The organism is Thermoanaerobacter uzonensis DSM 18761 (genome assembly GCF_900129115.1).
Lineage (GTDB): Bacteria > Bacillota > Thermoanaerobacteria > Thermoanaerobacterales > Thermoanaerobacteraceae > Thermoanaerobacter > Thermoanaerobacter uzonensis.
The window spans coordinates 42,724-97,268 of the sequence record NZ_FQUR01000012.1 but is presented as its reverse complement, the minus strand read 5'-3'; the positions used below and the strand labels follow the sequence as shown (position 1 = coordinate 97,268).

Here is a 54,545-nt window from a genome sequence, read left to right as displayed (position 1 = left end):
AGCTATAAATCACTTCTTTCAAAAATAAAAACACTAGCAAAAAGAGAAGGGATAGAAGTAATAGAAGTCAATCCTTATTACACCTCAATAATAGGGATGTTAAAATATGCACCGCAGTATATGATAACGAAAGATATAGCAGCGGCCTATGTAATAGCAAGAAGAGGGTTGGGACTGCAAGAAAAGATACCAGATAATTATATAAAGTTTCTCAATACATTGACTGTAGATGAATTAGAAGAATTAAAAGAGCATGTAAAGAAAACAGTCAGAAACATATATTTAAAGGAAAAACATTTAAGAGAGATAAAGAAAGCAATAGAATTTTTACAAAGCCTTGAGAGTGAGCCAGGAAGGGTGCTAGGACCTCTGGATGGAACAAGTTTTAGTGCCTATAATTTCTGGCGAGTTCTCAAGGTAGCGGTGGTAACTCCACTCTCCCCTGAGAAGGTAAAAAGAGACTTCTCTGCCCTGAGGGAATTATTAATTCAGGGTAAGTGGGGAGGCCCTTAAGGGCGCAAGTTCCTGCTTCTTGGGGCAGGGGCTATGACTTTCCCAAATACCGCCTGCTGGGGCTGGGAAAGTCTGAAGGGCGGACTACAAGTACCCCAGCTATCTGAACTGTACAGTTTTGTACAGTTTAGGTAACCAGGCGAAAATTTATGATGAAAGTCACAGTTTTAGGATATCATGGACCTTTTCCTGGACCTTATGGGGCTACTTCCGGATATTTAGTAGAAGAGGAAAATACTCATATTTTACTTGATTGTGGCAGTGGAGTAATAAGCAGATACCAAAGGTATTACGACTTGAATAAATTAAAATACATAGTTTTGTCTCATTTGCACTCTGACCATGTGGCAGATATGATGGTTTTAAGATATGCTCTTGATATTATGAAGTCAAGAGGCATGATAACTGAACCTGTAAAGGTATATTGTCCACAAACACCAGAAAATGTTTTTGAAGATTTTAAGTTTAAAGATGTTTTTAATTTACACATTGTAAATGAAGAAACTATATTAAATTTAGAAGGTATAGATATTTCTTTTAAAAAGATGACGCATCCTGTAGAGACTTATGCTGTGAAGATGAAAAAGGGTGAGAAAACCTTTGTATATAGTGGTGATACCACTTATAATGAGGATTTAATATCTTTTGCAAATAAAGCTGATTTATTCCTATGTGATGGAAATTTCTTGACAGGAATGCAAGGACCTCATTTGACTGCTACACAAGCGGCTGAAATTGCTAAGAAAGCTGAGTGTCAAAGATTAGTTTTAACCCATTTGTCACCGCTTATTTCTATCAAGGATTATTACGATGAAGCAATTAAGGTCTTTGAGAATACAGAAATTGCAAAAGATTTTGAAGTTTATGTGATATAAAATGGAATTTCCATTTTTATATCTTACTGTAGCTCTTTCGTTAGGAATAATAATTGGAAGATATGTTTTTCATTCTTTTGCTTTTTTGATTTTATTAGCAATTTCAGTAGCTATTTCCTTGTGGTGGTATTTGAAAAATAAAAATGTCAGTTTACTTCTCTTAATTTTTTTTATTTTTGTAGGTGCAATTTTAAGTGGTAATGTTCTTAATTCTCCCAATCCTTATCTAAAGTTTGAAGATAAATTTATAACTATAAATGGCAAGGTGTATGAGATAAAAGAATATGAGGGATATGCTAAATACATAGTTAAACCGACTAATTTGCCTAAAGTATTGGTTACTCAATATAGTGGTAAATATCCTTCTGAAGGAGATATTGTAAGTATAAGAGGGATAATTTCAATTCCCCAAAAAGCTACAAATCCAGGAGGTTTTGACTACAAGCTCTTTTTAAAGAAAAAAGGAATTTATGCAGTCATGAGAGTAGAGGGGTATGCCGTTGATATTATAGGCAAAGGTAATTTAAATTTTATTGAAAGGGTTGTATATGCTGCAAAGCAAAAAATAGAAGTTAATTATATAAATTCAATGCCAGAAAAAGATGCTAAGTTTGTTATATCGATTTTTTTAGGAGATAATTTTCTTGACGATGAGACTTTGAAACAATTTAGGTCAACCGGAATTTCACATATTATTTCCGTATCAGGATTACATGTGGCAATTATTACGGGTTTTATACTTTATTTGTTAAGTATCCTTAACATTAGAAGATACAAAATCCCTATTCTTCTAACTGCATTGACCTCTTACGCAATTTTAACAGGAGCAAATCCGCCAGTTATAAGGGCAGCTCTTATGGCTTCTATCGCTGTAATTGGTACTAATTATGGCAAAAAACATAATTCTATAAATTCTCTGTCTTTTGCTGCTTTTATGATATTAATATTTAATCCTTTAATGTTGTGGGATGTAGGTTTTCAACTTTCATTTGTTGCTACTTTAGCCATTTTGTATTTTTATAGGCCGATACGAGAAAAATTATCAACTCTAACCCCCAAAATACGAGATTTGGTCGCATTAACTCTTTCTGCTCAAATTGGAACAATACCCTTTACTATGTATTATTTTCATTATATATCCATAATTTCGCTTTTGTCCAATATTGTAATAGTGCCATTAGCAGATGTAGCAGTTGTGTTGGGATTTTTATCGGCGATGATAGGACTGATTTTACCCCCATTGTCCTATTTTATAAATTATATAAACATACCTGTTGTAGAAACTATTTTGTACATAACGAAATTATTTGACAGTTTGCCTTATGCCAGTATAAATACTATTGTTCCGCCTTTGTATGTGATTGTTTTGTATTATGGAATTTTAACAGTCCTACTTAGCAGTTTTGATAAAAAAATTAAAAAGGTTTCTATTGCAATTGCCTTGACTTTTATTATAGCTCTCTTCTCTTATAATTATTTATTGCCTAGAGATTTAGAAGTGACTTTCCTGGATGTAGGACAAGGGGATGGTACTTTTGTGAAAACACCCCACGGCAAAACTTTTTTAATAGATGGGGGAGGCAGACCCTTATTTGCGACTTCTTCTTTTGATGTTGGAGAAGATCTAGTACTTCCATTTTTGTATTACAAAGGGGTTATGAAGCTTGATGGAGTATTTATATCTCATACTGATATCGACCATGTAGGCGGGATACTTAGTATTTTGCAGCAAATGACAGTTGACAAAATCTTTATAGGGATGCAAAAAGTTACTGATGGTAATTTCAAAGGATTGATGGAAATTGCAAAATCAAAAAACATTCCTATTGTGTTTTTAAAAAAGGGTGATAAAGTCAAAGTAGATGGTGTTGAAATATATGTTTTGCACCCTGACCCTCAAAATTTAATAGAAGAAAATCCCATAAATAACAATGGCCTTGTTTTTAAAATGAAGTATAAAGATATGGAATTTTTATTTACAGGTGATATAGAAAAGCCGGCGGAAGAGATTTTAAAAAATTTAGACATAAAGACTGATATTTTAAAGGTGGCTCACCACGGGTCAAATACTTCTTCTACACAAGAATTCATTAAGAAAGCCAATCCGAAAGTATGTATTGTCCAAGTAGGTAAAAACAGTTATGGACTACCTGATGAGAGAGTGCTAAAATATCTTCAAGAGAAGACGAAGGTATATAGGACGGATAAAAATGGAGCAATTATCGTAAAAACAAATGGAGAAAGGGCTTATATAACTACTTTTCTCAAGGAGTGAAATAATGAATTATAAAGAGTTAGTGGAGAGTTTAAAAAAAGATAAGATTGACAATGTATATCTTTTTTATGGAGAAGAGAGGTTTTTATTGTTAGATGCTTTAAAAAGGATAAAAGCAAAAATATTAATGCCTGAGACTATGGATATGAACTATGTGGTTATTGAAAAAGATAGTCCAGAAGAATGTATGGAAGCTATTATCGAAAATTGTGAGACATTACCTTTATTTTGTGATTACAAATTAGTAGTAGTAAAAAATGAAGAGGAACAGCTTTCTAAGCTAGGGGATAAAGAGTTAAAAAGACTTACGAACTATCTAGAAGAAAAAGTTACTTCTCCTCAAAGCAGCATTGTACTAGTAATTATAGGAGGAGAAAAAATAGATTTAAGGAAAAAGCTTTATAAGTTTATAGAAAAAATAGGTAAAATAGTTTATTTTCAAAGACTTTCTTTTGAAGAGGCAGTAAATTACGCCGGCTATTTTTTAAAAAAGAGTGGCAAAAAAGTAAAAAAATCTGATGTGGAATATATTGTGAAGAGCGTTGGAACGGATTTATACGCAATTGTAAATGAAATACATAAATTAGTTTCCTATTCTGACAGTGAAGAAATAGAAATGGAAAAAATAAGAGAAGTCCTTACTATAAACCTGCAACAAAACATTTTTAATCTTGTCAGTGCTATAGGAAGAAAAAGAGAAAAAGAGGCTTATAAAGTTTTATACGCCCTTTTAGAAAAAGGAGAAGTACCTCTTATTATATTGTCAATGATTATAAGACAAATGAGGTTAATAGCTAAGATAAAAAGCTTTGAAGGTAAATTTGTTGATAAAAAGACTATTGCATCTTCTTTAGGAGTACCATATTTTGTAGTAGAAGAACTAACAAGACAGAGTAAACTTTTTAAAAAAGAGGATTTAGAAAAGGCATATAAAGAGTGTTTAAAGTGTGATATTGCCTTGAAATCAGGGGCGGATAGCAGTTTGGCATTGGAGGACCTTGTAAAAAAATTGTGCAAACGATAAAAAGCGTACTTTTAAGGTACGCTTTATTCATTACTTGCTGCTGATTTTAAAAGCGCGTTAAATTTTGCGTAAAGTCTGGATTTTTTTCTTGCCACTGTGTTTTTGTGAAGAACTCCTTTTGTAGCAGCTTTGTCCAATTCTTTGACGGCAAGTCTTAATTTTTCTTTTATTGCTTCTATATCTCCTGTTGCTAAACTTTTATTAAAGTTAGAAATAAATGTTTTGACTCTTGATTTTATCATTTTATTACGCAAAGTTCTTTTTGCGATAACAGATATTCTCTTTTTTGCAGATTTTGTGTTTGCCAAAAGCTTCACCTCCTCAATCGAATTTAATTTTACCACGAAAGAAATAGTTTTTCAAGGATTAATACATTTCTACTTTATCACAGAGGTATAAAATTTGTCAATTTGTTTATCATAATTAGAGGAGGTGATTTGATGCTACAAACCATTATACGTTTTATTGTATCAGCTATTGTGCTATTGGTGGTGGGATATCTTGTACCTGGCTTTAGCGTTGCAGGTTTTTGGGGAGCTCTTATTTCGGCGGTGGTAATAGCTTTGTTAGGTTATATTGTAGAATTAATATTGGGAAAAGATATTTCACCAAGAAGCCGTGGTTTTGTAGGATTTATTGTTGCGGCGATAGTCATATACGTTTCTCAGTTTATTGTTCCTACCATTCATGCAACAATAGTTGGTTCATTAATTGCAGCTTTTGTGATAGGACTGGTTGATGCTTTTGTACCGACAGAGTTGAGGTGATGTAAATGTACAGTATAAGGACAGACCTGGCAGTAGAAGCGAGAGAATTATACAAAGGGAGAGAGATTCCAGGAGTAAGGGTGGATGAGAAACACTTAGAGGGTATAAAGGTGACAAAGGTCAAAATTTTAAATGAAGAAGGAGAAAAAGCAATGGGGAAGCCAGTGGGGGACTATATAACTATTGAAGCCCCCGGCCTCATTGAAAGGGATTTAGATTTAGAAGAAGAAGTTGCGAAAGTTTTAGCAGATATAATTAAAGAAATAGCTAATTTGACGGAAAATACACAAGTTTTAGTAGTAGGGTTGGGCAATTGGAATGTAACTCCTGATGCGCTGGGACCTCGCGTAGTTTCAAATATTGTAGTGACAAGGCATTTAAAGGAATACGCACCTCAACAATTTGGTGATGAAATTCGGTCTGTCAGCGCAATTTCTCCCGGAGTTTTAGGGATTACCGGAATAGAAACGGCTGAAATTTTAAAAGGTGTAGTTGACAGAATAAAACCTGACTTAATAATTACAATTGACGCTTTGGCTTCGAGAAGATTAGAGAGATTATCTACTACTATTCAAATTTCAAATACAGGTATAAGCCCAGGGTCTGGAATAGGTAATAGAAGGCTTTCCATTACTGAGCAAAGCCTAGGAATACCTGTAATAGCCATAGGAGTTCCTACAGTAGTAGATGCGGTCACAATTGCTAACGACACCATTGAATATTTAACAGAAGAGTTACTAAAACAGACCAAAGAAGAAAGCCCTTTTTATGAAGTACTTAAGAATATGAGTCAACAAGAGAAATATAGTCTCATTCAAGAAGTTTTAACACCTTATGTACATAATCTTGTAGTCACTCCTAAAGAAATAGATTTATTGGTAAAAAATATAGCTTCAATTATTTCCAGAGGGATAAATCTTGCACTGCAACCTGGGCTTACAGAAAGGGAAATGAATCAATTGCTTCATTAAACATAAAGTAATAAAGCACCTCTTGATGGAATATTTATAAAATATAAAAACTAAAGAGAGGTGCTTCTTTTGTATAGATATTATAGCTTTTCAAAGATACGAAGAATAATGTTTCTGATTTTGTTATTGATAAACGTCTTTCTTTATAATTGGATGACCCAACCTTATAAGGGTGAATATAAACAGGTAATTGGTGATTCTTTTTCAGAGGAGTATGATAAATTAGAGAGTTTATTTGTAACTTCAATAAATTATAGCCTGCCGATAATAGAAGTAGCTTTTTCTTCTCAAGGGTATATAGGAAAAGATTTAACCTTTTCTTCTTTGCTAAATGCTAAAATTAAGGACCCCATTAATATATTGAAATTTCAGCTTCCAATTTTAGCACAGGTAGATTTAAAAAAAGTAAGTGCCAGTGATATACATAACAATGTCCAAACAAATCCCTCTTCTAATGACAATGGGAATTCACTTGATACTAATGCACGAAGTGACAAAAACACGTCTCAGACACAAGGAGAAGAAGAAAAACCAGCTTTAAAAAATATAGATAATAATAAACCCTATCTTTTGATATATCATACTCATACTATGGAAGCTTATGCTGCTACAGAGAAAAACAAATACATAGCAACGTATGGCTATGATAGGACAGATGATTTAAATTATACTGTCGCAAAAGTAGGGGATTATCTTGCGGAATATTTTAAAAAAGAAGGAATTTCTGTATTGCACGATAAAACTATCCATGATTACAACTATGACAAATCCTATGTAAACTCTTTTGCAACGGTCAGTAAAATTTTAAAAGAGTATCCTTCTATTAAAGCAGCGATTGACTTGCATAGAGATGGCTATGGTGCTGTTATGAAACCAGGGGTAGAAACTATTCCTGTTTTGAGCAATTTGCCAAACCAAGATTTTAGAAAAAGATATGTGATGGATATAAATGGAGAAAAAGTAGCAAAAGTTTCTTTCATAATAGGCTCTAGAAGGACACCAGAAATGAAAGAAGATTGGAGAAAAAATTACGAATTTGCTAAGAAAATAAGTGATAAATTAAATGAGCTATATCCTGGCTTATCTTTAGGAGTACAGGTAAAGCCCTACAGTGAATATAATCAGCATCTTCTTGAAAAATCGATACTGATAGAATTAGGAAGTAACTATAATACTTTAGAGGAGGCGATTGCAACTACAAAATATCTAGCTAAAGCCATTAGTGAAGTAATAAAGCAATATCAAGATTTTGGGCAGTGAAAACTGCTTTTTATTTTATAGCGATAGATGTTGATATTAATTTAAAAAAGGGTTAAAATAAATTACTGTAATTATCCAAAGATTTAGGAGGCTTTTTATGAAATTTACAGCAAGAATAATGGGATTGGTTTTAGCTTTTTTAATCCTCTTTAGCACTGTTTCTTACGGACAAGTAAATAGTATAAAAGATAGAAAAATAGTTATATTTATTGTAGATAGAGTTAATTTGAATGACTATGTTGCAAATGACCTTCCTAATATAAAATACCTCATGGAAAATGGTACATATGGACTGATGACGGTAAATTCTGATGGAAGCAGGACCCCTGAAAATGTGTATATGACAATTGGTTGTGGAACAAGAGCTGTAGGTTCTGAAAAAGCTTCCCTTAATTTTAACGCTTCTGAAATAGTAAATGGAGAACAAGCTTCTATAATTTTTAAGAGAAATACAGGTATTAAGCCACAAGTATTTAATATAGTAAATTTAGATTTTGCGCAAATAGAGAGAAATAACCTGACTCGAAATCACATTGTAGTACCTGGCTTATTAGGTACTCTTTTAAAACAAAATGGAAAAACTGTTGCTGTGTTTGGCAATGAAGATACTGATGTAGAACAAAGAAGATATGCGCCTCTTATAGTAATGGATGAAAAAGGAATTGTAGATTTTGGTGATGTGAGTGATAATATTTTAAAAAGAGACCCTTTAAGCCCTTTTGGCATTATGACAGATTATGATTTGCTTTATCAAAAGTATACACAGATGAAAGGAAAACCTGACTTAACGATTTTTCAGTTAGGAGATACGATAAGAGCGAATGATTACCATAATTATGCGATGGATAAAATTAATGAGAGAAACAAAAAAAGGGCTTTATACGAAGCAGATGAATTTATTGGTAAAATCATAAAAGAAGGTGGTACAAACACCTTATATATTGTCTTAACTCCACTTCCTCCATCTAAAGATATGGGGGAAAAAAGTTACTTAACTCCCATAATACTTTTTGGCCCAGGTTTTACTAAAGGCTATGTTACTTCAGAGACAACAAAAAGAGAGGGGATTGTCACAAATACAGATTTAATGCCAACAATTTTACAGTATTTTGACATTCCTATACCAACTTTTTTGACGGGACATCCTCTTTATAATTCTGGTTATAAAGGAAATGTAGACAAATTATTAGCCGAAAGTCATAAACTAGTTTTTAATTACACTTATAGGCCTATTTTTTTAAAGACTTATGTGGTTTTAGAGATAATAATTTTAATTTTTACTTTATTAGTTTTGCTGGTTTTGAAAAAGTATGCGGTCTATTTAAAACCATTATTGTTTTTCGTTTCTACTATTCCTTTGACTTTTTTGCTATTGCCTTTGTTTAATTATACCAGTCTATCAAATAGCATTGTGGGAATATTATTTTTGACGGCAGTGGCGATTATAGCGATTCATGAAATTAACCCTTATGGTTATTATTTCTATGCTATAATAGGTTTAATTACTTCCCTTGTTTTGCTAATTGACCTTGTGACAGGGCAATATTTGCTAAAAAATTCTTTTTTAAGCTATGACATCATCGGAGGTGCCCGTTTTTATGGCATAGGAAACGAGTATATGGGGGTATTGATTGGAGCCGTCTTATGTTTTACTACATTGGCTTTTGAGTTTTTTTCAAATAAAAAGCTGCTTTTAGCTATAACTACAATAATATATGCACTGGTATTCTACTTTATTGCAGCTCCAGGTATAGGTACAAATGTTGGAGGATCGATAACAGCCTTTGGAGCTTTTGCTGTGGCATTGTTACTTTTATCTGATAAAAAAATTAGCATAAGAAATCTATTGTATATTGGGATAGGGATAGTTTTAATGCTTTTGGGCTTGTTTTACTTGGATTCTTTAAGGCCAGTTTCACAACAAACTCACATAGGACAAACTTTTGCTTTAGTAAAAAGTCACGGTATAAAATCTTTATTACAAATTTTTGAAAGAAAGCTTTTAATGAATTATAAGCTCATAAAATATTCTATATGGTCGAGAGTATTGTTGACACTTATAGTTGTTTTGCTAATTCTTTTCTTCAAGCCTGTTGGAGTGTTGAGGGAAATTTTCAAAAAACATACCTACATTCGAATATGTTTTGTTGCGACAATTATAGGAAGTGTTCTTGCTCTAATTTTTAATGATTCAGGAATTGTATCGGCAGCAACAATGATGGTGTTTGTAGGACCTATGTTAATACATTTTGTTATTGATGAAATGTCTTAAAAAGGTGGTTTTATGATGAAAATGAAAGTATTGCAAATTGTTAGGAAATCAGAAGGAGGAATGAAAAGACATTTATTGTCTCTGGCTAGATTGTTAGACAAAGACAAATATGAAATTGCTATTTTATGCTCTTTTGACGAAAAAACTCAAGAATATCTTAAAAAATTAGGGATTAAAGTATATAACATTGATATTGGGGACGGAATTAGTTTGAAAAAAGATTACAGTGCAATTAGGTATATACAAAAGTTAGTAAATGAGTTTAAGCCAGATATTGTTCACATGCATGGGGCAAAAGCTTCATTGGTAGGAAGAATCGCATGTTTTGCTAAGCCTGTAAAAACAGTAGTGACAATCCACAACTTTGCAAATTACAATAATATGAGTTTTTACAAAAAGAAACTTCTGTTAAGTTTTACAAAAGTTTTGGATGAAAAAACTCATCAGTTTATTGCCGTCTCACAAGCGTTAAAAGATGATTTGGTTTTAAATCAAAAAGTAAAAGAGAATAAAATAAAAGTGGTGTACAATTGTATTGATACCTCTTTCTACGAGGAAACAACTCTTAATTTAAAAGAAGAATTCAATTTGTCAGAAGATTCCTTTATTGTAGGAAGTGTAGCAAGGCTTATACCTGCTAAAGGTGTCCAAGATTTAATAAAAGCAGCTTCAATTTTAAAAAATGTAAATGCCTATTTTTTTGTAGCAGGAGATGGTCCTTTTAGAGAAGAATTACAAAAAATGATTGATAGTTTAAATTTAAAGGGCAGATTCTTTTTACTGGGGTATAGAAATGACATTCCTTCTTTCTTGAGAAATCTTGATGTATTTGTGCTTCCCTCACATGAAGAAGGATTTGGAATTTCTGTAATTGAAGCTTTAAGTGAAGGAGTTCCTGTCATAGCTACAAAGGTGGGGGGTATTCCAGAAATTCTAAAAGATGGGATTGAAGGAATTTTAGTAGAAAAAGAAAGTCCTGAAGGGTTGGCAAAAGCTATAGAAAAACTTTTGAAAGATGAAAAATTGAGAAAAAATATAAGCTTAAAAGGAAAAGAAAATGCAAAAAAATATAGCTGCAATAAAATGATTGAAGAAATACAACAGATTTACGATACCTTGAAAGGAAGATAAAAGATGAGGCTTACAAGGACAAAAGAGAGAAAAAAACAAATTCGAAGAAAGAGACTTGTAATCTTTGCTCTTTTATTGTACATTGTTATTATGGTAGTAGGGCTTGTAATAGCTGATTCTTCCTTTAATGAAATTACTACAGGGGTGAGGAAAGTAAATATATTTGGTGTATATTCAAATAGCGAAAAGGTGATCGTTAAAATTTTTGGTAAAGAGTCAGTTATTGACATAGGAGGATTGGGCCGAAAATTTTGGAAATAAGGGTTAAGTCTTTAATTTTTGAGGAGGTACACAATGTCAGAAAGGATGCAGTATATTAGAAATTTTTGCATTATTGCTCATATAGACCATGGCAAATCTACTCTTGCAGATAGACTTATTGAGAAAACAGGTTTTCTTTCTGAAAGGGAAACAGATAAGCAAATTTTGGATAATTTAGAATTGGAAAGGGAAAGAGGAATTACTATAAAGTTAAAGCCTGTAAGAATGATTTATAAAGCTAAAAATGGAAATGAATATGAGCTTAATCTTATCGATACCCCTGGACATGTGGATTTTACTTACGAGGTATCCCGAAGTATTGCAGCTTGTGAAGGGGCCCTCCTTGTAGTAGACGCTACACAAGGGATTGAGGCACAAACCCTTGCTAATGTGTATATGGCTTTAGAACATGATTTAGAGATAGTGCCTGTAATAAATAAGATAGACCTTCCTTCAGCACATCCTGAGCTTGTAAAAAAAGAAATTGAAGATGTGATTGGGATTGATGCAGAAGATGCGTTACTTACATCTGCTAAAGAAGGTATAGGAATAGAAGAAGTTTTAGAAGCCATTGTGAGTAGAATTCCGCCTCCAAAAGGAGATGAAAACAAGCCTTTAAAAGCGCTGATTTTTGACTCTTTTTATGATAATTACAAGGGAGCTATAAGTTTTGTAAGGGTAGTAGATGGAATTGTTAAACCAGGAATGAGAATAAAAATGTTTTCTACTGGCAAAGTTTTTGAAGTTACAGAAGTGGGAATGTTTAGACCTAATCTTTATCCAGTAGAAGAGCTTAAAGCAGGTGAAGTTGGCTACATAGCTGCCAGCATAAAAAATGTAAAAGATACTCGTGTAGGAGATACAATAACAGATGCAGATAATCCAGCCGATTCTCCACTTCCTGGTTATAAAGAAGTAGTGCCAATGGTCTTTTGTGGCATTTATCCTGCAGATGGACAAGATTATGAAAATTTAAAAGAGGCTTTAGAAAAACTTCAGTTGAATGACGCTTCTTTAGTTTTTGAACCGGATACTTCTGCCGCCCTGGGTTTTGGGTTCAGATGTGGATTTTTAGGGCTTTTACACATGGAAATAGTTCAAGAAAGGTTGGAAAGAGAGTACAACTTAAATCTTGTCACTACTGCACCAAGTGTAATTTACAAAGTTTACAAAACTAATGGAGAAGTATTGGATTTGGACAATCCTACGAAAATGCCGCCTCTTACGCAAATAGATCATATTGAAGAGCCAATTGTGGAAGCTACTATTATGGTGCCTACTGAATATGTAGGGGCAGTTATGGAGCTTTGCCAGGATAGACGGGGAACATATTTAGGAATGGAATATTTAGAACAAACTCGCGTACTTTTAAAATATGAAATGCCTTTAAATGAGATAATATACGACTTTTTTGATGCTTTAAAATCGCGAACAAGGGGTTATGCCTCTTTCGACTATGAGCTTAAAGGGTATAAAGAATCTAATTTGGTAAAGCTTGATATTTTAATAAATGGCGAATTGGTAGATGCTTTATCCATGATAGTTCATAAAGATAAAGCCTATGAAAAAGCGAGAAAAATTGTAGAAAAGTTAAAAGAAAATATTCCAAGGCATCTTTTTGAGATTCCAATCCAGGCTGCAATAGGCTCTAAGATTATTGCAAGAGAGACTGTAAAAGCATTGAGAAAAAACGTTCTTGCCAAGTGTTATGGAGGAGACGTAACTCGTAAGAAAAAACTTTTGGAGAAGCAAAAAGAAGGTAAAAAGCGCATGCGACAGGTGGGAAGTGTTGAAATACCTCAAGAGGCTTTTATGTCAATATTGAAGTTAGATGATGAAAAATGAGGGAGATAGGTATATACATTCATATTCCTTTTTGTAAAAGAAAATGCTATTATTGTGATTTTAATTCTTATGCAGGCTATGATTATCTTTTTGAGGACTATATTCGGGCACTACTTATGGAAATAGAATCAAATTCTACAAAAAATTATAATGTAGTTTCAGTTTATATAGGAGGAGGTACCCCTAACATTTTGCCTCCTTCTTATATAGATGAAATATTGAAGTCTGTATTTAAAAATTATAAAATACTTGATGGTTGTGAAATTACTATTGAAATGAATCCTGGCCTTATAACTGAAGAAAAATTAAAAATTTATAAAGGGAGCGGGATAAACCGGGTAAGCGTTGGACTTCAAGCTTTTCAAAATAGACTATTAAAATATATAGGTAGAATTCATACAATAGAAGAATTTTTTAGAAATTATGAGTTAGTGAAAAAGTTCTTTGACAATATAAATATTGACCTGATGTACGCTCTTCCTACTCAAACATTTAAAGAGTGGCAAGAAACTCTAAAAGAAGTAGTAAAATTACAGCCGACTCATATTTCTACGTATAGTTTAATTTTAGAACCTAATACTTTCTTTTACAAACTTTATGAAAAGGGTAGGTTGTCTATAGTTGATGAGGAAGAAGAGCTTAAAATGTATCATTGGGGTATAGAGTTTTTAAAAGAAAAAGGTTATCACCATTACGAAATATCTAATTTTGCATTGCCCACATTTGAATGTCGCCACAATATTTTATACTGGCAATGCAAAAATTACTTAGGTTTTGGAGCAGGAGCCCATTCTTATATAAAGGATGTAAGATATAGTAATATTGAAAATATAAAAGACTATATTACGGGCATTTTAGAAAGAAAAATTGCAGTTAAAGAAAAAATAAAGTTGACAAAAGAAGATAGAATGGCTGAGTTTATGTTTTTGGGAATGAGAATGACAAAAGGAGTGTGTGATGAGGATTTTAAGAAAAGATTCGGTGTTAGTTTGTTTGAAATTTACAAAAAAATAATACAAAAATACTTAAATGAAGGTCTAATTGAGGTTGATAATGAGTGTGTAAAACTTACTGAGAGGGGAATTGATGTCTCTAACGTCATTTTTGAAGAATTTCTGCCCTAAATAAGTATTGACAAAAAATTATAAGAGTGGTATTTTAGAAACGTGAATTAGCACTCAATCAAGTTGAGTGCTAATAATACATGGGGTGGTGAAAATGCCGTTAGATGATAGGAAGAAAAAAATACTATATGCTGTTATTACTGATTATATTATGACGGCAGAGCCAATAGGGTCGAGAACAATAGCTAAGAAGTACAATATAGGACTAAGTTCTGCTACTATAAGAAATGAAATGGCAGATTTAGAAGAAATGGGATATCTCGAGCAACCTCATACTTCTGCAGGAAGGATACCTTCAGATAAGGGATATAGATTTTATGTAGACAGCATTCTTCGAAGTTATATAAACAATGACTCGCCAATTAGCTATAATACTCGCGAGGAGATAATAGCGGAATTTGATGAGATTGTAAAAAAATACGCAAAAATTTTGGCTAATATCACTCACCACACTACAGTTGCTAAAATGCCAAGGTTGAACCCTGATAGAATAAAGAGAATTCAACTTATACCTGTGGCTTCTAATAAAATAATCTTTTTAGTAGTGACGGATACAGGAATTGTAAAAAATCACCTCCTAAATTTGTGTCAAAATGTAGATAGAAATGTCTTTGAATTTTTAAATAATTTGTTAAATGATAAAATTTCCGGAAAAAGCGAAAAAGATATTTTTGAGTTTTTAGAACAGGATTTAAGGCAGATGCTGGGGGAGATGGCTTTTATAGCCGACGAATTGATAAACACTATACTTATGAGCTTGAAACAGTTACAGGAAACAGATATTTATGCGGATGGGACTTCCCACATTTTAGATTTTCCTGAATACAAGGATTTAAGCAAAGCAAAAAATTTTTTCAATCTTTTGGAAAACAAGTTGTTATTGAACGAAGTTTTAGAGCCTGAAGTAGATTTTATAGATGTGAGAATAGGAAGCGAAAACAAGTTTGAGGAAATGAAGGATTTAAGTGTAATAAAAACCACTTATAAGATTAACGGTCGTGTGGTGGGTACAATAGGAATTATAGGACCTACAAGAATGGATTATAAGAAGTTGATTAGTGAAATCAATGTGATGACAAAAGAGCTTTCAAATCTTTTGTCGAGTATATACAATGATGAAATATAATGAGGTGATATAAGTGGAAGAGATGGAAAAAGAAATTAACAAAGAGGAGGAAAATCGCGTAAATAGTTTAGAAGCAAATGAACAAATGGAAGGGCCTCCTGAAGATGAACAAGTACAGCAAGAGCCTCAGCAACAAACGGTTGATGAAATAGAAGAATTAAAGCAAAAACTTCAGCAAAAAGAAGTTGAAGCTCAAGAATATTTAGATATTGCACAAAGATTGAAAGCAGAATTTGAAAATTACAGAAAGAGAACAGAAAAAGAAAAATCAGAAATGGTAGAATACGGGAAAGAAACAGTAATTTTAGAACTTTTGCCTATTATAGATAATTTTGAAAGGGCTTTGGCAAGCAGTGGAGATTATAATTCTCTAAAAGAAGGGATAGAATTAATTTACAGGCAGTTTAAAAAGATATTGGATAAATTTGGTGTGAAAGAAATTGAAGCAGAGGGACAGATTTTTGACCCCTATAAGCACCATGCTGTAATGCAGGAAGAGGTAGAAGGAAAGCAACCAAATGAAATTATTGAAGTTTTCCAAAAAGGGTATTATCTAAAAGATAAAGTAATAAGACCAAGTTTGGTTAAAGTAGCAAAATAAAAAGGAGGTTGAAAAATATGGGAAAAGTTATAGGAATTGACTTAGGAACTACATTTTCTTGTGTTGCTGTTATGGAAGGAGGCCAACCTGTAGTAATACCTAACGCAGAAGGAGCTCGTACTACGCCTTCAGTCGTCGCTTTTACTAAAGAAGGAGAAAGGTTAGTAGGGCAAGTTGCAAAAAGGCAGGCAATTGTAAATCCTGACAGGACTATAATGTCTATAAAAAGACACATGGGAACTGATTACAAAGTAAAAATTGACGATAAAGAATATACACCTCAAGAGATTTCTGCAATGATTTTGCAAAAGCTCAAGGCTGATGCAGAAGCATACCTTGGTGAAAAAGTTACACAGGCGGTAATTACCGTTCCTGCTTATTTCAATGACAGCCAAAGACAGGCTACAAAAGACGCAGGTAGGATTGCAGGTCTTGAGGTTTTGAGAATAATAAATGAGCCGACAGCTGCTGCTTTGGCATATGGACTTGACAAAGAAGGAAATCAAAAGATAATGGTTTATGACTTAGGTGGTGGAACCTTTGATGTCTCGATTTTGGAAATAGGAGATGGAGTATTTGAAGTTTTGGCTACAAGTGGTAACAACCACTTAGGCGGAGATGACTTTGACCAAAGGATAATAGACTGGCTTGCTGACAATTTCAAAAAAGAATATGGAATTGACCTAAGAAATGACAGGATGGCATTGCAGAGATTAAAAGACGCTGCAGAAAAGGCAAAGATAGAGCTTTCTTCTGCAACGGTTACTAATATAAATTTGCCATTTATTACTGCTGATGCTACAGGTCCAAAACATATAGATGTAAATCTTACAAGAGCAAAATTTGAAGAGCTAATCTCAGACCTTGTAGAATCAACTGTGGGTCCTGTTAACCAAGCATTAAGCGACGCAGGTTTAAAACCTTCTGATATTGATAAAGTTATTCTCATTGGTGGTTCTACCAGAGTGCCTTTAGTGCAGGAGACAGTAAAGAGAATAATGGGTAAAGAACCTCACAAGGGAATTAACCCAGATGAGGCAGTGGCTATAGGTGCAGCTATACAAGCGGCAGTATTGGCCGGAGAAGTGAAAGATATTCTCTTACTGGACGTAACACCTTTGTCCTTGGGTATAGAGACATTAGGTGGAGTATTTACTAAGATTATAGAGAGAAATACTACAATACCTACAAAAAAGAGCCAGATATTTACTACTGCGGCGGATAATCAGACTTCTGTTGAAATACACGTGTTACAAGGCGAAAGGCCTATGGCAAAAGACAACAAAACTCTTGGAAGGTTTATTTTGTCAGGGATTCCACCAGCTCCAAGAGGAGTACCTCAAATTGAAGTTACTTTTGACATAGATGCCAATGGAATTGTACATGTTTCTGCAAAAGACTTAGGTACTGGCAAATCTCAGGATATAACTATTACTTCTACAACTAATTTGTCAGAAGAAGAGATACAGAGGATGATTAATGAGGCTAAGCAGTATGAAGAACAAGATAGGAAGAAGAAAGAAGAAATCGAAATAAGGAATAAAGCAGATTCTCTCATTTATCAAGCTGAAAAAACAATGAAAGACCTTGGGGATAAGGTAACGCAAGCTGAAAAAGACGAAATAAATAGAGAAATAGAAAATGTGAGAAAAGCTCTTGAAGGAAGCGATATAGAAGCGATTAAAAATGCTTCTGAGAAACTTTCCCAAGCTTTCTACAAAGTTTCTACAAGAATATACCAACAAGCAGGAGGACAAGCGGGAGGAGCTACAAATACAGGTAGTGCTGGACAAGGTACAACACAGGATAATGTCTATGAAGCCAACTATAAAGTGGAGGATGATGATAATAAATAATATAGAACCAGGTTTTACCTGGTTCTAATTTGCGTAATGAAAGGCAGGTGAGAAAGTGGCTAAAAAAGATTTATATGAAATATTAGGAGTAGATAGAAATGCCACAGAAGAAGAAATAAAAAAGGCTTATAGGCGGCTTGCTAAGAAATATCATCCTGACTTGAACCCAGGAGATAAAGAAGCAGAGCAAAAATTTAAAGAAATAAACGAAGCTTACGAAATTCTCTCCAACCCTCAAAAAAGAGCCCAATATGACCAATTTGGAGACGCAGCCTTTGAACAAGGCGGTTTTGGCCAAGGTGGGTTTGGTCAAGGAGGTTTTGGAGAGGGCGGTTTTGATTTTGGAGGCTTTGGAGGGTTTGGCGATATATTTGGCGATATTTTTAATGATTTCTTTGGTACTGGCAGGAGAAGAGCAGAAACAGGCCCTCAAAAGGGTAATGACATAAGATATGACCTTACTTTAACTTTTGAAGAAGCTGCTTTTGGGGCAGAAAAAGAAATAGAGGTTGAACGATTTGAAGAGTGTGATACGTGTAAGGGAACAGGGGCTAAGCCGGGTAGTAAACCCGAGACTTGTCCTGTATGTCATGGAACTGGTGAAGTGAGGACTGCACAGAATACTCCTTTTGGAAGAATTGTAAATATAAGAACTTGTCCTAAGTGCCATGGTGAAGGGAAAATTATTACTAATCCTTGTAACAAATGCGGTGGCACAGGTAGAATTAGAAAGAGGAGAAAAATTAAAGTTACTATACCAGCAGGGATAGACGAAGGACAAATGCTTACCTTAAGGGGGGAAGGAGAGCCAGGCTTAAGAGGAGGTCCAAGGGGCGACCTTTATATTGTAATTCACGTAAAACCCCACGAGTTATTCACAAGAGAAGGATACAATGTACATTTGAAAATGCCGATAAGTTTTGCTGATGCAGCTTTAGGTGGAGAAATAAAAATTCCTACGCTGGATGGAACAGTTAGCTTTACAATACCAGAAGGAACTCAAACAGGGACTAAGTTTAAGTTAAGAGGAAAAGGGATTCCTCACATAAATGGAAGAGGACGCGGAGACCAAATTGTAGAAGTTTATATTGATGTGCCTAAAAAATTGACAGAAAAGCAAAAAGAATTGCTAAGAGAATTAAAGAAATTAGAGGGAGAGACTACAACAGAATCAAAATCCTTTTTTCAAAGAATGAAAGATGCTTTTGGCGGATAATAAATTTGAGTAAAGGTGTGGAAAAGAATGAAATGGATTGAGGTACAAGTGACAACTTCACAAGAGGCAGAAGAGGCTGTGTCAAATATCATGCACGAATTAGGGGCTGGCGGCGTAGTTATAAAAAACCCTAATGATGTAAAACTGTTAGTGCAAAGTGATAATTGGGATTATTTTGACCCTTCTCTTTTTGAAGAAGAGGGAAATATTAAGGTTTTTGCCTATTTTCCTATTGCTTCAGATACTATAGATAGAATAAATATTTTAAAAGATAGAATTGCAGAACTTAAGTCTTTTGGAATTGATATAGGCAATTTTGACGTAAAAGTCTCAGAAGTGGACGAAGCGGACTGGGCAAACAATTGGAAACAGTATTATAAGCCTCTAAAAATAGGGAAGAAAATAGTGATTAAGCCTTCTTGGGAAGAATATGTATCTCAAGGAGAAGAGATAATTATCGAATTAGACCCTGGAATGGCTTTTGGCACAGGTACTCATGAGACTACAAAGATGTGTTTGGAACTTTTAGAGGAAATTATGATGCTAGAAAGTACAGTTTTTGATATAGGTTGTGGTTCAGGTATACTTAGTGTTGCCAGTAGCAAGTTAGGAGCAAAGGAAGTTTATGCGGCAGATATAGACGAAGTTTCTGTGGAAGTAGCAAGGCAGAATGTGAAGCTTAATAATTTACACAACGTAAAAGTTTTTAAAAGTGATTTATTAGAAAGATTTGAGGGAAAAGCTGATATTATAGTAGCTAATATTATTGCAGATGCTATAATTAAATTATCTTCTAAAGTACCAGACTACTTAAAAGAAAAAGGCTTATTTTTAGTAAGTGGAATAATTAAAGATAGATGTGAAGAAGTTTTGCAAAAAGTTGAAAAATTTTTTGAAATATTGCAAATTAGAGAAGAAGGAGAATGGTGTGCAATATTATCAAGGAAAAAGTGAGAGCTTATGAGAAAAATTTTTATTGATCGGCAAAATATTAAAGGAGAATTTGTCTATATAGAAGGAGAAGATTTTCATCATCTGGTAAATGTCTTAAGGCTTAAAAGAGGTAATGAAATTGTTGCATCGGATGGCTTAAAAGAATATGCTGCTCGCATTGAGGAGATAAAAAAAGACAAGCTTATTTTATTTTTAGAAAAAGAATTAGAATCGAATACAGAAAGTCCTTTAGAAATTGCTTTGTTCCAAGGTTTGCCTAAATCAGATAAAATGGAATTGATTATCCAAAAGTGTGCAGAAATTGGAGTTAAAAAATTTATCCCAGTTGTGACTCGTTATACGGTTGTAGACATAACTAAAAGCAATATAAATAAAAAAATTGCTAGGTGGAGAAAAATTAGCGAAGAAGCTTGTAAACAATCGGGCAGAACTGGGGTGCCCGAAATTTGTATGCCTATTTCCTTTGAAGAGGCCATAAATCAGGTTGATAAGTTTGATCTATGCATAATTCCATATGAAAAGGAACAAACTTCAAAATTAAAAAAGGTGCTTAAAAAGGCAAAAGGCATAAAAAAAATTGGAATTTTTATAGGCCCTGAAGGAGGTTTTTCTCAAGAGGAAATTGAATTAGCCTTAAACAAAAGTATTAAGCCTGTAAGCTTAGGCCCCAGGATTTTGCGAACTGAGACAGCAGCCATCGCAGTTTGTTCAATAGTAATGTATGAATTAGGAGATATGGGTTAAATTATTAATAAACAAAGAACAAAAAGATATTTTTAGTGCCCTTCGGGGCCTGTTTTTTTTGGTGTACAATAGCATGTTATAATATGTGATATAATATGAAAAAGAGATTTAATAGGAGGAGCATTTTTAAAGTGGCAAAAGTAGATTTAACTCTTAGTAATGAGGAATTTTATGAAAGATATGGTCATAAAAAAACTGCTGCTTTTTATACTTTGGGGTGTAAGGTAAATCAATATGAGGCAGAAGTCATGGCTGAGCTTTTTAAAAAAGCTGGTTATGAAGTAGTTGATTTTAATGAAAAAGCGGATGTTTACGTAATAAATACCTGTACTGTAACAAATAGAAGTGATATGAAGTCAAGGCAGGAAATACGCAAAGCTAAGAAAGAAAATCCTGATGCGGTGGTAGTAGCTGCTGGTTGCTATGTGCAAGTAAGTACAGAGGAAGCTTTTTCTCTTCCGGAAGTGGACATAGCGATTGGTACGAAAAATAAAGACAAAATAGTGGAATTAGTAGAGGAATTTACGCGAAAAAATGAAAAGTTAAGTGTGGTAAATAATATAATGACTCAAAAAAAATATGAGGAATTTGGAGTAACAGCTTATACAGAAAGGACAAGGGCATATATAAAGATTCAAGACGGCTGCAATCAATACTGTACTTACTGCATAATCCCTTACGCCCGTGGACCGGTGAGAAGTAGAGACCCCAAAAAAGTAATAGATGAAGTAAAAAGGTTTGCTGATTCAGGGTATAAAGAAATTGTCCTCACAGGTATACACATAGCTTCCTATGGCAAAGATTTAAAAAATATTGGGCTTTTGGACATTATAAAGATGATTCATGAAATAGATGGCATAAAAAGGATAAGACTTAGTTCTATTGAGCCTACTTTTTTAACTGAAGAGTTTGTGAAGGAAATAGCTAACTTGCCTAAGATGTGCAGGCATTATCATGTATCCCTTCAAAGTGGATGTGATGAAACCTTAAAAAGAATGGGAAGAAGATATACTACAAAGGAGTACAAAAGTGTAATTGATAGGTTAAGAGAATACATCAATGATGTGGCGATAACTACAGATGTTATGGTGGGATTTCCTGGTGAAACGGAAGAGGAGTTTCTCAAGACTTACAAATTTGTGGAAGAGATTTGTTTTAGCAAAATGCATGTTTTTAAATATTCAAGGAGAAAAGGTACAAGAGCCTACAACTTTCCAAATCAAGTTGCAAATCATGTAAAAGAATATAGGAGTAAAAAACTCATAGAATTGTCTAATAGGTGTGAACGCAAATTCATGGAGAGTTTTATAGGAAAGACTTTGGAAGTCCTCTTTGAACAACCGGTAAAGAATATGGAGGGTTATGTGGAAGGCTTGACTGATAATTATTTAAGTGTAGCTGTTAAAGGAGATAGAAAGTTACTTAGAAATGAGATTTTCCCAGTGAAAATAAAAGAAATAAAAGATAATTTCTTAATTGGAGAAATTGAAGGAATTTAACCAGATGTGTAGAATATAAAAAGAGGAGGTGAAAGGATGTCAGATTGCATTTTTTGTAAAATTATAAATAAAGAGATACCTTCCAATATAGTATATGAAGATGATTTAGTCGTAGCATTTCGGGATATTAACCCACAAGCACCTGTACATATCCTCATTGTGCCAAAAGAACATATACCGACATTGTTAGATTTAAATGAGGATAACAAACATTTAATATCTCATGCTTATATGGTGGCAAAAGAATTAGCAAAAAAAGAGGGAATTGACGAAAAAGGTTATAGAATTGTATCAAACTGTGGAAATGACGGGGGACAAACGGTATATCACATACATTTTCATCTTTTAGGCGGTAGATTTATGACTTGGCCACCAGGTTAATCATTGACACATTATGGCTTTAGGAGTATAATAAAATGAGAATTTTCAGCAAGACATCACAGCAGAATACGCAGCTTAGCTTGAGCAGTTTATCTGGAGGGAGGGAGAGTAGTGGCTGAAGTAAGAGTCGGCGAAAATGAATCATTGGACAATGCTCTGAGAAGGTTTAGGCGCCAATGTTCTAAAGCAGGCGTTTTATCAGAGGTTCGCAAAAGAGAGCATTATGAAAGTCCCAGTGTAAAACGTAAGAAAAAATCCGAAGCAGCAAGAAAAAGAAAATATAAATATAATAAATAAAGGAAGTGCTTGCCATGACCCTAAAAGAGCGAATATACAAAGATATGGTAGAAGCCATGAAAAACAAAGATAATTTTAAAAAGAATATTTTAAGTATGGTAAGAGCAGCTATTCTCCAAGTTGAAAAAGATACTCAAAAAGAATTAGACGATGAAGGGGTCATTAATGTAATTTCTAAAGAAATAAAGCAAAGAAAAGAAGTGTTGCCGGATTACGAAAAAAGTGGAAGGCAAGACTTAGTGGATAAAGCTAGAAAAGAAATTGAGATTATGCTTTCTTATTTACCGAAGCAGCTATCCGAAGAGGAAATAGAGGAAATAGTAAAAAAAGCTATCGAAGAAACTGGTGCTAAAACTAAAAGCGATATAGGAAAAGTAATGGGAAAGGTAATGCCAATAGTAAAAGGGAGAGCAGATGGGAACCTTGTTAAAGACATAGTAAATAAGTATTTACAGTAAACAAAGGACTTGATGCCGTTAGGTATCAAGTCCTCAGACTGTAGACAAACTTTCGTAAAGGAGATATTTTGCATAAGAAGCGACTTGTGACAAAGCGGCAACAAAACTTAGCAAGACCGAGGGTGGAGGCAGGGCCGAAGCCATGGATGGCGAAGGCGGGCACCTTAAGGCAAGGAGGCCGATTGTGCCCGGTACCCTGCCGGAGCGCGAAGGTCGAGCTTTAGTTTTGTCGCTTTGGAACATCGGAGCGACGATGCAAAATATCTCCTTTGAATATTTTTTTAACTTTGTCAACAAACTGAGGACTTGATGCCATTAGGTATCAAGTCCTTTCTTCTTCAAACATTTTTTTGATTTCATTGTAATTATTAGAATAAGCAAGAGCTGCCATGAGCTTTATACGAGCTTTTTGTCCTGAGAGATTGTCTCCAAAGATTACCCCTAAGGATTTAAGATGTTTTCCGCCACCTTTATAACCGTAAGAGGCATCAACTCTTCCCATAGGACATCTTGAAACTAACACTACAATTACCCCCTTTGATATAGCATATTCTATACCCTCAGCCAATTTTGGAGGTACATTTCCTCTTCCTGTTCCTTCTATTATTATTCCTTTTTCTCCGCTGTTAACAAGGAATCTGATAATTTTATCATCCATACCAAAGGCGACTTTTAATAGACTTACTCTTGGCTCTAAATGGTCTACTGGTATATAATCTCTTGTTTCAATGTTCCTATAAAAATATGCTCTGTTATTATCTACAACACCTATTGGACCTGTTTCAAGGCTTTTAAAGGTGTCAATACTTGAAGTATGAGTTTTTGTGACATCTCGTGCAGCATGTATTTCGTTATTGAAAACTACTAATACTCCTTTGTTTTTGGCTTTTTCTGAGGAAGCAGTAATTACAGAAGCAATTAAGTTGCTGGGACCGTCGTATCCAATTTCAGAAGAATTTTTCATGGTTCCAGTCAAGACTATTGGCTTTTCGGAATTTATAGTTAAGTCTAAAAAATATGCTGTTTCTTCTATGGTGTCTGTACCGTGAGTAATGACGACTCCTTTTACTTGTTGTTTTTTGATTACGTTTTCTACTTCTAGTTTCAAATTTACTAATAGCTCGGGAGTTAAGTGAGGACTTGGAAAATTCCCAAATTGAATTATTTCAATTTGGGAATTTTCTTTTATGTTGGGAACCATTTTTAGTATCTCATTTCCTGATAAAGAGGGTATAGCAGCATTTAAATTCGGGTCATTTTTCATGGATATAGTTCCACCAGTAAAAATTATTACTATTTTCTCCAAGGCAAATCCCCCCAAAAAATAATTTACAGTAATAGAAATATTCAATTCTGTTACTTTCATTATAATACATATTTTCTAATTACTCAAAAGGTCTATTGCCTATAAAAAAGCAAGAGAATTTTTTTAATTTTTTCCTCATAAAATTTTAAGAGAAGGGAGGTTACAGTATGAAAGATGAGATAAAAAACGAACTTGTAAATGCAATAGATTTTCCAAAAGAGGTATTGCTTAATCTCCCTAAAATAACTTTGATAGGGAAAACCCATGTTACTATTGAAAACCACAAGGGAATTATTGAGTATATTCCTGAAAGGATTAGGATAAATACAACAATAGGTGTTGTTAGAATATTAGGTAAAAATATGATTGTGAATTCTATAATGACAGAGATTATAACGATTAGCGGTGAAATAATGAATATAGAAATGATGGTATAGGAGGAATGTTTTTGGTTGCAATAAAATTATGGAATTTTTTAAAAGGATATGTTATTATTAAGATTGAAGGTTTGTCAATTGAAAAATTTTTAAATCTTATTATGGTAAATAATGTCTATATTTGGGATATTGAGCGTAGGAATTATACTACTATAGTCGCAAAAGTAAGTATAAAGGGTTTCAAAGAAATAGTATTTTTGGCAAAAAGAACTAATTGTCGTGTTTCAGTGATTTCTAAAAGAGGATTGCCTTTTGTAATTTCTCGGTTAAAAAGAAGAAAAGCATTGGTTTTAGGGGCAGCAATTTCTCTTATATTGATTTATGCATTTTCTACTTTTATATGGGAAATTAATGTAGAAACCGTCAACAATGTAAATGAAAAAGTAGTTTTAGAAAAGCTTTCACACTTAGGATTAAAGCCAGGAGTTTCTAAGTTTACTATAGATGTTAATAAAATAGAGACAGAATTTTTATTACACAATAATGAAATATCATGGATAGGAATAAACATAAAAGGGACTAATGCTTTTGTAAAAGTTGTAGGTAAAACAAAACCTCAAGAGGTATTGTCAAAAGATGAACCATGCAATATAATAGCTAAAAAAGACGGAATAATTTATAAGATGACGGTTTTAGAAGGGGAAGCCGTAAAAAAAGTTGGAGATACAGTAAAAGCGGGAGATATAATTGTTACAGGGATAATTGAAAAGCCAGGACTAGAGACAAGATTTGTACATGCTGATGGTCAAATTATTGCTAGGACATGGTATGAAGTTTATGCTGATGCAGAGCTAAAAAAAGAAGTCTTTGAAAGGACAAACAACAAAATAACCGTTACAAAAATAATATTTGGCAATAATACTATAACTATATCCCCTAAAAAAGTAGACTTTAAGAATTTTGAAAAAGAAGAAAAAGAGATAATATCAAAGGATTTTCCAGTTAAAATAATAAAAGAAGTATATTACGAAACCAAACCTAAAACTATTGTTTTATCTAAAGAGGAAGCAAAAAATATTGCTTTTGAAAAAGCACTAAAGGAGTTGGAGAAGGTTTTAGGCTCTCAAAGTAAGATAGTAAATAAAAAAGAAAGTTATGTGATTATACAAGATAAAATATTAAGAGCCAATATTACTGCAGAGGTTTTAGAGGAAATAGGAATGAAAGAAAAAATTTCTTATACAGGAGGGGAACATTGATTAAGGAGTTAGCTATTAATATTGAGGATATGGAGCAAGCTGCCAATTTGTTTGGCAACTTTGATGAAAATATTAAGCTAATAGAAGAAGGATTAGATGTCAAGATAGTGTTAAGAGGAGGAATTATTAAAATAACGGGGGAAGAAAAAAACGTGGAGTCTGCTAATAAACTTTTTAACAAGTTGATGGGAATGATTGAAAAGGGAGATGTAATTACTACTCAAAATGTTTTGTATACTATGAATATGATTGAGGCAGGAGAAGAAGAAAAACTAAAGACTTTAATGTCTGATATTATTTGTATAACAGCAAGAGGCAAACAGATAAGGTGTAAAACTTATGGACAGATGCGATATGTAGAAGCTATAAGGAAAAATCAGATTGTATTTGGAATAGGACCAGCCGGTACGGGCAAGACCTATTTGGCTATGGCAATGGCTATTACTGCGATGAAAAATAGAGAAGTAGGTCGTATAATTTTAACAAGGCCGGCTGTTGAAGCAGGAGAAAAGTTAGGTTTTCTGCCAGGAGATTTGCAAGAAAAAGTTGATCCTTATTTAAGACCTTTATACGATGCACTTTACGACATTTTAGGAGCAGAAGTTTTCCAAAAATACATGGAGAAAGGCTTAATTGAGGTAGCACCACTAGCTTATATGAGAGGTAGAACTTTAGACGATTCTTTTATAATACTGGATGAAGCTCAAAACACCACTCCTGAGCAGATGAAAATGTTTTTAACCCGTATAGGTTTTGGTTCTAAAGCAGTTATAACTGGTGACGTTACTCAAATAGATTTGCCAAGAGGTAAAAAATCCGGGCTAAAAGAGGTTATGGAGATATTAAAGGGAATAGAAGGTATAGAGTTTGTAATGCTTTCTGAAGAAGATGTGATAAGGCATCCTCTTGTAGCTAAAATTGTAAAAGCTTATGAAATTTATGAGAAAAACATGGAGGAAAATAAATCAGAAATCCCAGAGCGAGGGGAATAATCCATGAAAAAACTGGACAAACATATAAAAAATATAATTAAAAATGAGCAATTGATAATCATTTTTTTTGTTGTTTTTTATTTTATTTCTTCCTATGCCTTAGTTTATACTAGTGTAACGCCTCCCAAATTTGACCTTAAGGTAGGGGATGTAGCTACGCAAGATATAAAGGCACCTAAAGACGTAGTGGACACAATAGCTACTCAAAAGAAGATACAAGAAGCAGTAAATGCGGTTAATCCTAAATATGATTATAATGAAAATATTGCAAAAGAATCTTATCTTAAGCTAGTTGATTTTTTTAATAAATTAAGAGAGGTACGCAAATCCTCAGAAGCAGAAGAAAAGAAATTGCAAGACTTTAAAGCTGTAAGTCCCATAGGTTTAGGAGATAATGAAGTAGCTTTGCTTTTAAAAATAGATGATAATACCCTTATAAACATGGAATCGGTGGTATTATCAACAGAAAAAGCAATTATGGCAAGGCAGATTACGGAAGATGCTTTGCCCACGGTTTTAAATGATGCTAAGAGTCTTGTAGAAAGTTCGGATATTTCTGCAGAAGTAAAACCAGTAGCTGTTAAGATTTTATCTTCTGTCGTTGTTCCTAATATGATATATAATGCCTATGAGACAAACCTTGCAAAAAAAGAAGCAGAGGAAAAAGTACAGCCGGTTATGTATAAAAAAGGACAAAATATTGTAGTCAGTGGAGAAGTGGTGACACAACAACAAATCGAAGTTTTGAAGTCTTTGGGCCTCTTAAAAAACAGCAGTAAGATTGATTATGGAATGATAATAGGCTTATTTTTGATTTTAGGCTTGTCACTCTTTTTATCAGTGTATTATATTATAAAATTGGACAAAAAGATTACTACCAAAAAAATCTACATTGAATTGTTGTGTTTAACAGGTATTTTTTATCTTTTATTGGCTGTTGCCTTTAAAGGGATTGAGCCTCTTTTAATTCCTTCTGCTACTTTGCCTATGCTAATTTCTGTTTTAATAGATCCTTATATTGCTATTATGATTGACATAATTTATTCTCTTTTAGTAGGTTTAATGGTGAGTTTTAACCAAGAATTTATTTTTATGTCATTGCTGGGAGGATTGATTGGTGCAGTAAAACTTTCTCATTCTAAGCAACGTTTAGATTTTGTAAAAGCGGGTCTTTACGTCAGTGGGGTAAATCTTGTAAGTATTGTAGGAATAGGGCTTTTAAATAGCAATGATATAATTTCTGTATTAAAAAGCAGTTTATGGGGAATTATCAGTGGAACTTTTAGTATAATTTTGCTTATTGGTACTTTGCCTTTTTGGGAAACAGCTTTTGATATCTTAACTCCTTTAAAACTTTTAGAGCTGTCAAATCCAAATAATCCGCTTCTTAAAAAACTTATAATGGATGCTCCTGGGACTTATCACCACAGCATGGTAGTAGCAAATCTCGCAGAAGCTGCTTCTGATGCTATTGGAGCGAACAGTTTGTTAGTTAGAGTAGGGGCTTATTACCATGATATAGGTAAAATTAAAAGACCTTATTTTTTCAAAGAGAACCAGCTTTCAGGAGAAAATTTGCATGACAAAATTTCTCCTGATTTAAGTACATTAGTAATAATTTCCCATGTAAAAGATGGGGTGGAATTAGCTAAAAAGTATAAACTTCCTCAACAAGTCATTGATTTGATAAAAGAACACCATGGTACTTCCTTAGTGAAATACTTTTATACTAAGGCTTTACAAAATGAAGAGGAATCTTGCGAAGAAGAATCTTTTAGATATCCAGGTCCAAAACCTTCTACCAAAGAGTCTGCCATTTTGATGTTGGCAGATTCTGTAGAAGCAGCTGTGAGGTCTATTCCTGAACCTACTGAGGAAAATATAAAGAATATGATTGAAAAAATCATGGCAGATAGATTAAATGATGGTCAGTTGGAAGATAGCGATTTAACTTTAAAAGATATTAAAACTATAAAAAATTCTTTTTTGACTGCTTTAACTGGTATGTTTCATAAAAGAATTGAGTATCCTGATATTGAACCAAATCAAAATAAAGAGGTGTTAGAATGAACATTTTGATAGACGACAGACAAAATAAAGTTGATGCAGCAAATTTGGAAGAATTAGTTGAAAAAGTCATAAAAACAGTATTAGAAGTAGAAGAGGTTATTGATAATGTTGAAGTAAGTGTGTCCTTTGTGGATAATGAGGAAATTAGAAAATTAAATAAATATTATAGGGGTATAGATAAGCCGACAGATGTTTTGTCATTTCCCTTAGCAGAGTTTGAAGAGACTTATGGGGAAGTTGAGAAAATAGAGGAAGATTCAGAAGAGGTACAGCCAATAGGAGATATAGTTATTTCTTTAGAAAAAGCATTAGAGCAGTCAATAGAATATGGACATTCCTTTGAAAGAGAAGTAGCTTATTTAACAGCTCACAGCATGTTGCATCTTTTGGGTTATGACCATGAAACTGAAGAAGAAAGAAAAATTATGAGGGAAAAAGAAGAGGAAGTTATGGCGAGGCTTAATATTGGGCGGTGATTTTGTGAAATCGAGAAATTTAATTGACAGTTTTAATTATGCGATAGAGGGTATTTTACATGCTTTTAAGACCCAAAGAAACATGAAGGTTCACTTTGCCATAGCGATATTGGTATTATTCTTTTGCCTTTTTTTTGACCTTTCAAGAGTAGAATTTGTGGTAATTTTATTTACAATTTCTTTAGTTTTAATTTCTGAAATGATAAATACGGCTATTGAAACCACAATTGACATGATGGTTAAAAATTATAATCCTTTGGCTAAGGTTGCGAAAAATGTAGCTGCAGGAGCAGTCCTTATATCTGCGATAAATGCCGTTCTTGTAGCTTATTTAATATTTTTTGATAGAGTAAATCCTTGGACAAAAATAATTTTATTAAAGCTTAGAGAGTCACCTATTCATATCACAGTTATAAGTCTTTTAGTTGTAGTGTTTTTGACTGTAATTTTAAAGGTGCATTTTAAAGAAGGAACTCCTATGAGGGGAGGAATGCCCAGCGCTCATAGTGCTATTGCTTTTGCTACTGCGACAGCTATAACTTTTATCACAGCAAATGCTTTTATTGCCACTTTAGGCTTTTTACTTGCTCTTATGGTGGCTGAAAGCAGAGTAGAAGGTAAAATCCACTCTTTTTCTCAGGTATTTTTTGGAGGTTTATTTGGAATATTGATTACAGTATTGATTTTTCAAATAATCAAATAAGGAGTGATGATATGGGCTATAAAGCTGGTTTTGTAGCATTAGTTGGTAGAACTAATGTAGGAAAATCTACTCTTTTAAATGCAATTTTACAAGAAAAGATTGCTATTACTTCTCCCAAACCCCAAACTACTCGAAATACCATTCGTGGGATTTTGACAACAGATGAATACCAGGTTATTTTTGTTGACACTCCTGGCATTCATAAACCTAAATCTAAATTAAGCGAATTTATGATTGAGGTAGCTAAAAGAACATTGAAGGAAGTTGACCTTATTTTGTATATGATAGAACCAGATACTGAAGTAGGACCTGGAGATAGATACATAATTGAGTATTTAAAAGAAGTAGATACACCTGTCATACTTGTAGTCAATAAAATAGATTTGGTGCCTGAGGAAAGAGTAGAAGAAACTATAAAAATTTTTAAAGAGCAATATGAGTTTAAAGATGTAGTAGCTATTTCTGCTATTGAAAACAAAAATATAGACTTGTTAAAAGAAAAAATTGTATCATTTTTGCCAGAAGGTCCTAAATATTATTTGGATGATTATATAACAGATCAGCCCGAAAAATTAATAGTGGCAGAAATAATTCGAGAGAAGATGTTACACTTTTTAGAGGAAGAAGTGCCTCACGGTGTTTATGTGGAAGTAGAATCTATTAAAGAGAGGGAAGATAAAGATATAATAGACATTGAAGCATATATTTATTGCGAGAAAGAGTCTCACAAAGGAATTATTATAGGTAAAAATGGGCAAATGCTAAAAAAGATAGGTCAAAGTGCGCGACTGGATTTAGAAGAATTTTATGGAAAACAGGTTTTTCTTGACCTATGGGTAAAAACGAGGAAGGGGTGGAGAGACAATACAACGTTACTTAAAAAATTAGGATATGCCATTGACAAGAAAACTTACGAATAGTAAAGTATTTAGTGAAAACAAAAGGAGGTTATATTATGAACATAGCAAAAATGATTGACCACACTTTATTAAAACCAAATGCGACAAAAAGCGAGATAGAAAAGCTTTGTAATGAGGCAAAAGAATATGGATTTGCTTCTGTCTGCATAAACCCCTGCTTTGTAGACCTTGCCTATAGTATGTTAAAAGATACAGATGTTAAAGTTTGCACAGTAATAGGTTTTCCATTAGGTGCAAATACTATCGAAACCAAAGTATTTGAAGCAGTTGAAGCGGTTAAAAAAGGTGCGACAGAAGTTGACATGGTATTAAATATAAGCATGTTGAAGAGTGGAGATTATGACTATGTGAAAAAAGAAATTGAAGAAGTTGTGAAAGCGGTAAAATCCTATGGAGATATAGTTGTAAAAGTAATTTTAGAAACCTGCTATCTCGCTGATGAAGAAAAGGTAAAAGCATGTCAGCTTACAAAAGAAGCAGGTGCTGATTTTGTTAAGACTTCTACTGGTTTTGGACCAGGTGGAGCTACTGTAGAGGATGTAAAATTAATGAGACAGACAGTTGGTGAAAACTTTGGTGTTAAAGCCTCTGGCGGTGTAAGAACTGCTGAAGATGCTAAGGCGATGATTGAAGCAGGAGCTAATCGTATTGGGGCAAGTGCAGGCGTTAAGATTGTGGAGGAATGGAATAAACTAAAAATGAGTTGATAAAAAATGCGCTTGTTAAAAACAGAAGCAATAGTATTAAAAAACAATTTAATAGGTGAAACAGACAAAATTGCCACTCTTTTTACTAAAAGCTATGGCAAACTCCAGGCAGTGGCAAAAGGGGCAAGGCGCTCAAAGAGCCGCTTTGTGAATGCAATAAGGCCTTTTATTGTTGCCAATTATGTTATTTTTGAGGGGCAAAATTATTACTATATTGACCAATGGGAGTTAATCGAAGCTCATAAAAATATAGAAAAAGACTTAGTTAAATTTTCTGTAGCTTCGTATATTGCCGAAACTATAAACAAAATTTTAGAGGAAAATCAAAAAAGCGAGAGGCTGTATCTGTTTTTAAAACATTCTTTAAAAGCAGTTGACGAACTACAAATAGACCCTTTAATTTTTATTTCTTCTTATAACTTAAAATTAGTTTCTTTATTGGGATATATGCCTCAACTTGATAATTGTGTTGTGTGTGGAAAAAAAGGAAATTTAGAATATTTTTCTAATTCTTGCGGGGGTGCAGTGTGTATAAACTGCAAAAATAAATGTTTTGACGCCAAGCCATTACATGGAGTAACATTAAAAGCTATAAAGTATTTTCTTAAAGGAGATTATGACAAGCTTCAAAATATTAAAGTTTCAGGAGTTATAAAAGAAGAAGTGGATAAAATAATAACAGCCTATATGAAAGAACATCTTGAAATAGAGTTTAAATCAAAAGATTTTATTGACAAGTTACAAAATATGTGAAAGGAGGGTTTAACGTGTTAGATGAAGAATTAGAAAAAATAGATATGATAGTAGAAAGAACGGGAGTAAGTTATAAAGAAGCAAAAGAAGCATTAGAAAAGTCAGATGGAAGTGTTGTAGATGCATTGATATATATAGAAGAGAATAGAAAAAGCTGGACTGAGACTTTTACAGTTGCAGGTTCAGAAGTTATGGACAAAATAAAAGAATTAATTAAAAAAGGTAATGTAACAAAAATAAGAATAAAAAAAGACGATAAAGTTCTCTTGGAGATTCCTGTAACTGCAGGTGCTATTTCTGCTGTTATCATTCCTCAGTTGACGTTAGTGGGAGCGGCAGTAGCGCTTTTAGCCAATTGCACAATTGAAGTTGAAAAACATGATAAAAGCGTAACCGTATTAAAAGAAGAAAAGAAAAAAGATTGACAGAAGCTTGTCTCTTTGGTATTCTTAAATAAGTAACGTCAAAAACCTTTCTTCCCAAAAGGGATGAAGGGTTTTTGTATAATTGCGAGAGAAAAAGGAGTGTTATTAAATGTCACAAGCAGTCACAATGGATAAAATAGTTGCCCTTGCAAAAAACAGAGGATTTGTTTTTCCGGGGTCTGAAATATATGGAGGACTTGCTAATACTTGGGATTATGGACCTCTGGGAGTAGAACTTAAAAACAATATTAAGAGGATGTGGTGGAAAAAATTTATTCAACAAAGTCCCTATAACGTAGGGATTGATACTGCAATTTTGATGAATCGAGAAGTATGGGTTGCATCAGGTCATGTTAGCAGTTTTAGCGATCCTTTAATGGACTGTAAAGAGTGCAAATCAAGATTTAGAGCTGACCAATTGATTGAAGATTACATTAAAGAAAAGGAATTAAATATTTCTATTGAAGGTTGGACAAATGAACAAATGATGGAATTTATAAAAGAATATAAAGTGCCCTGTCCAAAATGTGGTGCCCATAATTTTACTGATATTAGGAAGTTTAATCTCATGTTTAAAACCTATCAAGGTGTTACAGAAGATTCTAAATCAGAGGTGTATTTGCGGCCTGAAACCGCACAAGGAATTTTTGTGAACTTTAAAAATGTTCAAAGGACAACTCGTAAGAAAATGCCTTTTGGAATAGGACAAATTGGTAAATCTTTTAGAAATGAAATTACTCCTGGTAATTTCATATTCAGAACAAGAGAATTTGAGCAAATGGAATTGGAATTTTTCTGTAAACCGGGAGAGGACATGGAATGGTTTAGTTACTGGAGAAAATATTGCATGGATTGGCTTTTAGAATTCGGCTTAAAAGAAGAAAATTTAAGATTTAGAGACCATAAAAAAGAAGAATTATCTCACTATAGTACTGCCACCACAGACATAGAATATAATTTTCCCTTTGGATGGGGAGAGTTGTGGGGAATAGCTAATAGAACAGATTTTGATTTAAGGCAACACATGGAACATTCGGGAGTTGACCTGTCTTATATGGACCCTGTAACAGGAGAAAAGTACATACCATATTGCATTGAGCCTTCTGTTGGGGTAGATAGGTTAATGTTGGCGTTTTTAATAGATGCCTATGAAGAAGAAGAGTTAGAAGATGGAGAAACTAGAGTAGTTTTAAGGTTTCATCCTGCTCTTGCTCCCATTAAGGCAGCAGTGCTTCCATTATCTAAGAAATTATCAGAAAATGCCTATAAGCTTTATGACCAGTTGAGAAATAAGTTCGTAGTAGATTACGATGAGACAGGAAGCATAGGTAAAAGGTATAGAAGACAGGATGAGATAGGCACGCCTTTCTGTATTACTTATGACTTTGATTCGGAAAATGACCATTGTGTAACCATAAGAGATAGAGATACTATGCAACAAGTGAGAATAAAAATTGAAGAAGTAGAGAAATATCTTGAAGAAAGGTTAAATTTTTAAGGGAATCAGGCTTTTTAACTGATTTCCTTGATTTTTTATGTTGCAATAATTTGTGATATAATAGGAAGGAAACGAAAAAGAAAGTTGGTTATCTTATAAACTTGTGATATAATTATACTAAAGTGATAAACCGATAGAAAACGTTTATGAAACGACAGAGGAAAGTATAAATTGTCAAAAACTTTAAAGGGGTGATAAAGATTCAACTGACAAACCGTCAGCATATAATTATTGACATTGTAAAAAAGTATCAACCCATTACAGGAGAACAAATAGCTGAGAAATTAAATGTCACAAGAGCGACTTTAAGACCGGATTTGGCAATTCTAACTATGTCCGGGATCTTAGAGGCGAGACCAAAAGTGGGATATTTTTATACAGGAAAATCACCCCTCAGTTTAGTAGAAGATTATATAAAAAGCATAAAAGTAAAAGATATCAAGTCTTTACCTGTAGTGGTAGAGGAAAGTACATCAGTGTATGATGCGATTGTAACACTTTTTTTAAAGGACGTCGGGACAATTTTTGTACAGGATGGAGGATTTTTAACCGGCGCTGTTTCAAGAAAAGACTTTTTAAAAATCGCGATAGGCAACACTGATATTTATAAGGTCCCGGTGGGAATAATTATGACCCGTATGCCTAACATAGTTACAACTTATGATGATGAGCCGGTGTATAATGCTGCTGTTAAAATTATAGAGCACGAAGTAGACAGTCTTCCTGTAGTTGAACCTGTAGTGGGAAGTGATGGAAAACAAGGATACAAAGTGACAGGAAGGATTTCAAAGACCAACATTACTAAATTGTTTGTAAAGCTTGGGGAAGGTTAGGGGGATTTCTTGAATGGAAGAAGGAGTATCAATTTACTTGGTTTCAGATTCTAATGTAGACACAGCAGAAAACATTGCGAGTATTGCTGCTGCCCACTTTGATACTTTTATAGAAAAAATAAAAAAATATTCTTATGTTGGAGATAAAAATCAAATAGAAGAGATTATCATGGAGGCAGCTAATGATGCAAATAGCATAATAATCCATACTATGGTGGTCCCGGAATTAAAAGATTATCTTCTTAAAAAAGCACAGAAATTTGGCATAAAAATAGTAGATGTAATGGGACCAGTGATAAATGCTATTGAAGATAGTACTGGTATATCCCCCCATACCAATTTAGCAAAAAATAATAGAGAAGATTATTTGAAAAAAATCGAGGTAATAGAATTTGCCGTAAAATATGATGATGGTAAAGATGCAATGGGCATACTATTGGCAGATGTAGTTGTTATAGGGGTTTCTAGAACATCCAAAACTCCTTTATGCATGTACCTTGCTCATAAATACATAAAAGCTGCTAATTTACCTTTAGTGCCAGAAATTGAACCACCTCAAGAATTATTTGAAATCAACCCTAAAAAAATATTTGGGTTGACTATAGATCCTGAAGTTTTGGTAAAAATAAGGAAAGAGAGATTAAAATCTCTAGGCCTTGATGCTAATGCTATATACGCTACTGAAGAAAGAGTTAAAAAAGAGATAAAATATGCTGAGGAGGTGATGAAAAGATTAGGGTGTACTGTAATCGATGTTACAAATAAAGCTGTAGAAGAAACAGCTAATGTTATATTAAACGTATTAAAAGGAGGAGAGATTTCATGAGTAAAAAGTATGTGTATTTATTTAGTGAAGGCGATGCTTCAATGAGAGACCTCTTAGGAGGAAAAGGCGCAAATCTTGCTGAAATGACGAAGTTGGGTTTACCTGTTCCACAAGGATTTACGGTCACTACTGAGGCTTGTACAAGGTACTATCAAGATGGTAAGACTATAGCTCCAGAAATTGTTGAACAAATCTATGAATATATGGCTAAATTAGAAGAAATTACAGGTAAAAAATTTGGAGACCCAACAAATCCTTTATTAGTATCTGTAAGGTCTGGCGCGAGAGTTTCAATGCCAGGTATGATGGATACTATTTTAAACCTTGGTTTAAATGACGAGACAGTAGAAGGCCTTGCTAAAGCTACAAACAATGAAAGATTTGCCTATGACAGCTATAGAAGATTTATTCAAATGTTTTCAGATGTTGTAATGGGAATTGACAAGAATAAATTTGAAGCTATTTTAGATGAAGTAAAAGAGGAAAATGGTGCAAAATTTGATACAGATTTAACAGCTGAAAACCTCAAAGAGGTAGTAAAAAGATTTAAAGAACTTTATAAAAAAGAATTGGGAGTAGACTTCCCACAAGATCCAAAAGAACAACTTCTGGAAGCTGTAAAAGCAGTATTTAGGTCTTGGGATAATCCAAGAGCTATAGTGTACAGAAGACTTAACGACATACCAAGTGATTGGGGTACAGCAGTAAATGTCCAATCAATGGTATTTGGTAACATGGGTAATGATTCAGGTACAGGTGTTGCTTTCACAAGAAATCCTGCAACTGGTGAAAAAGCTTTATTTGGCGAATTCTTGATGAATGCTCAAGGGGAAGATGTTGTTGCAGGTATTAGAACGCCTCAGCCAATTTCAAGTTTGAAGGAGACTATGCCAGAAGTTTATAACCAATTCGTAGAAATTGCTGAGAAATTGGAGAAACATTACAAAGACATGCAGGACATAGAGTTTACTATTGAAAAAGGTAAACTCTACATGCTACAGACAAGAAACGGAAAGAGAACTGCTCAAGCAGCTTTGAAAGTAGCTGTAGACTTAGTGGCTGAAGGCTTAATAGATGAAAAGACAGCAGTCTTAAGAGTAGATCCGAAACAGTTAGACCAGTTATTGCATCCAACCTTTGAGCCAAATGCGTTGAAAGCTGCTAAGCCTGTTGCAAAAGGTTTACCCGCTTCTCCTGGTGCTGCATCAGGAAAAGTATACTTTACTGCTGATGATGCAATAGAAGCTGCAAAATCAAGGGGAGAAAAAGTAATTCTTGTAAGAACAGAGACATCTCCGGACGACATAGAAGGTATGTCTGTAGCACAAGGAATACTTACAACTCGTGGCGGTATGACATCTCATGCAGCTGTTGTGGCAAGAGGTATGGGTACAGCTTGCGTAGTAGGTTGTGGCGATGCAAAGATAGACGAGCAAGCAAAAGTAATGAGAATTGGCGATATAGAAGTTCATGAAGGAGACTACATATCTATAGATGGTAGCACAGGTAATGTTTACATTGGTGAAATAAAGACTGTTACACCTGAGCTAACTGGAGATTTTGCAACTCTCATGAGCTGGGCAGACAAATATAGAAAATTAAAAGTAAAAACTAATGCAGATATACCAAGAGATGCAAAAATTGCAGTTCAGTTTGGCGCTGAAGGAATAGGCCTTTGCAGGACAGAGCATATGTTCTTTGATGAAGATAGAATTCCTGCTATGAGAGAAATGATTGTCTCAAAGACAGAAGAACAAAGAAGAAAAGCTTTAGAAAAACTATTGCCTATGCAAAGGTCAGACTTTGAAGGTTTGTTTGAAGTTATGGGTGAATTCCCTGTTACTATACGCCTTTTAGATCCACCATTGCATGAATTCTTACCTCATACTGATGAAGAAATTAAAGAACTTGCAGAAAACATGGGGATAACTTTTGAAGAGCTAAAAGCAACAGTAGAAAGCTTAAAAGAGTTTAACCCAATGTTAGGTCATAGAGGCTGTAGATTAGCTGTAACCTATCCAGAAATTGCTGAAATGCAGACAAGAGCTATTATAGAAGCCGCTATAAACGTAAAGAAGAGGACAGGGCATGACGTAAAACCGCAGATTATGATACCACTTGTAGGTGAACTTAAAGAGCTTAAATACATTAAAGACATCATAGTAAAAGTAGCTGACGAAGTTATAAAACAAAACAATGTTGAAATAAAATACCTTGTAGGAACAATGATAGAGGTACCAAGAGCAGCTCTTACAGCTGACCAAATTGCTAAGGAAGCAGAATTCTTCTCCTTTGGTACTAATGACTTAACTCAGATGACTTTCGGTTTCTCAAGGGATGACGCTGGCAAATTCCTTGAAACTTATTATGAAAAGAAGATATATGAATTTGATCCATTTGCTAAGCTTGACCAAGAGGGTGTTGGCAAGTTAGTAGAAATGGGTACCAAGCTTGGAAGGCAGACAAGACCTGACCTTGAAGTAGGTATATGTGGTGAACACGGTGGAGACCCATCTTCTATTGAGTTCTGCCACAAAGTAGGTCTTGACTATGTTTCTGCTTCACCTTACAGAGTACCTATTGCAAGACTGGCTGCTGCTCAAGCGGCAATAAAATACGATAATAAATAATTAATTTCAAAGGCAGCAAATCAAATTTGCTGCCTTTGTGCATTTAAGATTATTGTTTTTTGACCATTCATGTTATAATATTAAGTAAAATTGGTAACTTTAATAGTAGGAGGAGAGTTAAATGGATAGAAACACGGCCTTAGCGCTTGTCAAAGAATATGTGTCAGATGAGACCTTAATAAATCACATGATAGCTACAGGTGCTATAATGGGAGGTTTAGCTGAAAGATTTGGACAAGATGTTGAAAGATGGGTAATTACAGGGATATTACATGACATAGACTACCAAGAAACTAAGGATAATCCAGAGTTGCACAGTATAAGAGGTGGAGAAATTTTAACAGAGCATGGTCTTGATGAGGAAATAGTACATGCAGTTATGGCCCATAATGAAATTCATGGCATTGAGAGGATAACTCTTCTTGACAAAGCCCTTTTTGCAGTAGATCCTTTATCGGGTTTAATTACTGCAACAGCTTATGTGATGCCTTCTAAAAAATTAGAAGAGGTTCAGCTAAAATCATTAAAGAAGAAGTTTAAAGACAAGACTTTTGCTAAAGGAGCAAACCGTGACCAAATCAAAACTTGTGAAGAATTTGGAATTTCTTTAGACGAATTTTTAGAGATTGCCCTTAATGAAATGAAAAAAATCGCACCGCAGATAGGATTGTGAGGAATGGGAATGAATGTGAAGGAAAAACTTTTAGAATTAATGAATGAAGAAGATTATAAGCCTTCTAAAATAGAGGAAATAATGAAAATATTAGGGATAGACTATAGTCAAAAAAGCATTTTAGAAAAAATATTAAAAGAGATGGAAACAGAAGGCCTTGTTTTTAAAACAAAACGAGGTAAATATGCTCTTCCCGAAAGATTAGATTTGGTCAAAGGTAAGATTGAATTTCATTCAAGAGGCTATGGCTTTTTAATTCCCGAAGATAGCAATGTAAAGGACATATTCATACCTGTAAGCGGCATGAATGGTGCAATGCATGATGACACTGTTTTGGTAAGAGTTACAAAAAGGGTGGATGGAAAGAGTGAAGAGGGAGAAGTTGTAAAAATTCTCAAAAGGGCAAATACAACTATTGTTGGAACTTACGAAAAAAGTAAAAATTTTGGCTTTGTAGTGCCAGACAACAAAAAGATCCATCAAGATATATTTATCCCTAAAGGAGAAGATAAAAACGCAAAAACTGGTATGAAAGTTGTAGTTAGAATTACTAAATGGCCTGAAGGAAGACGAAGCCCTGAAGGGGAGATTATAGAAGTATTAGGGTATAAGGGTGATCCTGGCATAGATGTAATGTCCATTATAAGGGAATATGATATTCCTGAATTTTTTTCTAAAGAGGTTTTAAAGGAAGCAGAAGATATATCTACAGAAATTCCTGAAGAAGAAAAAAAGAGAAGAATTGATTTGACTAACTTAAACTTTGTCACAATTGATGGAGAAGATGCAAAAGATTTAGACGACGCAGTATGTGTACAAAAACTTTCAGAGGAAACTTATCTTTTATATGTGAGTATTGCAGATGTGAGCCACTACGTAAAAGAAGGTTCTCATTTAGATAAAGAAGCATTAAAGAGAGGATGTAGTGTATACTTCATTGATAGAGTAATACCAATGTTGCCACCTAAGTTATCTAATGGTATTTGCAGTTTAAATCCGCAGGAAGAAAGACTGACTCTCACTGTTAAAATGAAAATAAACTCTCAAGGAGAAGTTGTAGACCATGAAATTTTTGAAAGCATTATAAAGAGTAAAGAGAGAATGACATATACGAATGTTTACAAACTCTTAGAAGAAAATGATGAAGAATTAAAAAAGAGGTATCAGTATCTATTGGAAGATTTTAAACTAATGAAAGAGCTAGCTCTTGTTTTGCTAGAGAAGAGGAAAAGAAGAGGCAGTGTAGATTTTGATTTTCCTGAAGCTAAAGTAATAGTAGACGAGAAAGGTAAGCCAATAGATATTGTAAAAGTTGAAAGAAATATAGCTCACAGGATAATTGAAGAATTTATGTTAGCAGCTAATGAAACGGTAGCGGAGCACATGCATTGGTTAAATGTACCTTTTGTTTATAGAATTCATGAACATCCGGATATAGAAAAGCTGATTGCTTTTAATAAGTTTATTCACAATTTGGGGTATCATATAAAAGGAATTGAAGGAGGACAAATACATCCGAAGTCTTTGCAAGAATTAATAAGGCAAGTGAGAGGAAAGAGTGAGCAAAGAGTTGTAGAAACTTTGCTTTTAAGGTCTTTAAAAAGAGCAAGATACAGTCCAGAAGATATAGGCCATTATGCTTTGGCGACTCAATATTATACTCACTTTACTTCTCCTATAAGGAGATATCCTGACCTTATAATTCACAGGATAATAAAAGAATACATAAATGGAAAATTAACAGAAAAAAGACAACGTCATTACAACAGAATCTTAAATGACATTGCTTTAAAATCTTCTGAGAGAGAAAGAGCAGCAGAAGCTGCAGAGAGAGAAATAGAAGAATTAAAGAAAGTAGAGTACATGGCAGATAGAATAGGGAATGTTTATAAAGGGATAATTTCCAACGTGACAAATTACGGATTTTTTGTAGAGCTTGACAATACTGTGGAAGGGTTAGTAGATGTTGCTTCATTGGAGGATGATTATTACCATTTTGATCCAGAAAGATATGTTTTAATTGGTGAAAAGAGCAAAAAAGTTTACTCTATAGGTAAAGAGGTTTATGTAAAAATTGTTCATGTAGATGTGGATAGGAGAGAAATAGACTTTGTTTTAGCAGAAGAGGAAAAAGATAACTTAGAGATTGGCTTAACCGAGTATAAAAGCTGAAACATATATTGACACTATTTAAAAATGTGTTATAATATAAGAGCGATGATGGTGCCCTATTTGTGACACACAAGTAGGGCAATTTTCTCCTAAAGAGGGTGTTAAAAATTTGGCAAAGGAAGAAATTAAAATAATCGCTCAAAATAAAAAAGCTTACCATGATTATTTCATTGAAGAGACTTATGAAGCAGGAATAGTGCTTAGTGGAACTGAAGTTAAATCTATTAGGATGGGGAAAGTCAATTTAAAAGATAGCTTTGCAAGAGTTGAAAACAACGAAGTTTATCTTTATAATATGCATATAAGTCCTTACGAAAAAGGCAATATATTTAATAAAGACCCTTTAAGAACTAGAAAATTACTTCTTAATAGACATGAGATTAATAAATTAATTGGTTATGTGACAAGGAAGGGTTACACTTTAATTCCTACAAAGCTTTATTTAAAGCGAGGCCTTGTCAAAGTCGAATTAGCGGTAGCAAGAGGTAAAAAACTCTACGATAAGAGAGAAGATATTGCGAGAAGAGATGCAAAAAGAGAATTAGAAAAGCACTTTAAAGAAAAACAATTAGGCATATAACATGGGGGTGTACTGGTTTCGACGGGGGCAGTCGAGGTAAAAGTAGCGAGCCGAGTTGTCCGCCAGCTCGTAAAAATGGTGGAGTAAAAATAAACGCAGACAGAGAATTAGCTTACGCTGCCTAATTTAAGGTAGCCGTCCAACCTGAAATGCCCACGTTTCAGGATTGGGCGTCAAAAAAGTGGGGAACTGGTTTTGCTCAGGCTTCGGGGCAAAACCGGAACTTATGAAGCTACCGAGGCGGTTATCCTGTCGCTGGGAGAACCGCTGAGGGAAAGTTAAAACAGCGACTGCGCTCGGAGAAGCTTTTACTGTGACGCCTTCGGACCGGGGTTCGACTCCCCGCACCTCCACCAAAATATAATAAAAATACAGCTTCAATTCATTATATGGTGATGTAAACCACATACGAATTGAAGTTATATTTTTATGGTTGAGGATATTTAAAAGGGTAAAGCATAGACTTAATATCAGTAGGTAATGGTAAAATATCTGATGCTACATCAAAACCTCCTCTATAGCATGAGAGGGAAGAGTATAAAAGTATCAGTGAAATGTAATATGCCATTAAAACATTGAGGATGCTGGATTCATTATTTGATTCGTTATTTTCTGATTGTGTATATTCTTGGATTAATGAAATTGTTCCTCTTATTCCCGAGACCAAATTTATAGCGAGGGGTATGACTTTTCTAAGGTAAGGACTTAAAATGCCTGATATCATCAAAAGCACAAATATAGAAAAAGATTGTAAACCTACAATTTGTTCAGTTTTTTCATTTTCTCTATTAGCGTTATTTTTTTCTTTGTATAAAGAATACATTCTATCACCTCAGCTATTTAGTTACTTACTTTATAATATGCATATCACAACAAATGGGGTTAAAAATCTATATCGACAAACATCAAGATTTTATGATATAATTTATATTAATACAAAAGCTATAAAAGTGTGGGGCCATAGCTCAGTTGGGAGAGCGTGTGAATGGCATTCACAAGGTCAGGGGTTCAAGTCCCCTTGGCTCCACCAAAATCGAAAATTCTGCTGAAAAGGAAAAGGATTCTGAAGTCTAAAAGATCAGAATCCTTTTTAGTTTACTTAACCTTTTCAATTATGGCTTTTAAAAAAGCTACCAAATCATTTGGAGTTCTGGAGGTTATTAAATTTCCATCTACAACTACTTCTTCATCTACATACTGGGCTCCTGCATTTATTAAGTCATCTTTTATTGAGAAAAAGCTTGTCACTCTTTTGCCTTTTAAATTGCAAGCGGAAGCCATAATCCAGGGGCCGTGGCAAATAGCCGCTATAGGCTTTTGCAGTTTGTCCATTTCTTTGACAAAATTAATAGTGTCATTACATCTCCTCATGTAATCAGGTGAATAACCTCCAGGGATTATTACTGCATCATAATCTTTGGCTTTTACATCTTTTGAAGCATGGGTGCTTTTCATTGGATATCCATGTTTTCCTGTATATACTTTGTCTTTTTCTGGACCTATTAAATGTACTTCATATCCCTCTTCTTTAAGTCTATAGTATGGATATAGTAGTTCTGGCTCTTCATACATATTCTCAATTAATATAGCAATTTTTTTCATAAGAATTCACCTCTTAGGATTTTTATGGTTAATATTATTGTAACATTTATGGCAACTTATGTCAAGAAATTAAAATAACACATTAACCACCTCATAAGTTTTCACTTATATGTTGTATAAAATTATATTATTTTACTTATGTTAATGCAAGTTTTAAAATATAACTATAGAAGAGGTGGTCAATGTGTTATTAAAAGAAGGGAAAATAGGGAATATTAAGTTAAAAAATAGGATAATTATGTTGCCTACTGTTACAAATTTATCAAATGAGGGTTTTGTAAGCGAAAGAGAAGTGGAATATTATAAAAGAAGGTCAAAAGGTGTCTCATTGGTCATTGTGGGTGCAAGTTACGTAAATAAGCTGGGAAAATTTTTCATAAATCAAATAGGAATAGATGATGACGACAAAATACAGGGACTTAGAAAATTATCGGAGGTAATTCACCAAAATGGGGCACAAGCTGCTATTCAACTTGCAATGCACAATCCAAAATACAAGCCATCAGATTTTACAAAACAACAGATACAGGGTTTTATACAAGATTTTGTAAATGGAGCAATAAGGGCGAAAAAGGCTGGTTTTGATGCTGTGGAGTTGCACTTTGCCCATGGTTGGTTTGTAAATCAATTTTTATCGCCTGATACAAACCAAAGGACTGACGAATACGGAGGAAATTTTGAAGGAAGGGCAAAGTTTGCACTTGATATATTGCGAGGAGTTAAAAAAGCCCTTCCCGATATGACAGTAATTTGCAGGATTAATGGCAGTGATTTTACAGATGGAGGCTTTTCAATCGAAGAGAGTGTAAGATTCGCAAAACTGTTAGAATACCATGGTGCTGATGCTTTAGATATATCAGGAGGTGTGTCTTCCACATCGGAATACCATATCTCTCCTATGGGAATTGGAGATAAGCCTTTAATTGGAATTTTAAAGAGGATAAAGGAAAATATAACTATACCTGTTATAGCGGTTGATAAGCTCGGCAGTGTTTACGATTGGGAAAAAATTTTAGAGGATGGCATAGCTGATTTTATAGGGATAGCTCGTGGTCTCATAGGAGATCCGGATTTGGCAGAAAAGTTGATAAAAGGACAAGAAGATATAAGGTATTGCATTCACTGCAATCAGGCGTGTATTGCATACATTCAAAAAGGACTTTCTGTTTCTTGCATGATTAATCCAGAGGTAGGGAGAGAAAAAGAATTTGAAGTAAAAACCGATAAACCATTAAATATAGCTGTAATTGGCGGCGGGCCAGCAGGCATGTCTGCGGCCAAATATCTTGCTAAAAAAGGTCATAATGTTACTTTGTTTGAAAAAGAAAATAAACTTGGCGGACAACTAAATGTAGCAAAAGTGCCTCCTTATAAACAAGAGATAGGGAAAGTTATTGAATATCTGGAAAATGATTTAAAGAAATACAATGTCAAAGTACATTTAAATAAAAAAATAAGTTTACAGGAAATAAAAGAAATGCCTTATGATAAAATTGTCATTGCTACAGGCTCAAAGCCAGCTAAAATCAATTTGGATGCGGATATAAATTCCTACACGGCTATTGAAGTATTGGAGGGAAATATTCCAAAAGGAAGAGATATTGCAATAATTGGTGGAGGCCTTACTGGACTTGAAACAGCCGAATACCTTGCTGAAAAAGGGAAAAAAGTGACAGTTTTAGAAATGAAAGAAGAAGCTGGCGAAGGGATATACCCAATGGTTAAAAAACTGATTTTAAATAGATTAAAAGAACTTAAAGTTGATATAATCACAAATGCTTTAATAAAAGAAATATCTGGTGGAAAACTCATGTATACTTCCAAGGACACATATAAAGTAGTCAAAGTTGAGGATGTAGTTTTAGCAGTTGGAAATTTACCTGATACTGAATTTGAGGAACTAAAAAATGAAAACAGATATCATTTCATTGGCGACTGCAAAACTGTTGCTTCTGCAGTAGAAGCGATAAGGGATGGAGCAGAGCTTTCACTCATTATATAGAGGTAATTTAAATGGTTATAAAAGATGAATATTTAAATATAAAAGGCAGTAAAATTCATTATTTAGAAATAGATAAAGAGAGTAGCAAAGATACAGTGATATTATTACATGGCAAAAGATACAATACTTATGATTGGATAAATTCAGGGATAGCTGAAAATTTGTCTAATGAAGGATTTAAGGTGATATGTCTCGAATTTCCCGGATATGGTTCTTCCGAAGAGTGCGATTTAGAAAGAGAAGAGGCTTTACTAGAATTTGTAAAAAACTTAAATATCCCTTCTCTTCACCTTGTAGCTCCCTCTTTTAGCGGTGAGATATCGATAAAATTTGCTCTCAAATATGGCGATATGCTTAAAAGTTTGACAATTGTGGATAGCATAAAAGTAGATAAATACAAAGAAAAATTAAATGAAATATATGTGAAAACATTGATTGTATGGGGAAAGAAGGATGAAATTGCGCCATATGAATTTGCGGAAATATTGAAAAATAATATTAAAAACAGTACATTGTTTATGTTTGAGAATTTGGGACATACCTGCTATTTTGATGATGCAAAAAAGTTCTCTGAGGTGCTGATAAATTTTATAAGAGCATAAATTAAAGGGGCTGTCTTTAGGACGGCCTTTTTTATGTTGACAAATACAAAATTTCGTGTATAATGTATACATGATACCCCTAAACAGAGGGGGAGTATTTTTAATGGAGGTAGAATCATGAGAGTAGCAAGAATCGATGAAAATATATGCGACAGGTCACCTTTTTGTCCAGCAGCCATGAGTTGCAGATTTAAGGCTTTTAAAGTTACGTTTGGAGGGTCATTTAGGGTAAACATAAGCATCGATGAAGAAAAGTGCACAGGGTGTGGTGTTTGTACGAGATATTGCCCTCATGGAGCAATTGAACTTATAGATAGAGAAAAAGCTTCATAAAAATAAGGCACAAACAAGTGCCTTATTTCAGACTGTAGACAAACTCTTTATGATATGTTGGCATTTTGCATAAGTATAGCGACTTGATAGAGCAGTAACTAAACTTAGCGAGGCTGAGAGGCGAAAGCGGGGCCGAAGCCAAGGATGGCGGAGGCGGGCACTAAGTCAAGGATGACGAATGTGCCCGGAACCCCGCTTGAGCCCGAGGACGAGCGCTAGTTTAGTCTGCGATATCACCGGAGCAAACGATGCAAAATGCCAACAAAAATAGAACTTTGTCAACAAACTGAGATAAGATACAAACAAGTGGCTTATTTTACATTTGCCTTTTCTACTAATTTAATCCTATGCATTGTAGAAGGATGAGAATAAGAAAACCATTCTATAAAAGGCGGCGGAGCTACATCCAATAAACTTTTTTTAGCAAGGTCAATCTGAAGTTTTATTACAGGTTTTTTGTCGTGAAGGTATTCTACAGATAGTAAATCTGCTTGTTTTTCCATCTGCTTTGATATGTAATTCTGTATTGGACTTGTGTCAAAATTTATAAGTAATATAAACAAATATACCATCGCTAAAACTGCAGTAGTCATTCTTTTACCATAAGGGAGAAATAAGCTTGAGTGAATTAAAATATTAAGAAAATAAAGGCCTATTACAAGTCCTACTATGCCTATTAACATACTTTTTAATACGTGATTTTCTTTCCAATGACCTGCTTCATGAGCTATAACTGCCTTTATTTCGTCCTCTGGATAATTTTTTAATAATGTATCGTACAATACAATTCTACTTGTCTTTCCAAATCCATAAAAGTAGGCATTGGCAAGAGTAGTCCTTTTACTTGCATCCATTTCTTGAATCTTATCTATTTTTATTCCCGCATTTTTTGATATTTCCTTTACCATGTTTATTATTTTTTGGTCTTTGATTGGGGTAAATTTATTAAATAAAGGTGCTATAAAGGTAGGATAGACGTAAATTTGCACAAACATAATTATCGTCAAAAAGACTGCAGCACTTACCCACCAGTTATTAGGCCATTTATTTAGAGCTACAAATAAGAGCAATACTCCCATTGACGAAAAAACAAAGTCTAAAGCCGCACTTTTAAAATAATCACTCCACCAAGAAGCCATTGTCTGTACAGAAAAACCCCATTCAACTTGAACAGAATGGCTTAAAAGGCTAAAGGGTAGAGATATTAACCTTAAAATTACCCATAAGGCAATGAAATATAAAAAGACATTCACATAGTATTTACCTAAAGCTAATTTTTCGGTATAGTATGAAAGCTTGATAGCATTATTCCCAAATACAAACCATAACAAAAAAGTTGCTTTTGTCAAAAAAGAAGTTATGTAAATCAATCGATTTATTTTGTGATACTCTTGCGCTTTTGATATTTCTGCAGGGGAAAAATATTTGTAGACTTCATGAGGTATATTTCCTGGAAATAATGTATAATAAAGGTATAAAGCAGAAAATATTGTGGCAATTAATATAAGTATCAGCCACAATTTATTGAATTTTATAAAAGCCATAGTCTTCAATCCTTTCACAAAGTTTTACCTAACAATATTATATCTCATTAGAAGGAAAAATAGTTGTGCAAATAAAATTATTTGCTTTTTTGCATAAATACTTATATTATATATTTGTAAAATGCAGTAAGTGAGAGGGATAAAAATGAAAACACTTCTTGTGGGAATCAATGCAAAATATTATCATACAAATCTTGCTATAAGAAACATAAGAAAGTTTTGTCATCTTTATGATATAGAAATTTTTGAGACTACTATAAATGACAATACAGATTTTATGCTAGAAAGCATTATAGAAAAAGAACCAGACGTAATAGGTATATCTTGTTACATATGGAATATAGAAATAGCATTAAATTTGGCTGAAAATATAAAAAAAATACTTCCGAAAGTAATATTGGTTTTGGGGGGACCTGAGGCTTCTTATGATGTAGATAATCTTTTGTCAAAAGGCTTTGTAGATTACATAGTTTTAGGGGAAGGAGAAATTGCTTTTAAAGAATTATTGGAAGCGTTAGAAGGAAAAAGGGATATAAAAGAAGTTGCAGGAATTAGCTATAAGGTTGATGGGCAAATAGTAATTCAACCACAAAAAGATTATGTCAACTTAAATGAAGTTCCCATATCTTATGAGAAAGAGGAAGATTTGAGCAATAAGCTTGTGTATTATGAGACTTCAAGAGGTTGTCCTTTTAAATGTGCCTATTGTCTTTCTTCTATTGACAATAAATTGAGATATGAAAGCCTTGAAAAAGTTGAAAGGGATTTGAAGTGGTTTGCAGATAAAAATGTGAAAATATTAAAACTTATTGATAGGTCTTTTAATTCAAATAGAAAGAGAGCAAGAGAAATTTTAAATATTATGAAAAAAATAGGTGGAGATACTGTATTTCACTGCGAAGTTAACCCTGAGCTTGTGGATGAAGAGTTTATAGAAGAATTAAAAGGGTTGGAAAAAAGAATACAGTTTGAAGTAGGAGTTCAGACTACAAATAAGAATAGCTTAAAAAAGATATCTCGTATTACTGCAGTTGAAAAGGCCTTGAGAGGAATAAAACTGCTTAAAGAGGCGGGAATAAAACTGCATGTAGATTTGATAGCGGGACTTCCTGAAGATAGCTTTGGGACTTTTAGTAAAGCTTTTGATGATGTGTATAATTTAAAACCTGATGAAATACAGCTGGGATTTTTAAAAGTATTAAAAGGTACTCCTTTAATAAGAAAAGTGGGGGAGTTTGAAATAGTTTATGATAGTAAACCTCCATATGAGGTCTTATATACAAAAGATATTAGTTACCAAGAGTTAGTTATTTTAAAGGGTATAGCGTTTCTTTTGAACAAATACTATAATTCCGGCAAATTTAAAAAAACTCTTGAATATTTGGAGAATAAGTTTGAAAAGCCATTTGACTTTTATCTTGAATTTTATAAGTATTGGAAAGGAAAAGAGCTATTATATAAAAATCATTCATTAAAAGCCTTATACGATATTTTATATAAATTTTCTATTGAAACATTCGATGTCGATGAGGATTTAATAAAAGATATTATAAAATTTGATTTTTTGTATTTTAATGCTGCCAAAGATTTACCTGATTGTGTAAAAGAAAAATATACTAAAGATCAAGAGATTTTTAAAAAGTATCTTAAAGATGAAAATTGGTTAATGAAAAATCTTCCACAAGCTGTTGGACTTTCAAGTCTTGAATTGTCAAAGAGAATGACTTATGAATTTTTTAAACACGATGTGACAGCAAATTTTAAAAAAGAAAATTTAATAATAATTTTCCTTCATGAAGAAGAACAAACTTATTATACAAAATTAATTTTGTGAATTTGTTTTTAAAGGTAAGTGTGATAAAATTTGTATAGTAATTGAAAAGTGAGGAGGCATATTTATGAAACCTTTAGTAATTGCCCATAGAGGAGATTCAAGAAATGCTCCAGAAAACACATTAGCATCTTTTAAAAGGGCTTTAGAAATGGGAGCTGACGGTATTGAATTGGACGTGCAGCTTACTAAAGATGGACAACTAGTAGTGATTCACGATGAAAGGGTAGACAGGACTACAGACGGAATTGGCTTTGTTAAAGATTTTACTTTAAAAGAGCTTAAGAGACTAGATGCTGGCATAAAATTTGACAAGAAGTTTGCAGGGGAGAGAATACCAACTCTTTATGAGGTTTTTGAACTCATTGGACATAAAAATTTTATTGTAAATATAGAGATAAAAAGTGGAATTGTGCTTTATCCGGGAATTGAAGAAAAGCTTATCAAAGCGATAGAGGATTATGACTTTGAGGATAGAATAGTTATTTCTTCTTTTAACCATTATAGTTTAAGAGATGTAAAGAGAATGGCACCGGAGTTTAAAATAGGCCTTCTTTATCAATGTGGGCTTGTAGAACCATGGCATATGGCAATTCGTATGGAAGCTTATTCACTTCATCCTTTTTACTTTAACATAATACCTGAGCTTGTAGAGGGCTGTAAGAAAAATAATATAAAGTTGTTTCCTTGGACTGTTGATAGAAAAGAAGACATGGAAATGATGATAAAGGCGGGAGTGGATGGAATTATCACAAATGACCCTGAGACTTTAATAAATCTTTTAAAGAAGGGAGAATAATATGTCGTTGCGTCTGAATTATTTTAAAATATTTAACTTGGGCCTTGGTTTTATGGTAATTTCCATGATTTGGGCAGCTTATAACGCTTATATGCCCATTTTTCTTGGCAATTTTACAAAAAGCAATACTTTAATTGGGTTTGTAATGAGTTGGGACAATATTGCTAACCTTTTTATACTGCCTATTTTTGGAGCTTTGAGTGATAACACAAGAACGCTAATAGGAAGGCGCATGCCATATATACTGGTTAGTATGCCCCTTGCTGGAATTTTATATGCTTTGCTTCCACTTCAGACAAAACTTTTATCGCTTCTTATTATAGATTTGCTGTTTAACATTGTTGTAGCTACGTATAGGACTCCTATGGTAGCTTTAATGCCAGATATTGTAGAAGAAGAACACAGAAGCAAAGCTAATGGAGTCATAAATTTTATGGGAGGATTAGGTTCATTAATAATATTTTTTATTGGATCTCAGCTTTATAAAATAAACAAAGCATATCCCTTCTTTTTGTCAGGGATTTTATCATTAATTATACCTATAGTTTTATTTTTAACAATTAAAGAACCTAAAATAGTTAATAATGAGGAAAAAAAAGAGAAACAGAGTATTTTAAAGGCCCTTGCAACTGTGGTAAAAGATCAAAATAAAGCACCCTTTTATACTCTCCTGTCAATTTTTATGACAATTGCGGGTTTTGCTGCAGTTGAAACTTTTTTCACAAGGTATTGCAAAATAGCTTTAGGGATAGACGAAAGTGTTTCTTCTTTTGCAATGGGTTTTTACGCTTTGGCATTTTTGGTTTTTGCTTTACCTGCTGGATTTATAGCTACAAAAATAGGGAAAAGAAAAACTATGATGATTGGAGCTTTTGGACAAGGAATTTTATTTTTAATATTTATGATAGTACGTGATTTTAGGACAATCCAAATTTTGATGCCTTTTGCTGGAATGTTTAATGCTTTATTTACAATAAATTCTTATCCTCTTGTAGTGAGCTATACTTCAGCTGAAAAAATAGGGACATATACAGGACTTTATTATTTCTTTTCATCTCTGGCTGCAATAGTTACTCCTTCCTCTTTTGGAGCTATTATGGATTTTATAGGATTTAACAAGTTATTTTTAGCAGCATCTATATGTTTATTTATATCTTTTGCTTTTCTATGGATAATTGGTGAAAAATATGAAAACACAATGTCGTGAAAATATCAGTTTTTTATGATATAATTTTAAGCGTAAATAAAAATTAAAATTAGGGTGATGAAATGAAAGAAAAGATAAAATTAATAAAGGGGAATATTGTAGATCAAGAAGTAGATGCTATTGTGAATGCTGCAAATTCTTCTTTATCTGGAGGTGGTGGGGTAGACGGAGCGATTCATAGAGCAGGTGGTCCTTCTATTGCTGAGGAGTGCAGAATTATAAGAGAAAAACAAGGAGGATGCCCTACAGGTCATGCGGTTATAACTGGAGCAGGTAATTTAAAGGCTAAATATGTGATTCATGCTGTTGGACCTATTTGGAGAGATGGCAATCATAATGAAGATAATTTATTGGCAAGTGCTTACATAGAAAGCCTTAAATTGGCGGATGAATACAATGTAAAAACTATAGCTTTTCCCTCTATAAGTACAGGAGCATATGGTTTCCCTGTGGAAAGAGCTGCAAAAATAGCTTTAAGAGTAGTATCTGATTATCTTGAAGGTAGCAATATAAAAGAAGTGAGATTTATACTTTTCAGTGATAAAGATTATGAAGTATATTCAAAAGCTTATGAGGAATTGGAATAAATAAAAAGGATAGGCCATAAATGGGTCTACCCTTTTTTGCTTTTATTATTTAACTATCTTTTCAGATATTAGAAGTAACATAAGTAGTCCTACAATTAGTCTATAATAAGCAAATGGTTTTAAAGGATGTTTTGTGAGGTATGACAAAAATTTATCTACTACAAATAAAGCCGTTATGAAGGACATTATGAATCCTACTGCAAGAGCTTCCCATTCCAATAAGGACATGGCAGTAAAACTTTTGACAAGCTCAAAGCCTGTTGCTGCCAACATTGTAGGTATAGCTAAAAAGAAAGAAAATTCTGCAGCTGCTTTAACAGATAAACCTACAAGCATACCTCCCATTATAGTAGAAGCAGACCGTGACATTCCAGGGAAAAGCGACATAACTTGTGCTATACCTATCCAGAAAGATTTTTTTGTGTCTACTTTGTCCATGTTATCAATTTTATATCTTTTTCCGAAAGTATCTTCTATGACTATCATCATTATTGCACCTACAATGAGGGCAATTGCTACAGTGAAGGGCGAAAATAAATACTCTTCAATATATTTGTGAGTAAATAATCCTATCACTGCTGCTGGTATAAAAGCTATAAAGATTTTGAACCACAAATTAAATCCCCAATCTCCAGGTTTTAAATTTTTAAGAGAAGCAAATATTTTTCCCCTGTAATAATATACAACTGCTAAAATAGCTCCCAACTGAATGACGATTTCAAACATTGTAGCAAATTTTCCAGTAAAATTAATAAAGCTTCCTACAATGATTAAATGTCCTGTAGAGGAGATGGGGAGAAATTCAGTTAACCCTTCCACGATTCCCATTATAAAAGCTTTGATTAATAGTTCCATTACCATACCCCTTTGTTTTAAATTTTGTAACCTCTATTATTTTATATGATTAATAAGGACTAATCAATCAAAAAAATGTAAATTTAATTTATTTTTAATTTGCAAAATATGATATAATGTAATCAAGATATGAGAGGTGATTACAGGGTGATGGAAGGGACTTTTTCGTTTATTGTTGCTATTTTAATATTAGTTTTTATTTTATGGCTTTTAGGTAAATCTCTAAGGTTGATGGTAAAGTTTGTATTAAATGCCTTAGTGGGTTTTGTGATGCTTTTATTTTTTAATTTTTTTGGTGTTCTATTTGGGGTTTACTTGCCTGTCAATATAATTACTTCATTCATTACAGGAGTTTTTGGAATAGCAGGTATAGCAATTTTGCTGATTCTTAAATATTTATTCCATGTCATATAAGTTCCTTTTTAGGAACTTTTCAGATTGTAAACAAACTTTCGGGAATAGGATATTTTGCAATCGGTGCGACTTGTGACAAAGCGTTAACAAAACTTAACAAGACCGAGGGTGAAGGCAGG

At 33.6% G+C, this 54,545-nt stretch carries 53 protein-coding genes, 1 tRNA gene, 1 other RNA gene and 1 pseudogene; 50 read left to right on the top strand and 6 right to left on the bottom strand.

Going from position 1 to position 54,545, the window contains the following annotated elements; translation table 11 throughout:
* The 4 genes and pseudogenes from BUB32_RS08255 to holA form a co-directional block, all read left to right on the top strand.
* A pseudogene (locus tag BUB32_RS08255) lies at window positions 1-513 on the top strand (IS200/IS605 family element transposase accessory protein TnpB); the annotation flags it as partial.
* 152 nt (window positions 514-665) lie between these two features.
* The gene (locus BUB32_RS08250) at window positions 666-1,388 is read left to right on the top strand and encodes an MBL fold metallo-hydrolase (RefSeq protein ID WP_072968983.1); all 723 of its coding nucleotides are present in this window, start codon (window positions 666-668) and stop codon (window positions 1,386-1,388) included.
* 1 nt (window position 1,389) lies between these two features.
* The gene (locus BUB32_RS08245; protein ID WP_072968976.1) at window positions 1,390-3,663 is read left to right on the top strand and encodes a DNA internalization-related competence protein ComEC/Rec2; all 2,274 of its coding nucleotides are present in this window, start codon (window positions 1,390-1,392) and stop codon (window positions 3,661-3,663) included.
* A gap of 4 nt (window positions 3,664-3,667) precedes the next feature.
* On the top strand, window positions 3,668-4,687 hold the full coding sequence (gene holA, locus BUB32_RS08240; RefSeq protein WP_072968975.1) for a DNA polymerase III subunit delta: 1,020 nt from the start codon (window positions 3,668-3,670) through the stop codon (window positions 4,685-4,687).
* Between the two features lie 23 nt (window positions 4,688-4,710).
* Here the strand turns inward: holA and rpsT are convergent, their stop codons facing one another.
* A complete protein-coding gene (rpsT, locus tag BUB32_RS08235; protein WP_042832793.1) occupies window positions 4,711-4,995 on the bottom strand; it encodes a 30S ribosomal protein S20 in 285 nt (94 codons plus the stop codon).
* A gap of 132 nt (window positions 4,996-5,127) precedes the next feature.
* On the opposite strand from rpsT, the gene BUB32_RS08230 reads away from it, so the two are divergent.
* From BUB32_RS08230 to BUB32_RS12970, 19 genes are all read left to right on the top strand, one after another.
* Window positions 5,128-5,454, top strand: a complete 327-nt coding sequence (locus tag BUB32_RS08230) for a phage holin family protein (RefSeq protein WP_042832794.1) — start codon at window positions 5,128-5,130, stop codon at window positions 5,452-5,454.
* 5 nt (window positions 5,455-5,459) lie between these two features.
* Window positions 5,460-6,425: a GPR endopeptidase gene (gene gpr, locus BUB32_RS08225; protein ID WP_072968974.1), complete on the top strand. Its 966-nt coding sequence runs from the start codon at window positions 5,460-5,462 to the stop codon at window positions 6,423-6,425.
* 69 nt (window positions 6,426-6,494) lie between these two features.
* Window positions 6,495-7,685, top strand: a complete 1,191-nt coding sequence (gene spoIIP / locus BUB32_RS08220) for a stage II sporulation protein P (protein WP_072968973.1) — start codon at window positions 6,495-6,497, stop codon at window positions 7,683-7,685.
* A 97-nt stretch (window positions 7,686-7,782) separates the two neighbouring features.
* Window positions 7,783-9,957: an alkaline phosphatase family protein gene (locus BUB32_RS08215; RefSeq protein WP_072968972.1), complete on the top strand. Its 2,175-nt coding sequence runs from the start codon at window positions 7,783-7,785 to the stop codon at window positions 9,955-9,957.
* 12 nt (window positions 9,958-9,969) lie between these two features.
* Window positions 9,970-11,088 carry a glycosyltransferase family 4 protein gene (locus tag BUB32_RS08210; RefSeq protein WP_072968971.1) on the top strand — a complete coding sequence of 373 codons (1,119 nt, stop codon included), beginning with the start codon at window positions 9,970-9,972 and terminating at the stop codon, window positions 11,086-11,088.
* A 3-nt stretch (window positions 11,089-11,091) separates the two neighbouring features.
* Window positions 11,092-11,349 carry a hypothetical protein gene (locus tag BUB32_RS08205; RefSeq protein WP_072968970.1) on the top strand — a complete coding sequence of 86 codons (258 nt, stop codon included), beginning with the start codon at window positions 11,092-11,094 and terminating at the stop codon, window positions 11,347-11,349.
* 33 nt (window positions 11,350-11,382) lie between these two features.
* A complete protein-coding gene (lepA, locus tag BUB32_RS08200; protein ID WP_072968969.1) occupies window positions 11,383-13,194 on the top strand; it encodes a translation elongation factor 4 in 1,812 nt (603 codons plus the stop codon).
* Window positions 13,191-14,318 carry a radical SAM family heme chaperone HemW gene (hemW, locus tag BUB32_RS08195; protein WP_072968968.1) on the top strand — a complete coding sequence of 376 codons (1,128 nt, stop codon included), beginning with the start codon at window positions 13,191-13,193 and terminating at the stop codon, window positions 14,316-14,318. Before lepA ends, hemW begins: the two co-directional genes overlap by 4 nt.
* A 94-nt stretch (window positions 14,319-14,412) precedes the next feature.
* Window positions 14,413-15,444 carry a heat-inducible transcriptional repressor HrcA gene (gene hrcA / locus BUB32_RS08190; RefSeq protein ID WP_072968967.1) on the top strand — a complete coding sequence of 344 codons (1,032 nt, stop codon included), beginning with the start codon at window positions 14,413-14,415 and terminating at the stop codon, window positions 15,442-15,444.
* Between the two features lie 13 nt (window positions 15,445-15,457).
* Window positions 15,458-16,045, top strand: a complete 588-nt coding sequence (grpE, locus tag BUB32_RS08185; RefSeq protein ID WP_084727003.1) for a nucleotide exchange factor GrpE — start codon at window positions 15,458-15,460, stop codon at window positions 16,043-16,045.
* Between the two features lie 17 nt (window positions 16,046-16,062).
* Window positions 16,063-17,901, top strand: a complete 1,839-nt coding sequence (gene dnaK / locus BUB32_RS08180) for a molecular chaperone DnaK (RefSeq protein WP_072968966.1) — start codon at window positions 16,063-16,065, stop codon at window positions 17,899-17,901.
* A gap of 55 nt (window positions 17,902-17,956) precedes the next feature.
* Complete coding sequence (gene dnaJ / locus BUB32_RS08175; RefSeq protein ID WP_072968965.1) at window positions 17,957-19,117, top strand: molecular chaperone DnaJ; 1,161 nt, start codon at window positions 17,957-17,959, stop codon at window positions 19,115-19,117.
* Between the two features lie 27 nt (window positions 19,118-19,144).
* Window positions 19,145-20,071, top strand: coding sequence for a 50S ribosomal protein L11 methyltransferase (prmA, locus tag BUB32_RS08170; protein WP_072968964.1), 927 nt, complete (start codon window positions 19,145-19,147; stop codon window positions 20,069-20,071).
* 6 nt (window positions 20,072-20,077) lie between these two features.
* On the top strand, window positions 20,078-20,815 hold the full coding sequence (locus BUB32_RS08165; RefSeq protein WP_072968963.1) for a 16S rRNA (uracil(1498)-N(3))-methyltransferase: 738 nt from the start codon (window positions 20,078-20,080) through the stop codon (window positions 20,813-20,815).
* Window positions 20,816-20,946: 131 nt separating this feature from the next.
* Window positions 20,947-22,314 carry a tRNA (N(6)-L-threonylcarbamoyladenosine(37)-C(2))-methylthiotransferase MtaB gene (gene mtaB / locus BUB32_RS08160; RefSeq protein ID WP_072968962.1) on the top strand — a complete coding sequence of 456 codons (1,368 nt, stop codon included), beginning with the start codon at window positions 20,947-20,949 and terminating at the stop codon, window positions 22,312-22,314.
* Window positions 22,315-22,350: 36 nt separating this feature from the next.
* Window positions 22,351-22,695, top strand: a complete 345-nt coding sequence (locus BUB32_RS08155; RefSeq protein WP_072968961.1) for a histidine triad nucleotide-binding protein — start codon at window positions 22,351-22,353, stop codon at window positions 22,693-22,695.
* A gap of 111 nt (window positions 22,696-22,806) precedes the next feature.
* Window positions 22,807-22,992 carry a 30S ribosomal protein S21 gene (gene rpsU, locus BUB32_RS08150; protein WP_003867924.1) on the top strand — a complete coding sequence of 62 codons (186 nt, stop codon included), beginning with the start codon at window positions 22,807-22,809 and terminating at the stop codon, window positions 22,990-22,992.
* A 14-nt stretch (window positions 22,993-23,006) separates the two neighbouring features.
* The gene (locus tag BUB32_RS08145; RefSeq protein ID WP_042832809.1) at window positions 23,007-23,450 is read left to right on the top strand and encodes a GatB/YqeY domain-containing protein; all 444 of its coding nucleotides are present in this window, start codon (window positions 23,007-23,009) and stop codon (window positions 23,448-23,450) included.
* A gap of 142 nt (window positions 23,451-23,592) precedes the next feature.
* Window positions 23,593-23,760 (top strand): hypothetical protein, encoded by a 168-nt coding sequence (locus tag BUB32_RS12970; RefSeq protein WP_200773867.1) that lies wholly within the window; start codon window positions 23,593-23,595, stop codon window positions 23,758-23,760.
* Window positions 23,761-23,772: 12 nt separating this feature from the next.
* Here the strand turns inward: BUB32_RS12970 and BUB32_RS08140 are convergent, their stop codons facing one another.
* A complete protein-coding gene (locus BUB32_RS08140; RefSeq protein ID WP_072968960.1) occupies window positions 23,773-24,756 on the bottom strand; it encodes an asparaginase in 984 nt (327 codons plus the stop codon).
* Between the two features lie 167 nt (window positions 24,757-24,923).
* Between BUB32_RS08140 and yqfC the strand changes: the two genes are divergently transcribed.
* From yqfC to ssrA, 18 genes are all read left to right on the top strand, one after another.
* Window positions 24,924-25,193 carry a sporulation protein YqfC gene (gene yqfC / locus BUB32_RS08135; RefSeq protein ID WP_029688843.1) on the top strand — a complete coding sequence of 90 codons (270 nt, stop codon included), beginning with the start codon at window positions 24,924-24,926 and terminating at the stop codon, window positions 25,191-25,193.
* Between the two features lie 11 nt (window positions 25,194-25,204).
* The gene (gene yqfD / locus BUB32_RS08130; RefSeq protein WP_072968959.1) at window positions 25,205-26,392 is read left to right on the top strand and encodes a sporulation protein YqfD; all 1,188 of its coding nucleotides are present in this window, start codon (window positions 25,205-25,207) and stop codon (window positions 26,390-26,392) included.
* Complete coding sequence (locus BUB32_RS08125) at window positions 26,389-27,384, top strand: PhoH family protein (protein WP_072968958.1); 996 nt, start codon at window positions 26,389-26,391, stop codon at window positions 27,382-27,384. Before yqfD ends, BUB32_RS08125 begins: the two co-directional genes overlap by 4 nt.
* Before the next feature lie 3 nt (window positions 27,385-27,387).
* The gene (locus BUB32_RS08120; RefSeq protein WP_072968957.1) at window positions 27,388-29,454 is read left to right on the top strand and encodes an HD family phosphohydrolase; all 2,067 of its coding nucleotides are present in this window, start codon (window positions 27,388-27,390) and stop codon (window positions 29,452-29,454) included.
* Window positions 29,451-29,930: an rRNA maturation RNase YbeY gene (ybeY, locus tag BUB32_RS08115; protein ID WP_072968956.1), complete on the top strand. Its 480-nt coding sequence runs from the start codon at window positions 29,451-29,453 to the stop codon at window positions 29,928-29,930. The genes BUB32_RS08120 and ybeY overlap by 4 nt, the downstream gene beginning before the upstream one ends.
* A gap of 4 nt (window positions 29,931-29,934) precedes the next feature.
* The gene (locus BUB32_RS08110) at window positions 29,935-30,633 is read left to right on the top strand and encodes a diacylglycerol kinase (protein WP_072968955.1); all 699 of its coding nucleotides are present in this window, start codon (window positions 29,935-29,937) and stop codon (window positions 30,631-30,633) included.
* 11 nt (window positions 30,634-30,644) lie between these two features.
* Window positions 30,645-31,553 (top strand): GTPase Era, encoded by a 909-nt coding sequence (gene era / locus BUB32_RS08105; RefSeq protein ID WP_072968954.1) that lies wholly within the window; start codon window positions 30,645-30,647, stop codon window positions 31,551-31,553.
* A 35-nt stretch (window positions 31,554-31,588) separates the two neighbouring features.
* Complete coding sequence (gene deoC / locus BUB32_RS08100) at window positions 31,589-32,260, top strand: deoxyribose-phosphate aldolase (RefSeq protein ID WP_072968953.1); 672 nt, start codon at window positions 31,589-31,591, stop codon at window positions 32,258-32,260.
* 6 nt (window positions 32,261-32,266) lie between these two features.
* Window positions 32,267-33,013: a DNA repair protein RecO gene (gene recO / locus BUB32_RS08095; protein ID WP_072968952.1), complete on the top strand. Its 747-nt coding sequence runs from the start codon at window positions 32,267-32,269 to the stop codon at window positions 33,011-33,013.
* Between the two features lie 14 nt (window positions 33,014-33,027).
* A complete protein-coding gene (locus BUB32_RS08090) occupies window positions 33,028-33,438 on the top strand; it encodes a DUF4342 domain-containing protein (RefSeq protein WP_072968951.1) in 411 nt (136 codons plus the stop codon).
* A 109-nt stretch (window positions 33,439-33,547) separates the two neighbouring features.
* Window positions 33,548-34,936: a glycine--tRNA ligase gene (locus BUB32_RS08085; protein WP_072968950.1), complete on the top strand. Its 1,389-nt coding sequence runs from the start codon at window positions 33,548-33,550 to the stop codon at window positions 34,934-34,936.
* 191 nt (window positions 34,937-35,127) lie between these two features.
* Window positions 35,128-35,769, top strand: a complete 642-nt coding sequence (locus tag BUB32_RS08080; RefSeq protein ID WP_072968949.1) for a transcriptional regulator CcpN — start codon at window positions 35,128-35,130, stop codon at window positions 35,767-35,769.
* 13 nt (window positions 35,770-35,782) lie between these two features.
* Entirely contained in the window at window positions 35,783-36,595 is an 813-nt protein-coding gene (locus tag BUB32_RS08075; protein WP_072968948.1) for a pyruvate, water dikinase regulatory protein, read from the top strand.
* Complete coding sequence (gene ppdK / locus BUB32_RS08070; protein WP_072968947.1) at window positions 36,592-39,225, top strand: pyruvate, phosphate dikinase; 2,634 nt, start codon at window positions 36,592-36,594, stop codon at window positions 39,223-39,225. The genes BUB32_RS08075 and ppdK overlap by 4 nt, the downstream gene beginning before the upstream one ends.
* Window positions 39,226-39,346: 121 nt before the next feature.
* Window positions 39,347-39,898 (top strand): HD domain-containing protein, encoded by a 552-nt coding sequence (locus BUB32_RS08065; protein ID WP_072968946.1) that lies wholly within the window; start codon window positions 39,347-39,349, stop codon window positions 39,896-39,898.
* Between the two features lie 9 nt (window positions 39,899-39,907).
* Entirely contained in the window at window positions 39,908-42,070 is a 2,163-nt protein-coding gene (rnr, locus tag BUB32_RS08060) for a ribonuclease R (RefSeq protein ID WP_072968945.1), read from the top strand.
* Between the two features lie 109 nt (window positions 42,071-42,179).
* Complete coding sequence (smpB, locus tag BUB32_RS08055; RefSeq protein ID WP_003867905.1) at window positions 42,180-42,650, top strand: SsrA-binding protein SmpB; 471 nt, start codon at window positions 42,180-42,182, stop codon at window positions 42,648-42,650.
* Between the two features lie 3 nt (window positions 42,651-42,653).
* Window positions 42,654-43,006: a transfer-messenger RNA gene (ssrA, locus tag BUB32_RS08050) on the top strand.
* 71 nt (window positions 43,007-43,077) lie between these two features.
* On the opposite strand, the gene BUB32_RS08045 is transcribed toward ssrA, so the two are convergent.
* Complete coding sequence (locus tag BUB32_RS08045; protein WP_072968944.1) at window positions 43,078-43,473, bottom strand: hypothetical protein; 396 nt, start codon at window positions 43,471-43,473, stop codon at window positions 43,078-43,080.
* A gap of 131 nt (window positions 43,474-43,604) precedes the next feature.
* Here BUB32_RS08045 and BUB32_RS08040 point away from each other — a divergent pair.
* A tRNA-Ala gene (locus BUB32_RS08040) sits at window positions 43,605-43,680 on the top strand.
* Between the two features lie 65 nt (window positions 43,681-43,745).
* Here the strand turns inward: BUB32_RS08040 and BUB32_RS08035 are convergent.
* Window positions 43,746-44,252, bottom strand: coding sequence for a type 1 glutamine amidotransferase domain-containing protein (locus tag BUB32_RS08035; protein ID WP_072968943.1), 507 nt, complete (start codon window positions 44,250-44,252; stop codon window positions 43,746-43,748).
* A 184-nt stretch (window positions 44,253-44,436) separates the two neighbouring features.
* Between BUB32_RS08035 and BUB32_RS08030 the strand changes: the two genes are divergently transcribed.
* The 3 genes from BUB32_RS08030 (at window position 44,437) to BUB32_RS08020 (ending at window position 47,189) form a co-directional block, all read left to right on the top strand.
* Complete coding sequence (locus tag BUB32_RS08030) at window positions 44,437-46,254, top strand: NAD(P)/FAD-dependent oxidoreductase (protein WP_072968942.1); 1,818 nt, start codon at window positions 44,437-44,439, stop codon at window positions 46,252-46,254.
* Between the two features lie 11 nt (window positions 46,255-46,265).
* Window positions 46,266-46,856, top strand: a complete 591-nt coding sequence (locus BUB32_RS08025; RefSeq protein WP_072968941.1) for an alpha/beta fold hydrolase — start codon at window positions 46,266-46,268, stop codon at window positions 46,854-46,856.
* A 117-nt stretch (window positions 46,857-46,973) separates the two neighbouring features.
* Window positions 46,974-47,189 (top strand): ATP-binding protein, encoded by a 216-nt coding sequence (locus BUB32_RS08020; protein WP_072968940.1) that lies wholly within the window; start codon window positions 46,974-46,976, stop codon window positions 47,187-47,189.
* A gap of 311 nt (window positions 47,190-47,500) precedes the next feature.
* Here the strand turns inward: BUB32_RS08020 and BUB32_RS08015 are convergent, their stop codons facing one another.
* On the bottom strand, window positions 47,501-48,733 hold the full coding sequence (locus tag BUB32_RS08015) for a M48 family metallopeptidase (protein ID WP_072968939.1): 1,233 nt from the start codon (window positions 48,731-48,733) through the stop codon (window positions 47,501-47,503).
* Between the two features lie 145 nt (window positions 48,734-48,878).
* Between BUB32_RS08015 and BUB32_RS08010 the strand changes: the two genes are divergently transcribed.
* From BUB32_RS08010 to BUB32_RS07995, 4 genes are all read left to right on the top strand, one after another.
* The gene (locus BUB32_RS08010; RefSeq protein ID WP_072968938.1) at window positions 48,879-50,567 is read left to right on the top strand and encodes a B12-binding domain-containing radical SAM protein; all 1,689 of its coding nucleotides are present in this window, start codon (window positions 48,879-48,881) and stop codon (window positions 50,565-50,567) included.
* Window positions 50,568-50,631: 64 nt separating this feature from the next.
* Entirely contained in the window at window positions 50,632-51,363 is a 732-nt protein-coding gene (locus tag BUB32_RS08005; RefSeq protein WP_042832831.1) for a glycerophosphodiester phosphodiesterase, read from the top strand.
* Window position 51,364: 1 nt separating this feature from the next.
* Window positions 51,365-52,570, top strand: coding sequence for an MFS transporter (locus BUB32_RS08000; protein WP_072968937.1), 1,206 nt, complete (start codon window positions 51,365-51,367; stop codon window positions 52,568-52,570).
* Between the two features lie 62 nt (window positions 52,571-52,632).
* A complete protein-coding gene (locus BUB32_RS07995) occupies window positions 52,633-53,157 on the top strand; it encodes an O-acetyl-ADP-ribose deacetylase (protein ID WP_072968936.1) in 525 nt (174 codons plus the stop codon).
* Between the two features lie 45 nt (window positions 53,158-53,202).
* Here the strand turns inward: BUB32_RS07995 and BUB32_RS07990 are convergent, their stop codons facing one another.
* Window positions 53,203-54,012, bottom strand: coding sequence for an undecaprenyl-diphosphate phosphatase (locus BUB32_RS07990; protein ID WP_072968935.1), 810 nt, complete (start codon window positions 54,010-54,012; stop codon window positions 53,203-53,205).
* Window positions 54,013-54,162: 150 nt separating this feature from the next.
* On the opposite strand from BUB32_RS07990, the gene BUB32_RS07985 reads away from it, so the two are divergent.
* Window positions 54,163-54,426: a pro-sigmaK processing inhibitor BofA family protein gene (locus BUB32_RS07985; RefSeq protein ID WP_234949253.1), complete on the top strand. Its 264-nt coding sequence runs from the start codon at window positions 54,163-54,165 to the stop codon at window positions 54,424-54,426.
* The last annotated feature ends 119 nt before the right edge of the window (window positions 54,427-54,545 follow it).

Bases quoted from the DNA above. Each gene is read 5' to 3' on its own strand.
- BUB32_RS07995 (WP_072968936.1), top strand. From the start codon at position 52,633: ATGAAAGAAAAGATAAAATTAATAAAGGGGAATATTGTAGATCAAGAA.
- BUB32_RS08155 (WP_072968961.1), top strand. From the start codon at position 22,351: ATGTCAGATTGCATTTTTTGTAAAATTATAAATAAAGAGATACCTTCC.
- BUB32_RS08065 (WP_072968946.1), top strand. From the start codon at position 39,347: ATGGATAGAAACACGGCCTTAGCGCTTGTCAAAGAATATGTGTCAGAT.
- BUB32_RS08205 (WP_072968970.1), top strand. From the start codon at position 11,092: ATGAGGCTTACAAGGACAAAAGAGAGAAAAAAACAAATTCGAAGAAAG.
- BUB32_RS08085 (WP_072968950.1), top strand. From the start codon at position 33,548: ATGTCACAAGCAGTCACAATGGATAAAATAGTTGCCCTTGCAAAAAAC.
- BUB32_RS08245 (WP_072968976.1), top strand. From the start codon at position 1,390: ATGGAATTTCCATTTTTATATCTTACTGTAGCTCTTTCGTTAGGAATA.
- prmA (WP_072968964.1), top strand. From the start codon at position 19,145: ATGAAATGGATTGAGGTACAAGTGACAACTTCACAAGAGGCAGAAGAG.
- BUB32_RS12970 (WP_200773867.1), top strand. From the start codon at position 23,593: ATGGATGGCGAAGGCGGGCACCTTAAGGCAAGGAGGCCGATTGTGCCC.
- BUB32_RS08145 (WP_042832809.1), top strand. From the start codon at position 23,007: ATGACCCTAAAAGAGCGAATATACAAAGATATGGTAGAAGCCATGAAA.
- BUB32_RS07990 (WP_072968935.1), bottom strand. From the start codon at position 54,012: ATGGAACTATTAATCAAAGCTTTTATAATGGGAATCGTGGAAGGGTTA.
- BUB32_RS07985 (WP_234949253.1), top strand. From the start codon at position 54,163: ATGGAAGGGACTTTTTCGTTTATTGTTGCTATTTTAATATTAGTTTTT.
- BUB32_RS08120 (WP_072968957.1), top strand. From the start codon at position 27,388: ATGAAAAAACTGGACAAACATATAAAAAATATAATTAAAAATGAGCAA.
- BUB32_RS08000 (WP_072968937.1), top strand. From the start codon at position 51,365: ATGTCGTTGCGTCTGAATTATTTTAAAATATTTAACTTGGGCCTTGGT.
- recO (WP_072968952.1), top strand. From the start codon at position 32,267: ATGCGCTTGTTAAAAACAGAAGCAATAGTATTAAAAAACAATTTAATA.
- hemW (WP_072968968.1), top strand. From the start codon at position 13,191: ATGAGGGAGATAGGTATATACATTCATATTCCTTTTTGTAAAAGAAAA.
- BUB32_RS08250 (WP_072968983.1), top strand. From the start codon at position 666: ATGAAAGTCACAGTTTTAGGATATCATGGACCTTTTCCTGGACCTTAT.
- era (WP_072968954.1), top strand. From the start codon at position 30,645: ATGGGCTATAAAGCTGGTTTTGTAGCATTAGTTGGTAGAACTAATGTA.
- ppdK (WP_072968947.1), top strand. From the start codon at position 36,592: ATGAGTAAAAAGTATGTGTATTTATTTAGTGAAGGCGATGCTTCAATG.
- BUB32_RS08045 (WP_072968944.1), bottom strand. From the start codon at position 43,473: ATGTATTCTTTATACAAAGAAAAAAATAACGCTAATAGAGAAAATGAA.
- BUB32_RS08165 (WP_072968963.1), top strand. From the start codon at position 20,078: ATGAGAAAAATTTTTATTGATCGGCAAAATATTAAAGGAGAATTTGTC.
- holA (WP_072968975.1), top strand. From the start codon at position 3,668: ATGAATTATAAAGAGTTAGTGGAGAGTTTAAAAAAAGATAAGATTGAC.
- gpr (WP_072968974.1), top strand. From the start codon at position 5,460: ATGTACAGTATAAGGACAGACCTGGCAGTAGAAGCGAGAGAATTATAC.
- rnr (WP_072968945.1), top strand. From the start codon at position 39,908: ATGAATGTGAAGGAAAAACTTTTAGAATTAATGAATGAAGAAGATTAT.
- deoC (WP_072968953.1), top strand. From the start codon at position 31,589: ATGAACATAGCAAAAATGATTGACCACACTTTATTAAAACCAAATGCG.
- ybeY (WP_072968956.1), top strand. From the start codon at position 29,451: ATGAACATTTTGATAGACGACAGACAAAATAAAGTTGATGCAGCAAAT.
- BUB32_RS08005 (WP_042832831.1), top strand. From the start codon at position 50,632: ATGAAACCTTTAGTAATTGCCCATAGAGGAGATTCAAGAAATGCTCCA.
- BUB32_RS08025 (WP_072968941.1), top strand. From the start codon at position 46,266: ATGGTTATAAAAGATGAATATTTAAATATAAAAGGCAGTAAAATTCAT.
- yqfC (WP_029688843.1), top strand. From the start codon at position 24,924: ATGAAAGATGAGATAAAAAACGAACTTGTAAATGCAATAGATTTTCCA.
- BUB32_RS08020 (WP_072968940.1), top strand. From the start codon at position 46,974: ATGAGAGTAGCAAGAATCGATGAAAATATATGCGACAGGTCACCTTTT.
- BUB32_RS08010 (WP_072968938.1), top strand. From the start codon at position 48,879: ATGAAAACACTTCTTGTGGGAATCAATGCAAAATATTATCATACAAAT.
- BUB32_RS08035 (WP_072968943.1), bottom strand. From the start codon at position 44,252: ATGAAAAAAATTGCTATATTAATTGAGAATATGTATGAAGAGCCAGAA.
- BUB32_RS08215 (WP_072968972.1), top strand. From the start codon at position 7,783: ATGAAATTTACAGCAAGAATAATGGGATTGGTTTTAGCTTTTTTAATC.
- BUB32_RS08015 (WP_072968939.1), bottom strand. From the start codon at position 48,733: ATGGCTTTTATAAAATTCAATAAATTGTGGCTGATACTTATATTAATT.
- dnaK (WP_072968966.1), top strand. From the start codon at position 16,063: ATGGGAAAAGTTATAGGAATTGACTTAGGAACTACATTTTCTTGTGTT.
- BUB32_RS08230 (WP_042832794.1), top strand. From the start codon at position 5,128: ATGCTACAAACCATTATACGTTTTATTGTATCAGCTATTGTGCTATTG.
- lepA (WP_072968969.1), top strand. From the start codon at position 11,383: ATGTCAGAAAGGATGCAGTATATTAGAAATTTTTGCATTATTGCTCAT.
- hrcA (WP_072968967.1), top strand. From the start codon at position 14,413: ATGCCGTTAGATGATAGGAAGAAAAAAATACTATATGCTGTTATTACT.
- BUB32_RS08210 (WP_072968971.1), top strand. From the start codon at position 9,970: ATGATGAAAATGAAAGTATTGCAAATTGTTAGGAAATCAGAAGGAGGA.
- BUB32_RS08075 (WP_072968948.1), top strand. From the start codon at position 35,783: ATGGAAGAAGGAGTATCAATTTACTTGGTTTCAGATTCTAATGTAGAC.